This window comes from Thermoflexus hugenholtzii JAD2, assembly GCF_900187885.1.
In the GTDB taxonomy this organism is placed as follows: Bacteria; Chloroflexota; Anaerolineae; order Thermoflexales; family Thermoflexaceae; genus Thermoflexus; species Thermoflexus hugenholtzii.
The window spans coordinates 54,403-111,617 of sequence record NZ_FYEK01000003.1 but is presented as its reverse complement, the minus strand read 5'-3'; the positions used below and the strand labels follow the sequence as shown (position 1 = coordinate 111,617).

General features: G+C 64.8%; 48 protein-coding genes, 1 pseudogene, 1 CRISPR repeat array and 1 riboswitch (2 of these 51 only partly in view). Of the genes and pseudogenes, 14 read left to right on the top strand and 35 right to left on the bottom strand.

From position 1 onward, the window contains the following. Positions 1 to 622, top strand: the 3' portion of a protein-coding gene (locus CFB18_RS01055) for a class II aldolase/adducin family protein (protein WP_159461507.1). The gene continues 23 nt to the left of window position 1, outside the view; 622 of the gene's 645 nt are visible here — the last part of the coding sequence; the start codon falls outside the window, past its left edge; its stop codon occupies positions 620 to 622. 61 nt (positions 623 to 683) lie between these two features. On the opposite strand, the gene ppdK is transcribed toward CFB18_RS01055, so the two are convergent. Continuing rightward, positions 684 to 3,632, bottom strand: coding sequence for a pyruvate, phosphate dikinase (ppdK, locus tag CFB18_RS01050; protein ID WP_088569959.1), 2,949 nt, complete (start codon positions 3,630 to 3,632; stop codon positions 684 to 686). A 454-nt stretch (positions 3,633 to 4,086) separates the two neighbouring features. Here ppdK and CFB18_RS01040 point away from each other — a divergent pair, with 454 nt between their 5' ends. Genes CFB18_RS01040 through CFB18_RS01025 form a run of 4 tightly spaced genes read left to right on the top strand, consistent with a single transcriptional unit; the run spans position 4,087 to position 7,876 of the window. Continuing rightward, on the top strand, positions 4,087 to 5,250 hold the full coding sequence (locus tag CFB18_RS01040) for a glycosyltransferase family 87 protein (RefSeq protein WP_159461506.1): 1,164 nt from the start codon (positions 4,087 to 4,089) through the stop codon (positions 5,248 to 5,250). Next, positions 5,247 to 6,005 carry a hypothetical protein gene (locus tag CFB18_RS01035; RefSeq protein ID WP_088569956.1) on the top strand — a complete coding sequence of 253 codons (759 nt, stop codon included), beginning with the start codon at positions 5,247 to 5,249 and terminating at the stop codon, positions 6,003 to 6,005. Before CFB18_RS01040 ends, CFB18_RS01035 begins: the two co-directional genes overlap by 4 nt. Further along, entirely contained in the window at positions 6,002 to 6,568 is a 567-nt protein-coding gene (locus tag CFB18_RS01030) for a hypothetical protein (RefSeq protein ID WP_143597462.1), read from the top strand. The genes CFB18_RS01035 and CFB18_RS01030 overlap by 4 nt, the downstream gene beginning before the upstream one ends. Positions 6,569 to 6,616: 48 nt before the next feature. After that, a complete protein-coding gene (locus CFB18_RS01025; protein ID WP_088569954.1) occupies positions 6,617 to 7,876 on the top strand; it encodes a cysteine desulfurase-like protein in 1,260 nt (419 codons plus the stop codon). A gap of 174 nt (positions 7,877 to 8,050) precedes the next feature. On the opposite strand, the gene CFB18_RS01020 is transcribed toward CFB18_RS01025, so the two are convergent. Next, positions 8,051 to 9,259, bottom strand: coding sequence for a class I SAM-dependent rRNA methyltransferase (locus CFB18_RS01020; RefSeq protein ID WP_088569953.1), 1,209 nt, complete (start codon positions 9,257 to 9,259; stop codon positions 8,051 to 8,053). Between the two features lie 150 nt (positions 9,260 to 9,409). On the opposite strand from CFB18_RS01020, the gene CFB18_RS01015 reads away from it, so the two are divergent. Next, positions 9,410 to 10,855: an ABC1 kinase family protein gene (locus CFB18_RS01015; RefSeq protein WP_143597461.1), complete on the top strand. Its 1,446-nt coding sequence runs from the start codon at positions 9,410 to 9,412 to the stop codon at positions 10,853 to 10,855. Continuing rightward, complete coding sequence (locus CFB18_RS01010) at positions 10,852 to 11,067, top strand: hypothetical protein (RefSeq protein ID WP_159461505.1); 216 nt, start codon at positions 10,852 to 10,854, stop codon at positions 11,065 to 11,067. Before CFB18_RS01015 ends, CFB18_RS01010 begins: the two co-directional genes overlap by 4 nt. Positions 11,068 to 11,120: 53 nt before the next feature. Here the strand turns inward: CFB18_RS01010 and CFB18_RS01005 are convergent, their stop codons facing one another. Further along, complete coding sequence (locus CFB18_RS01005) at positions 11,121 to 11,336, bottom strand: hypothetical protein (RefSeq protein ID WP_088569950.1); 216 nt, start codon at positions 11,334 to 11,336, stop codon at positions 11,121 to 11,123. 89 nt (positions 11,337 to 11,425) lie between these two features. Further along, entirely contained in the window at positions 11,426 to 12,448 is a 1,023-nt protein-coding gene (locus CFB18_RS01000) for a tyrosine-type recombinase/integrase (RefSeq protein WP_088569949.1), read from the bottom strand. A 210-nt stretch (positions 12,449 to 12,658) separates the two neighbouring features. On the opposite strand from CFB18_RS01000, the pseudogene CFB18_RS16425 reads away from it, so the two are divergent. Then, positions 12,659 to 12,826, top strand: a pseudogene (locus CFB18_RS16425) (helix-turn-helix domain-containing protein); the annotation flags it as partial. Between the two features lie 126 nt (positions 12,827 to 12,952). Next, complete coding sequence (locus CFB18_RS15740; RefSeq protein ID WP_234976987.1) at positions 12,953 to 13,333, top strand: hypothetical protein; 381 nt, start codon at positions 12,953 to 12,955, stop codon at positions 13,331 to 13,333. A gap of 430 nt (positions 13,334 to 13,763) precedes the next feature. Here CFB18_RS15740 and CFB18_RS00990 read toward each other — a convergent pair whose 3' ends face one another. The 7 genes from CFB18_RS00990 to CFB18_RS00960 form a co-directional block, all read right to left on the bottom strand. Further along, entirely contained in the window at positions 13,764 to 14,396 is a 633-nt protein-coding gene (locus tag CFB18_RS00990; protein WP_143597460.1) for a hypothetical protein, read from the bottom strand. A 154-nt stretch (positions 14,397 to 14,550) separates the two neighbouring features. Beyond that, positions 14,551 to 19,084: direct repeats of the CRISPR family, unit length 30 nt; unit sequence GTTTCAATCCCACGCTGGTTCGATTGAGGC. Positions 19,085 to 19,428: 344 nt separating this feature from the next. Further along, positions 19,429 to 20,163 carry a RadC family protein gene (gene radC / locus CFB18_RS00985; protein WP_088569946.1) on the bottom strand — a complete coding sequence of 245 codons (735 nt, stop codon included), beginning with the start codon at positions 20,161 to 20,163 and terminating at the stop codon, positions 19,429 to 19,431. 84 nt (positions 20,164 to 20,247) lie between these two features. Then, the gene (locus CFB18_RS00980) at positions 20,248 to 21,333 is read right to left on the bottom strand and encodes a pyridoxal-phosphate dependent enzyme (RefSeq protein ID WP_088569945.1); all 1,086 of its coding nucleotides are present in this window, start codon (positions 21,331 to 21,333) and stop codon (positions 20,248 to 20,250) included. Between the two features lie 9 nt (positions 21,334 to 21,342). After that, positions 21,343 to 22,032, bottom strand: a complete 690-nt coding sequence (locus CFB18_RS00975) for a PIG-L deacetylase family protein (RefSeq protein ID WP_088569944.1) — start codon at positions 22,030 to 22,032, stop codon at positions 21,343 to 21,345. Positions 22,033 to 22,062: 30 nt separating this feature from the next. Continuing rightward, positions 22,063 to 22,434, bottom strand: coding sequence for a TY-Chap domain-containing protein (locus CFB18_RS00970; RefSeq protein WP_088569943.1), 372 nt, complete (start codon positions 22,432 to 22,434; stop codon positions 22,063 to 22,065). A gap of 93 nt (positions 22,435 to 22,527) precedes the next feature. Further along, positions 22,528 to 23,013, bottom strand: coding sequence for a peroxiredoxin family protein (locus CFB18_RS00965; RefSeq protein WP_088569942.1), 486 nt, complete (start codon positions 23,011 to 23,013; stop codon positions 22,528 to 22,530). Positions 23,014 to 23,058: 45 nt separating this feature from the next. Next, positions 23,059 to 24,459, bottom strand: a complete 1,401-nt coding sequence (locus tag CFB18_RS00960) for an FAD-binding oxidoreductase (protein ID WP_088569941.1) — start codon at positions 24,457 to 24,459, stop codon at positions 23,059 to 23,061. Between the two features lie 346 nt (positions 24,460 to 24,805). Between CFB18_RS00960 and CFB18_RS00950 the strand changes: the two genes are divergently transcribed. From CFB18_RS00950 to thiD, 3 genes are all read left to right on the top strand, one after another. Next, positions 24,806 to 27,148 carry an alpha-ketoacid dehydrogenase subunit alpha/beta gene (locus CFB18_RS00950; RefSeq protein ID WP_200808009.1) on the top strand — a complete coding sequence of 781 codons (2,343 nt, stop codon included), beginning with the start codon at positions 24,806 to 24,808 and terminating at the stop codon, positions 27,146 to 27,148. A 76-nt stretch (positions 27,149 to 27,224) separates the two neighbouring features. Further along, positions 27,225 to 27,355, top strand: a riboswitch (TPP riboswitch). 88 nt (positions 27,356 to 27,443) lie between these two features. Continuing rightward, positions 27,444 to 28,091, top strand: coding sequence for a thiamine phosphate synthase (gene thiE, locus CFB18_RS00945; protein ID WP_200808008.1), 648 nt, complete (start codon positions 27,444 to 27,446; stop codon positions 28,089 to 28,091). Between the two features lie 76 nt (positions 28,092 to 28,167). Further along, complete coding sequence (thiD, locus tag CFB18_RS00940) at positions 28,168 to 29,004, top strand: bifunctional hydroxymethylpyrimidine kinase/phosphomethylpyrimidine kinase (RefSeq protein ID WP_088569939.1); 837 nt, start codon at positions 28,168 to 28,170, stop codon at positions 29,002 to 29,004. A gap of 86 nt (positions 29,005 to 29,090) precedes the next feature. Here the strand turns inward: thiD and CFB18_RS00935 are convergent, their stop codons facing one another. From CFB18_RS00935 to CFB18_RS00870, 14 genes are all read right to left on the bottom strand, one after another. Then, positions 29,091 to 30,338 carry an MgtC/SapB family protein gene (locus tag CFB18_RS00935; protein ID WP_088569938.1) on the bottom strand — a complete coding sequence of 416 codons (1,248 nt, stop codon included), beginning with the start codon at positions 30,336 to 30,338 and terminating at the stop codon, positions 29,091 to 29,093. A gap of 152 nt (positions 30,339 to 30,490) precedes the next feature. Then, the gene (locus CFB18_RS00930) at positions 30,491 to 31,270 is read right to left on the bottom strand and encodes an SDR family NAD(P)-dependent oxidoreductase (RefSeq protein WP_088569937.1); all 780 of its coding nucleotides are present in this window, start codon (positions 31,268 to 31,270) and stop codon (positions 30,491 to 30,493) included. 48 nt (positions 31,271 to 31,318) lie between these two features. Beyond that, positions 31,319 to 32,836 (bottom strand): FGGY-family carbohydrate kinase, encoded by a 1,518-nt coding sequence (locus CFB18_RS00925; protein WP_088569936.1) that lies wholly within the window; start codon positions 32,834 to 32,836, stop codon positions 31,319 to 31,321. Positions 32,837 to 32,880: 44 nt separating this feature from the next. Beyond that, positions 32,881 to 33,723 carry a carbohydrate ABC transporter permease gene (locus CFB18_RS00920; RefSeq protein WP_088570184.1) on the bottom strand — a complete coding sequence of 281 codons (843 nt, stop codon included), beginning with the start codon at positions 33,721 to 33,723 and terminating at the stop codon, positions 32,881 to 32,883. Positions 33,724 to 33,746: 23 nt separating this feature from the next. Continuing rightward, on the bottom strand, positions 33,747 to 34,616 hold the full coding sequence (locus tag CFB18_RS00915; protein WP_088569935.1) for a carbohydrate ABC transporter permease: 870 nt from the start codon (positions 34,614 to 34,616) through the stop codon (positions 33,747 to 33,749). Between the two features lie 10 nt (positions 34,617 to 34,626). Then, the gene (locus tag CFB18_RS00910; protein ID WP_088569934.1) at positions 34,627 to 35,925 is read right to left on the bottom strand and encodes an ABC transporter substrate-binding protein; all 1,299 of its coding nucleotides are present in this window, start codon (positions 35,923 to 35,925) and stop codon (positions 34,627 to 34,629) included. A 22-nt stretch (positions 35,926 to 35,947) separates the two neighbouring features. Further along, positions 35,948 to 36,730: an ABC transporter permease gene (locus tag CFB18_RS00905; protein ID WP_088569933.1), complete on the bottom strand. Its 783-nt coding sequence runs from the start codon at positions 36,728 to 36,730 to the stop codon at positions 35,948 to 35,950. After that, complete coding sequence (locus CFB18_RS00900) at positions 36,727 to 37,629, bottom strand: ABC transporter permease (protein ID WP_088569932.1); 903 nt, start codon at positions 37,627 to 37,629, stop codon at positions 36,727 to 36,729. The genes CFB18_RS00905 and CFB18_RS00900 overlap by 4 nt, the downstream gene beginning before the upstream one ends. Before the next feature lie 59 nt (positions 37,630 to 37,688). Continuing rightward, complete coding sequence (locus CFB18_RS00895; RefSeq protein ID WP_088569931.1) at positions 37,689 to 38,858, bottom strand: ABC transporter substrate-binding protein; 1,170 nt, start codon at positions 38,856 to 38,858, stop codon at positions 37,689 to 37,691. A 28-nt stretch (positions 38,859 to 38,886) separates the two neighbouring features. Then, positions 38,887 to 39,735, bottom strand: a complete 849-nt coding sequence (locus tag CFB18_RS00890; RefSeq protein ID WP_088569930.1) for a sugar phosphate isomerase/epimerase family protein — start codon at positions 39,733 to 39,735, stop codon at positions 38,887 to 38,889. Next, complete coding sequence (locus CFB18_RS00885) at positions 39,735 to 40,805, bottom strand: ABC transporter ATP-binding protein (RefSeq protein WP_088569929.1); 1,071 nt, start codon at positions 40,803 to 40,805, stop codon at positions 39,735 to 39,737. The genes CFB18_RS00890 and CFB18_RS00885 overlap by 1 nt, the downstream gene beginning before the upstream one ends. 5 nt (positions 40,806 to 40,810) lie before the next feature. After that, positions 40,811 to 41,620 carry a BtpA/SgcQ family protein gene (locus CFB18_RS00880; protein ID WP_088569928.1) on the bottom strand — a complete coding sequence of 270 codons (810 nt, stop codon included), beginning with the start codon at positions 41,618 to 41,620 and terminating at the stop codon, positions 40,811 to 40,813. A 46-nt stretch (positions 41,621 to 41,666) separates the two neighbouring features. After that, entirely contained in the window at positions 41,667 to 42,479 is an 813-nt protein-coding gene (locus CFB18_RS00875) for a DeoR/GlpR family DNA-binding transcription regulator (protein WP_088569927.1), read from the bottom strand. Positions 42,480 to 42,637: 158 nt separating this feature from the next. Further along, entirely contained in the window at positions 42,638 to 43,756 is a 1,119-nt protein-coding gene (locus tag CFB18_RS00870; protein WP_143597458.1) for a CysS/YqeB C-terminal domain-containing protein, read from the bottom strand. Between the two features lie 146 nt (positions 43,757 to 43,902). On the opposite strand from CFB18_RS00870, the gene CFB18_RS00865 reads away from it, so the two are divergent. After that, entirely contained in the window at positions 43,903 to 44,358 is a 456-nt protein-coding gene (locus CFB18_RS00865) for a nucleotidyltransferase family protein (protein ID WP_159461503.1), read from the top strand. Continuing rightward, positions 44,267 to 44,743 carry a ribonuclease toxin HepT-like protein gene (locus CFB18_RS00860; protein WP_143597457.1) on the top strand — a complete coding sequence of 159 codons (477 nt, stop codon included), beginning with the start codon at positions 44,267 to 44,269 and terminating at the stop codon, positions 44,741 to 44,743. Before CFB18_RS00865 ends, CFB18_RS00860 begins: the two co-directional genes overlap by 92 nt. A 118-nt stretch (positions 44,744 to 44,861) precedes the next feature. On the opposite strand, the gene CFB18_RS00855 is transcribed toward CFB18_RS00860, so the two are convergent. The 10 genes from CFB18_RS00855 to CFB18_RS00810 form a co-directional block, all read right to left on the bottom strand. Next, entirely contained in the window at positions 44,862 to 45,212 is a 351-nt protein-coding gene (locus CFB18_RS00855; protein ID WP_088569923.1) for a glycoside hydrolase family 125 protein, read from the bottom strand. Positions 45,213 to 45,796: 584 nt separating this feature from the next. Beyond that, a complete protein-coding gene (locus CFB18_RS00850; protein ID WP_088569922.1) occupies positions 45,797 to 47,764 on the bottom strand; it encodes an amylo-alpha-1,6-glucosidase in 1,968 nt (655 codons plus the stop codon). 22 nt (positions 47,765 to 47,786) lie between these two features. Further along, positions 47,787 to 48,590: a 5-deoxy-glucuronate isomerase gene (gene iolB / locus CFB18_RS00845; protein ID WP_234976991.1), complete on the bottom strand. Its 804-nt coding sequence runs from the start codon at positions 48,588 to 48,590 to the stop codon at positions 47,787 to 47,789. Between the two features lie 20 nt (positions 48,591 to 48,610). Continuing rightward, on the bottom strand, positions 48,611 to 49,876 hold the full coding sequence (locus CFB18_RS00840; RefSeq protein WP_159461502.1) for an MFS transporter: 1,266 nt from the start codon (positions 49,874 to 49,876) through the stop codon (positions 48,611 to 48,613). 4 nt (positions 49,877 to 49,880) lie between these two features. Beyond that, the gene (locus CFB18_RS00835) at positions 49,881 to 51,659 is read right to left on the bottom strand and encodes an alpha-amylase family protein (protein WP_088569919.1); all 1,779 of its coding nucleotides are present in this window, start codon (positions 51,657 to 51,659) and stop codon (positions 49,881 to 49,883) included. A 237-nt stretch (positions 51,660 to 51,896) separates the two neighbouring features. After that, positions 51,897 to 52,793, bottom strand: a complete 897-nt coding sequence (locus CFB18_RS00830; RefSeq protein ID WP_088569918.1) for a carbohydrate ABC transporter permease — start codon at positions 52,791 to 52,793, stop codon at positions 51,897 to 51,899. Positions 52,794 to 52,811: 18 nt separating this feature from the next. Next, on the bottom strand, positions 52,812 to 53,759 hold the full coding sequence (locus tag CFB18_RS00825) for a carbohydrate ABC transporter permease (RefSeq protein ID WP_088569917.1): 948 nt from the start codon (positions 53,757 to 53,759) through the stop codon (positions 52,812 to 52,814). 77 nt (positions 53,760 to 53,836) lie between these two features. Beyond that, positions 53,837 to 55,162 carry an extracellular solute-binding protein gene (locus tag CFB18_RS00820; protein WP_159461501.1) on the bottom strand — a complete coding sequence of 442 codons (1,326 nt, stop codon included), beginning with the start codon at positions 55,160 to 55,162 and terminating at the stop codon, positions 53,837 to 53,839. A 29-nt stretch (positions 55,163 to 55,191) separates the two neighbouring features. After that, positions 55,192 to 56,220, bottom strand: coding sequence for a LacI family DNA-binding transcriptional regulator (locus tag CFB18_RS00815; RefSeq protein ID WP_088569915.1), 1,029 nt, complete (start codon positions 56,218 to 56,220; stop codon positions 55,192 to 55,194). 770 nt (positions 56,221 to 56,990) lie between these two features. Continuing rightward, on the bottom strand, positions 56,991 to 57,215 hold the 3' portion of the coding sequence (locus tag CFB18_RS00810; protein WP_088569914.1) for a TadE/TadG family type IV pilus assembly protein. Its footprint extends 273 nt past the window's final position; the window shows 225 of its 498 coding nt (coding positions 274–498); the start codon falls outside the window, past its right edge; it ends in the stop codon at positions 56,991 to 56,993.

Below are 57,215 nucleotides of genomic sequence, written 5' to 3'. Positions count from 1 at the left end.
GCGATTACGGGAGGCGCTGGTGGAGATCGGGGCACGGCTTTACGCCCGGGGCCTGGTCTCCGCCAACGACGGGAACCTCTCGGTCCGCGTGGATGCGGAGCGTTTTCTGATCACCCCGCGGGGGCGGAGCAAGGGGCACCTGCGCCCGGAGGACTTGGTGGTGATCGATCCAGAGGGACGGGTGGTGCGGCCGGGCCGGGGCGGGGCGATGCCCTCCTCGGAATGGCCGATGCACCTGGAAGCCTATCGGCAACGCCCCGACATCGGGGCCGTCCTTCACGCCCATCCCCCCTTCACCGTCGCCCTCACCGTGGCCGGGGTGACGTTCCCCTCCGAGATCCTGCCGGAGGTGGTCATGACCGTGGGAAAGGTCCCGACTGCCCGGCTGGCCGTCCCCAGCTCGGAGGACGACGCCCTGGCGATCCGGGAGTGGATCCGGGAGCACGATGCGGTGCTGCTGCCCCATCATGGGGTGGTGACCGTGGGGCGCACGCTGGAGGAGGCCTGGGTGCGGATGGAGCGGATCGAGTATGCGGCGAAGGTGTATCTGCTGAGCCGGGCGCTGGGGGAAGCTCGATCGTTGCCGCCGGAGTTCCTAAAGGCGCTGGCCAGCGCAGGGTGAGAAAGCAGGGGGCGGGCGACATACGACCCGCCCCCTCCCGCTTTCGGGTTCATCCGTTCGCTCAACGGGTCTCGATGCGCGCGGCCCGCTCCTTCAGGGCGGCCTGGGCCGCGGCCAGGCGGGCCACCGGCACCCGGTAGGGCGAGGCGCTCACGTAGTTGAGCCCGATCTCGTGGCAGAACTCGATGGAAGAAGGATCCCCGCCGTGCTCCCCGCAGATGCCGACCTCCAGGTCCGGCCGAGTGCGCCGGCCTTCCTCCACCGCCATCCGCATCAGCCGGCCCACCCCTTTGCGGTCCAGCACCTGGAAGGGGTTCTCGGGGACGATCTTCTCCTCGAGGTAGCGCAGGAGGAACTTGCCCTCGGCGTCATCGCGGCTGATGGCCCAGACGGTCTGGGTGAGGTCGTTGGTGCCGAAGGAGAAGAACTCGGCGACCTGGGCGATCTCGGCCGCCAGCAGGGCCGCCCGCGGGACCTCGATCATGGTCCCGAACTTGTATTCGATCTCCACCCCTTCCCGGGCCATGACCTCCCGGGCCACCTCATCGACGATCTCCCGGACGATCTGGAGCTCCTTCACGTCGGCGCTGAGGGGGATCATGATCTCCGGCTTGGGGGTGATGCCCCGCCGCTTCACGTTGCAGGCGGCCTCGAGGATAGCCCGCACCTGGAGACGGATGATGTCCGGGTAGAGGATGCCGAGGCGGATACCCCGCAGGCCCAGCATGGGGTTCATCTCCCGCAGGGCGTTGACCGCCCGCAGGAGGGCCTCCTTCTCGGCCAGCTCCTCCTCCATCTGCCGGATGGACTTCTCGCCCTTGCGCGGGCGGTAGCCCTTGATCTTGCGGCGCTCCTCGATGCGGGTCCGCAGCTCCACCACTTCGGCCAGGAGCTCCTCGTAGCGCGGCAGGAACTCGTGCATCGGCGGGTCGATGAGCCGGATGATCACCGGCAGCCCGTCCATGGCCTCGAAGAGACCCTCGAAGTCCTTCCGCTGGACGGGCAGGAGGCGATCCAGGGCCTTGCGGTAGGCCTTGACGGCCTTCGAGGTCCGGACGGCGCGTTCGGCCTCTCGCAGGGCCTTCTGGGCCTTCGGATCGTCGGGGCGGGCCTGAGCGGCCTGCTGCGCCGCCCGCAACTGATCCATCAAGCGCTGGGCCTCGGGGGCGTTGAGGATCATCTGGCGAACGTAGGGCAGGCGGTCGGCCTCGAAGAACATGTGCTCGGTGCGGGCCAGGCCGATGCCCTCCGCTCCGAACTCCCGGGCCTTGCGGGCATCCCGCGGGTAATCCGCGTTGGCCCAGACCTGCAGGCGCCGGAACTCATCGGCCCAGGCGAGCAGCTCCGCCAGCTCCCGCTCCTCCGCCAGGTTGGGGTCGATGGTGGGGATCTGGCCGGCGAAGACCTCGCCGGTGGAGCCGTCGATGGAGATGAAGTCGCCCTCGCGGATCACCCGGCCGTTGACGGAGAACTGCTTGCGCTCCAGGTCGATCTGCAGGGCCTCGCAGCCGACCACTGCCGGCTTGCCCAGGCCCCGGGCCACCACCGCCGCGTGGGAGGTCGCCCCGCCGCGCTGGGTGAGGATGCCCCGGGCCGCGATCATCCCATGGACGTCGTCCGGCGTGGTCTCCGGCCGCACCAGGATGACCGGCCGGCCGTCCCGGCCCCAGGCCTCGGCCGTGTCGGCGTCGAAGACAGCATGGCCGGTGGCCGCGCCCGGGGAGGCGTTGAGGCCCCGGGCTAGCAGATCCCCCTTCTCCCGGGCTCGCTCCTTGGCCTTCTCGTCGAAGCGGGGCAGCAGGAGCTGGTTGATCTGCTCAGGCTCGACTCGCATCACCGCCTCTTCTTTAGTGATGAGGCCTTCGTGGACCATGTCCACGGCGATCTTGACGGCGGCCTTGGCGGTGCGCTTGCCGGTGCGGGTCTGGAGCATCCAGAGCCGCCCGCGCTCGATGGTGAACTCCAGGTCCTGGACATCCCGGTAGTGACGCTCCAGGAGCGCCGCCACCTCCAGGAACTGCTGGTAGGTCTCCGGCATCCGCTCCTCGAGGCTGGGATAGCGCAAGCGCCGCTCCTCTTCGGAGATCCCGTGCTCCCGGGCCCACTCCTGCGAGGCCTTCTTCGTGATCTTGAGGGGCGTCCGAATGCCGGCCACCACGTCCTCGCCCTGGGCGTTCGGGAGGTATTCTCCATAGAGCTCCTTCTCACCGGTGGCCGGGTTGCGGGTGAAGGCCACGCCGGTGGCCGAGTCGAAGCCCATGTTGCCGAAGACCATGGTCTGGACATTGCAGGCGGTGCCCAGGTCGTGGGGGATCTTGTAGAAGTTGCGGTAATCGACCGCCCGCTTGCCGAACCAGGAGTCGAACACCGCCCGGATGGCCTGGCGCAGCTGCTCCAGGGGATCCTGAGGGAACTCCTCCTCGAGCTCCTTGCGGTAGAGGGCCTTGAACTCCTCCACAATGTCCCGGAGCATCTCCGCGGTGAGATCGGTATCCTGCTTACCCTTCGTCTTCGCCTTGTAGCGGTCCAGGATGTGTTCGAACCGCTCACCGGGGATGCCCTTGACGATGCGGCCGAACATCTGGATGAGGCGGCGGTAGGCGTCGTAGGCGAAGCGCTCGTCTCCGGTCTGGGCGATCAGGCCTTTCACCGTCTCATCCGTGAGGCCGACGTTGAGGACGGTGTCCATCATCCCGGGCATGGAGAATTTGGCGCCCGAGCGGACGGAGACCAGGAGAGGGTTTTGGGGATCGCCGAAGCGGCGGCCGACTTTCTCCTCAACGCGATGAAGGGCCTCCAGGACCTGCTCCCACAGCCCTTCGGGGAACTGGCGGCCGGCGGCGAAGTACGCGTTGCAGGCCTCCGTGGTGATGGTGAACCCGGGAGGGACCGGAAGGCCCGCCCCGGCCATCTCCGCCAACCCGGCGCCCTTCCCACCCAGCAGATCCCGACGGCGCTCCGCCGGAATCTCGCGGTAGCCTTCCTCGAACAGGTAGACCCACTTCTTCATCCTCCCACCTCCCGTGGAAAAGTGAGGGAGCCGCCGTCAACAGGTTTCAAAAGAAAATGATAGGACAGCCCTCCGATTTCGGCAACTCTCCTTATCCGATTTTCGCTGGTCTCGGGTAGTGAAATTAATCACAAATTTGGGCGCCGCCTCTTCTACAGGAAGCCTCGGACAGGGCCCGGTTCCATCGGGATGCCCTGGAGCGTTGTGAGCTCACCCATTGGGATCTGTGTGGCGAAGGCCGGAAAGAAGGGGCGTTCCTTGGGCGCTGAAACGGAGAGCCGGTGGAGGACGGATGGACGCGGTAAGCGCGCCGCGTCTGCGACAGGCTGCCGAACGCGAGTTCGCCGGGAATCCCCCCGGATGATGGAAAGCCGGTTGCAGGCCCCATCGGTCTGGATCATGATGGGGAAGGGTTCCGATCCGTCCTCCACAACGGGGGAGATGGCATCCGATGATGAAGACCTTGGAGGCCTTCAGCCGGATCTCGGTGCTTTGCGTCTACCTCCTCGCCGCAGCCGCGGTGATCCTTCTCCGCACGCCCATCGATTATCCGGTCTACGCGATGGCCGCGTATGGGTTCTCCCGGGGCGAAGATGTCTATTCCTGGGCGGAAGGGGAATACGCCCGGGCGGCGGAAGCGCTGGGCTTTTCCCGCTACGCACCTCCTTATCGTTACCCACCCCTCGCAGCGCTCCTGGTCCTCCCCGGGCTGTCACTCCCGGACCGGGGGATGGGGATCTGGGTCGCGGCCCAGGCCCTCAGCGCCTTGCTGACGGCGGAGGTCCTCGCCCGGATGGCCCGGGATCCGGCCCGGCGGATCCTGATCCGGCTGGGGGTGGGCCTTCTTCCCCCCTTTTTCGTGAGCCTTTACGCCGGACAGATCAACCCCCTGGTCACCCTGGGGATGATCCTGGCGGTCCGGTGGATCGGCCGGGGCCGGGAAGGGTGGGGCGGGCTTCTGTTGGGGCTCAGCCTCATGCTTAAGCCCCTGGCCCTCGGGCCGGCAGCCCTCTGCCTCTACGAGGGGCGGCGGAGGGCGCTGGCCGGGATGGCCCTGGGGGTGGCGCTCTCCCTGGCGGCGGGCCTTCTGGCGTTCGGCCCACCCGCCATGGGATTTCTCCGCCTCCATCTACCCACATCCGGCGGCGTCTACCCCCCGGCGCAGAACCTGCCCGGGCTGGCCGCCCGCTGGCTCATCCGTCATCCCTACGGATTCTCCCTGGCCGACGATGCCGGGATCGCGCGAGGGGTTGGATGGGGGCTGGCCGGGATGCTGTTGCTGCTCACCGGGATCGCCCTGGGTCGGCCCGGGAAGGCTCATCCCGACTTTGTGCGTCGGGCTGGCCTGGTGGCCATCGCCTTCCTCCTGGCGAACCCGGGGACGTGGTATCATCACGGCACGATCCTGAGCCTGCCCCTCGCGGCGTGGCTCACGCAACCCGGGCACTCCCGGATCGGATGGGGGGTGCTTGGGGCGAGCGTCGGGGCGATCGCCATCTGGGGGGTGGCCTGGCACGCCTTCGTCGGCTGGACGCCGCTGCTGGATCTGGCGACGCTGGGGAGCCTGGGGCTGTGGGCCTTGCTCGCCCGGGAGATCCGACAGGAGAGCCCTCGATGAGGGGAAACCGCCATCCCGGGATCCTCCTCGGGGTCTGGGTTGCGGTGTTGCTTCTTCTTTTCCGCCCGCAGCTGCACGGGATGGACACCGTGGCCTATTACGCCTGGCTGCGGGCGACAGTCATCCGGGGCAGCCTGGACGTGAGCGAGGAGTTCATCCGCTTCGGGTATGGCGGGGAGCGAGGGCTGTCGCCCACCGGATATCGGATCAACGAATGGTCCGTGGGACCCGCGTTGTTGTGGTCCCCCTTCTTCCTGATAGCCCACGGCCTTGTCCATCTGGGGAACGCCCTGGGGATCCCCTGGGAGGCCGACGGATACAGCGCGCCCTATCGGATCCTGACGGCTTTGGGGTCTGCCCTCTACGCCCTCATCGGCCTGGAGCTGCTCCGGCGTCTGGCTCTCCGGATCGCTTCCCCGGCCGCCGCCCTGTGGGGAGTGCTCACCGCATGGCTGGCCTCGCCGCTGGTGTTCTATATGTCTGCCCATCCCTTCATGTCCCACGCGGTGGATTTCTTCATCAACGCCGGGTTCCTCTGGGTATGGACCCGCTGGGAGAAGCCCACGCCCCTGACCCGGCTGGCGCTGGGATGGATCGGCGGGCTGGCGGCTGTGGTGCGCTATCCGAACGCCACCCTGCTGCTGTGGCCGGCCCTAGAGGATCTCCGTTGGGCCCTGCGGGCGCCCCGCGAAGGGGGATCCTCCGCTTGCTCTCCCTGGGGGTTGGGGCCTGGGTCGGGTTCCTCCCCCAGATGATCGGCTGGCGCGTGGTCTTCGGCGCGTGGCTCGTCGGGAATCCCTATGGGATCGCTGGGGCGGGGACGTTCGATCTCCGCGCGCCCCATTGGCTCGAGGTGCTCTTCTCCACCAACCGCGGGCTGTTTCCCTGGACGCCGATCGCCGCGTTCGCCCTCGCCGGCCTGGCCGGGCCACTGCGGCGCGCCCGCCCGGCGTGGGCCCGTCTGCTGCTGGCGCAGACCAGCGCCCAACTTTATATTGTAGGCTCGTGGAGCGTCTGGTCCGGGGCGGCGGCCTTCGGGCCTCGCCTGCTCACCGGTCTGTTCGCCGGGTTCGCCCTTGGGCTGGCGGCCCTCTACGAGGCCGGGTGGAGGCGATGGGGGATGCGGCCGGTCCTCACCCTCAGCCTGGGCGCCATCGCCTGGAACCTGATCCTGCTGGCCCGTTACGGCCTGGAGGATGTGCCGCGCATGGGCCCGGTTCCCCTCTCGACGCTCTGGCTCGGCCAGCTGACGTTCATCGGGCGGGCGCTGGGAGAGCTGGACCGCATCAGGCAGGCGCTCCTCCGCCAGTTTCCTTAAAGAATGCACGTGAAGCCTTTGGGATCATGTAGCAAGGGGAGGCGCTTCATGCGGACGCCGGAATGGGTGAAACAGATTCGTTCGGAGTTCCCGGCCCTGGGGCAGGTCATCGAAGGCCGGATCCCGGTCTTCCTGGACGGCCCAGGGGGCTCTCAGGTCCCGCGCCGGGTGATCGAGGCGATGGCCCGGGCCATGGTGGAAGCGAACGCCAACACCCACGGCGCCTTTCCCACCAGCCGGCGGGTGGATGCGGGGATTATGGAGGCCCGTCGGGCTGCGGCCGACCTGATCGGCGCCTCGCCGGAGGAGATCGTCTTCGGGCCGAACATGACTACCTTGACCTTCCAGATCAGCCGGGCCATCGGCCGCCGGCTCCGGCCGGGGGATGAGATCGTGGTCACCCGCCTGGACCACGACGCCAATGTGGCGCCGTGGCTGGCCCTGGCGGAGCAGGGGGCGGTCATCCGCTGGGTCGACTTCCATGTGGAAGATGGCACCCTGGATCTGGAGGGGCTGGCCCGCGTCCTCTCGGAGCGGACCCGGGTGGTGGCCGTGGGCTATGCCTCCAACGCCCTGGGCACGGTGAACCCCGTGCGCCGGATCGTCGAGATGGCCCATGCGGTCGGCGCCTGGGTCTACGTGGACGCGGTGCACGCCGCCCCGCATCTCTTCATCGATGTGCGGGAGCTGGGATGCGACTTCCTGGTCTGCTCCGCGTATAAATTCTTCGGCCCCCACGTGGGCTTCCTTTACGGGCGCATGGAGCGGCTGCGGGCCCTCCAGCCCTATAAGGTGCGCCCGGCGCCGGATCATCCCCCGGAGGCCTTCGAGACCGGGACGCAAAACCACGAGGGGTTGGCCGGGCTGACCGCGGCGGTGGAGTATTTGGCGGACATCGGGCGGCGCTTCGGAACCCCAACCGATCCCTCCCGGCGCGCGGCGATCCGCGCCGCCATGGAGAAGATCCGGGAGCACGAGCGGGATCTGTGCGCGCGGCTGCTGGAGGGGCTGGAGGAGCTTCCCGGGGTCATGGTTTACGGCATCCGGAGCATGGCGCGCTGGGCGGAGCGGGTGCCCACGGTCTCGTTCCGGATCTCCGGACGCCATCCCCGGGAGGCCGCGGAGGCCCTGGGGCGGGAAGGCATCTATGTCTGGGACGGCAACTTCTACGCGCAAGGGGTCACGGAGCGGCTGGGCCTGGAAGGGCAGGGCGGTCTGGTCCGGGTGGGCGCGCTCCACTACAACACCCTGGAGGAGATCGATCGGCTGCTGGAAGCCTTAAGGCGTCTGGTTCGGGAAAGGATATAGGCCCATCCCAGGATCTCATCCACAGAGAGGATGCCCGTTTCAGCCAGCCGATGGTATTCGTCCACTGTGAACTTGCGAAGAGCGACCTGCACGGTCATCCCGGCCCCCTCTTCTCGTTGCTCTCCTCCCATCTAAATCCGAACTAAATCCGAAACGCCGGGTCCGCCCGGGATCTCACCAGACCCGGCAGATCAGGCCTTTGAGGTATTCGGACTCGGGGAACGAGAGGCGGATGGGATGATCGGGTCCCTGGGAGAGCTTCTCGAGGATCTGGACCTCGCGCCCGGCGTCTTCCGCGGCGGCGAAGACGATCTTCTGGAAGAGCTCCGGGGAGACCAGGCCGGAGCATGAGAAGGTGATCAGGAGCCCACCCGGGCGGATCAGGCGTAAGGCCTGCAGGTTGATGTCTTTATAGCCGCGGGCCGCGCGGTTCAGGTGCGCCTGGGAGTAGGCGAACTTAGGGGGATCGAGGATGACGGCGTCGAACCGCCGGCCGTCAGCGACGAAGCGCCGCAGCACCTGAAAGGCGTCCCCTTCCACGTTCTCGAAGCGGTCCTCCCGGAAGCCGTTGAGGCGCAGGTTCTCCGCTGCCAGGCGCAGGGCCTCCGCTGATGTATCCACGTTCACCACGCGGCGGGCCCCGGCGGCCAGGGCGTAAACGGCGAAGGCCCCGGTGTACGAGAAGGCGTTGAGGGCCTCCTCCGCGCCGCTTAGGTAAGCGGCCGCCCGCCGGCGGTTCTCCCGCTGATCCAGGTAGAAGCCAGTCTTGTGCCCCCGCGCCAGGTCCACGTAGAAGCGATGCCCATGCTCGGTGATGATCAGTCGCTCGGGCGGGGCTTCGCCGGCCAGTAGCCCGCAACGCGGCGGCAGCCCCTCTTTCTCCCGCACGTCCACATCGCTGCGTTCGTAGATTCCCCGCGGTCGGAACATCTCCTGAAGCAGCTCGACAAGGAGGGGCTTCCAGCGTTCGATGCCCAGAGTAAGGGACTGGAGGACCAGGAACTCGTTGTAGCGGTCCACGATCAGGCCGGGCAGCCCGTCGCTCTCGGCGAAGACCAAGCGATAGGCGGTGGTGTGGGCTTGCAGGCCGAGGGCCTCGCGGGCTTGGGCGGCCCGCACCAGGCGCCGGCGCCAGAAGGCCTCCTCCACCGCCTCCTGGGGGTCCCAGGTGAGCAAGCGGGCCAGGATCTGGGAGCGGCGGTTGAGGTAGCCCCGGGCGAGCCATTCGCCCTCGAAGGCGAAGACCTCCACCAGGCCCCCGTCCTCCACCGGGCCCTCCAGACGCCCCATGGCGCCGGAGAAGATCCAGGGGTGATGGCGGCGGACCGGCCGGTCGTGCCCCGGCTTCAGATACAGGCGCGCGGATCCCCGGGGAAGCGCCATGCTTGGCTCCGGGAGGCAGGGTTCAATCCCCTATATTTTCCATCCCTTCAAGGAGTTGTGGCACAAGCAGGCCTGCAGTCCCGCTTCTACAATGGGATGGAAGGCGCGCTACGAGCGATTCGTGGGGCGCCTCGTTCAGGGAGGTTCGGGATGGTCTACGCGCGGTTCTTCCGGGTGTTGGGGTTCGCGCTCCGGCTGCTGGCGCATGGGGTGTGGTGGGAGTTTCTTCTGCGGCGGTTGCGCCCGGCCTGGGTCCGGGAGACGGCGCCGGCGCGCTACCGGCGCTGGGCGGCGGCGTTCGGAGACCTGGCGGTGCAGCTGGGCGGTGCGCTGATCAAGCTGGGTCAGTTCCTGAGCGCCCGGGTGGATCTCCTGCCGGACTTCGTGACCGAGGAGCTGGCCCGGCTCCAGGATGAGGTGCCGGCCGAGCCCTTCGAGCGGATCCGTCCGTTGTTGGAGGCCGAGCTGGGGAAGCCGCCGGAAGCGGCCTTCCGGGCCTTCGAGGCCGTCGCCATCGCGGGGGCCTCCCTGGGTCAGGTCCATCGGGCGTGGCTCCCGGATGGGACGCCGGTGATGGTGAAGGTGCAGCGGCCGGGCATCGAGCGGCTGCTGGCGGCGGACCTCGCCGCGTTGCAGGTGGTGATCCGCGTCCTTTCCCTTTACCCCCCGTTGCGCCGGCGGGTGGATCTGGATCGTCTGCTTGGGGAGTTCAGCCGCACGCTGTGGATGGAGCTGGATTACCTGGCGGAGGCGCGGAACGCGGAGCAGTTCGCCCGCAACTTCGCCGGGGATCCGGGGGTCCGGATCCCACGGCCTTTCTGGTCCCACACCCGTCGGCGCGTCCTGGTGCTGGAGGATGTGACGGCCATCAAGATCACGGATCTGGAGGCCATCGAGGCGGCCGGCATCTCCCGCTCGGAGGTGGCGCGGCGGCTTTATCAGGTCTATTTGAAGCAGGTCTTCGAGGACGGCTTCTTCCACGCCGATCCGCATCCGGGCAATCTCTTCGTGGCGCCGCTGGAGGGGGAGGGATCGGAGGGGAGCGGACGCCCGTTCCGTCTGCACTTTGTGGACTTCGGCATGGTGGGGTGGATCTCCCCGGAGGCTCGCCGGTGGCTGCGGGAGGCGGCCATCGGCCTGGGGACCCGAGATGCGGGGCGGATCGTGCGGGCGATGGACGCGCTGGGGTTTCTGCTGCCGGAGGCGGATCGAACGCTCCTCCTCCGGGCGGTGGAGCGGCTGCTGGATCGGATCTGGGGTCTTTCGATGAGAGCGCTGCGGGAATGGTCGCTTATGGAGGTGGAGACGCTCTTTCTGGAGTTCCGCGAGCTGCTCCTGCGCTTCCCCTTTCAGATCCCCCAGGATTTTCTGTTGCTCGGGCGCACCCTGGGGCTGCTGGCGGGGCTGGTCACCCGGCTGGATCCGGAGTTCAACGTCTTTGAAGAGGCGGAGCCCTTCGCGCGGCGCCTGCTGGAAGAGGAGCCGTGGAGGTGGGTGGAGCAGATCCTTGAGGCGGCGTGGGGGATCCTGCGGACCCCCTGGATCTCCAGCGGTTCCTGGAGCGCTCGCTGCGCGGGGAGCTGCAGTGGCGGGTGACGTTCCCCGAAGCCCGGGAGACCCTGTCTCTGATCGCGGAGGGGTTCCAGCGGCTGATCTGGCAGCTCACCGGGTTCGTCTGGGTGATGCTGGGGTTGTTCGCCGGGTTGAACCATCAACCCGCCCTGGCCGGGGCGCTGTTCGGGATCGGCGGGTTATGGTTGTTGTGGGGGCTGCGCCCATTACGCTGGCGTCGCGGAGGGGGAGGGTAGGGGAAGCTCCTCCCCTCCGGATCCGAGGAAGCGCTTCGGGCGTGCCCCTGGGTTCAGGAGGGGTGGGGGCCTGTCTGGGGTTTCTCCCCCTCTTCCAGCCATGCGTCGATGGCGGTGCGCAGGGCCAGCAGGGTCTCCCGGCGGGCCGCCCGGAGGTGCTGCCAGAACCCCTCCGGGAGCATCGCCTTCATCGCCTCCCGGAGCTCCCGGGAGGCTGCCCGCAGGTGGGTCCGGGCCTCTTCCGACCATCGGGATCGGGTCTCTGCCATAGAGATCCCTCCTTCGCAGTGAGGACTGTGCGCGGGTGCGTTCACTTTCATGATATCACGAATGACGTCCAGCAAGGGCACGGTTCGGATCAGTCTTCGGAAGGCTCGGTGCCCTTGAAGGCCTGGCGGTGGACGGCGCGCAGGCGTCGGGGGGAGACCCGGGCGTAGCGGCGGGTGGTGGTGGGGGAGGCGTGGCCCAGGAGGTCCTGCACCGCGGCCAGATCCCCGGTGGCCTCCAGGACGCGCGTGGCGAAGTAGTGGCGGAACTGATGGGGCGTGAGGGGTTCCTCCAGCCCGGCCTCCCGGGCCAGGGCGGCCAGGGCGCGGCGGACCCCTTCGGGGGTCAGGGGGCGGACGGCGGCGCCGGCCCCTTTGTCATGGCGTGCGAAGAGGGGGAGGTGATCGCGGCCCTTCCCGCGGACTCCCGCGTCGCGGGCCTGCAGGTAGGCCTCGAGGGCGCGGACGGCGGCCTCGTCCAGAAAGGCGAGGCGCTCTTTGCCGCCCTTGCCGTGGCGGATCCAGAGAATGCCCTGGGCGGGGTCGAAATCGCCCCGCCGCAGCGCCACCAGCTCGCCGACCCGGATCCCGCTGCTGCGCAGGACCAGCACCAGGGCCAGGTCCCGGAGGCGGCGGAGCTCGTGGCGGGGGGAGGGGGAGGGGGAGCGAGCGCGGGCGGCCTGGAGCAAGGCCTTCAGGAGCTCCTCGCGGGGCAGGCGGGGCAGGGGAGGGGTGGATCGTCCGCGCTGGGCGTGCAGCTCCCGGATCAGGCGTCGCGCCTCCTCGGCGGGCAGCGTCCACAGTCCCTCATCGAGGAGGAAGTGGACCCAGCTGACCAGTGCGGCCAGGTAAGTCTGGCGGGTGGCTGCCGGCAGCGTTCGGCCTTCCCGGCGGTAGCGGTCTTCCAGGTAGGGGATGAAATCCCGCACGTGGGCGGGGTCCAGCGCCTCGGGCGTCTGGTGTTCAGGATCCAGATCGAGGTCGGCGAGGTATTCCAGGAAGCGCTGGAGGGCGCTTCGGTAAGTCTGGATGGTTCGGGGACGCCGGCCGTAGCGGGCGGCCAGGGCTTCCAGGAAAACCGAAACGGTCCGGCGCAGGCTCGGCCCCTCGGTCATCGGCAGCTCCTTTCTTTCCTTTCGGCTGGCGTTCTCGAAAGAAGCGTCTTCGGATTCATCATTTTACCAGCGAGTGCGACCGAGGGCTGTTCCCTGTCGATCTACTTTCAGGCAGGCGCTTTATGTGGAAGCCGGCGGAGAGGCTTGACGGGAGCTCCCGATTGTGGTATAAGGGCTATAACCCTTGGTCTTAGAGCCTCTATCTCATCCATGGACGTGCGACCTGGTCTGGAGAAGAACCCTGAGCTTCTTCTGAAGCCTCAGGAGGCGGCCCGGCTTTTGGGAGTGACAGAGCGTTGTCTGAGGAGATGGGCTCGGGAGGGTCGGATTCAGGCGGTTCGGACTCCGGGTGGGCATTATCGGTATCCGCTCGATTCGGTGTTGCAAATCATGGGTTCTTCCCCGCAACAGCCTCCTGAGCGCACGGCCGCGCTGTATGCCCGCGCTTCCTGCCACCGCGAGATCGAGCGTCAGCTGGGTGTTTTGCGGAGGGCAGCCGATGCGATGGGTTATGTGGCCCTCTATGAGGACTATGATCTTCGGGGTGGGGATCGGATCGGGGAGGGTTTGCAGCGTTTGATCCTTCTGGGGCGTCGGGGGCTTTTTCGGGCGTTGATGGTGACCTCTTACAGCCGCGTGAGCTGGCTGGGGGTGGTGGATCCTCGCTTCCTTCACCTGGTGTTCATGCTGATGGGCGTGCCGCTTGTGGTGGTGAATCCCACCAGGGAGTTCGGATCCCCGGCGGAGTTGCTGTTGGACTTCATTGAGATCCACGAGCGGATGGCGGAATTTCTTCAGCCGGAAGCTCGGAAGATGAACCGGGAGATCCTCCAGGCGTTGCGGATCCTCCAGCGTCGGTATCGGATCCGGTGGGAGGAGGAGTGAGGGGCCTTGCCGGGCGCCCTCGGGATGATTTGCTTAATGTATCTTAAACCAATCAAAGCCTCGCGGGGGAGCAGGGCGACCCCCGTCGGGCCCTCTCCCCTTCAGGGGTTTGGCCTCCGGCGGGTTTCCGATTGGGTCCGGCTGTTCTGAAGATCGTTCCTCATCTGGATGCGCCGGCCTCTGATCCGTTTCGGTGACCACTTCGGAAGATGCGCGGGGTGCAATGCCCGGAGGCCACCAGCGGGCGATGCGGGCCTTGTGGGGTTCCTCTCCAGCGCCGACGCGGAAGCATCCTGACCGGGTCGATAGGAGGACCAGGCCATCATCTGGGCGGCGCTCCATCCCACAGGCATGGGGAAGGAGCGCTCTTCCCCTCTTCCCTACCCCTCTCCATCTTCTCCGCCGGTCTGCATCCCACGTGGGTTTGCTGTCAGCGTTTCGGCGCCGGAGGCGGCGGGGGGACCTCGACCCGGGCGATGGGATCCGAGAGCGTGATCGGGATAGGGATCAGCAGCCCGCCGACTGGGCGGCTGGCCTCGATCACCAGCCACCGGGGACTCCACTCCGGGCGCACGTGGACGAAACAGCGGCATCGATATCCCTCCCCTACCTCCCCTTTCCTTTCGGGATCGGGGTCCCAGGCCTCCCTTTCCACGAAGGCGTCTGATCCGCGAAAGTGATCGATACCCAGATAGAGCCTGATCCCCAGTGTCGCGGGTCCGCTCCCCGTTAGGAACAGCGGATTGACCGAACCCTCGTCGGCGTGCTTCCTTCGGTATTCCCATTCGAAGGAAAGCCATGGGCATTCGCTGCGGACAGGCTTGCCGGTGTAGGAATCGAAATACTCATAGGTCCATCGGAGATTGCCCACCCGGACGATCCAATCCCCGATCTCCACCGGGGTGTCCGCTGGGATGAATGGGAGCTTCTCCAGGATTTCCGATACCTGGGTCGGCTGAGGTGTTTCGGGGGGAAGGTTTGGGCACGGCTCCATCCAGAAAGCCGGCTCGGGGGTAGGCCGGGCGCAAGCCGCGGCCAGGGCGGCCACCAGAACCAGGCTCATCCAGCAGCTTTTTCCCTTCATTTCATTGAATGCCTCCGGTAGTCATCTTCTTTGGAGTTGATCGTGCTTTATGATGGCGATTTCCGTCCTCTGCGCCTCCTTGACCGCCGACCTCATTCTATCTTTGAGGCTCCCAGATTGCTCCCCTCTGATGGTTTCAATCCCACGCTGGTTCGATTGAGGCCCATGCGGACCTCGAGCATGCCGGTGTTGCTGGTCTCGGTTTCAATCCCACGCTGGTTCGATTGAGGTCGATGGGTTTGTGTGGGGATCGGATTGAACAACATAGTTTCAATCCCACCCTGGTTCGATTGAGGCGTGGCGGAGCGATATGGGGAGGATCACCCATTGACCGTTTCAATCCCACGCTGGTTCGATTGAGGCCATCCGCCTGGCGGTGGACAAGGTCATCTCCTACCTGTTGTTTCAATCCCACGCTGGTTCGATTGAGGCTCGCCTGGGGTCCTGGGGCTATATCGAGATCTACGGTTTCAATCCCACGCTGGTTCGATTGAGGCTGGCCGGATTTCGTTGGCCGGCGAATGGCTCGAACGAGGTTTCAATCCCACGCTGGTTCGATTGAGGCCGATTGGGATCGGGTGCTGGAGGAGGAGGGATTGAATGTTTCAATCCCACGCTGGTTCGATTGAGGCCTGCCTGTGGGCCAACAACATCGATCCCCGCAAGGGTTTCAATCCCACGCTGGTTCGATTGAGGCCACGTTAGCATCCCTCTCGCTGGGGATATCGATATTCGTTTCAATCCCACGCTGGTTCGATTGAGGCAAGCCGCATTTGGGGACTTCCTTATTCCATCGCTGCGAGTTTCAATCCCACGCTGGTTCGATTGAGGCGAATACCGCCTGCGCCTGTCGCGGCTGGCGCAGGCCGGTTTCAATCCCACGCTGGTTCGATTGAGGCCAGACCAGCTCCCGCAGGAGGTCGAGGTCTTCGTCGAAGGCGTTTCAATCCCACGCTGGTTCGATTGAGGCCGAAAATTCCCCATCTCGCCCCATTGGCGAAGACCAGTGTTTCAATCCCACGCTGGTTCGATTGAGGCCTCGACCCGCCCGCTTTTTGCTCAAAGGGCGATTTGGTTTCAATCCCACGCTGGTTCGATTGAGGCAATGAACTCCTCGAAGCCCACAAGGCGTGCGAGGAATGTTTCAATCCCACGCTGGTTCGATTGAGGCCTTTTTATTTGTGAAATCCAGCCTGGGAGGTAAACATGTTTCAATCCCACGCTGGTTCGATTGAGGCCCTGGTGGGGCAGGGCAATGCGCCGCTGGTGGCGCCGGTTTCAATCCCACGCTGGTTCGATTGAGGCCGAACCCAACACAAGCGAGGCAGTCATCGTCGTTTTGGTTTCAATCCCACGCTGGTTCGATTGAGGCGCCCAGCTCGACCAACTGGGACCATTCATACCGCTTCAGTTTCAATCCCACGCTGGTTCGATTGAGGCCCCCTGGCGTGGGCGGCACGGTGACAATTCGATGCGCGTTTCAATCCCACGCTGGTTCGATTGAGGCATTTCGAGGGGGCATAATCCCACGGCAAATCAAAGAAGTTTCAATCCCACGCTGGTTCGATTGAGGCGCGGACAAACGGAGGAGCCATCGCTCAAGGGTCTTCCAGTTTCAATCCCACGCTGGTTCGATTGAGGCGGACGCGGGCCGGAACACACGGTGACGCGAAGTCAGGTTTCAATCCCACGCTGGTTCGATTGAGGCAAGCTCCCGGGCGAAGAAGGCGAGCAGAAGTAATGGAGTTTCAATCCCACGCTGGTTCGATTGAGGCTGCGGGCGACCCGGGCGGTGGAGACCGCCCTGGCCCGTTTCAATCCCACGCTGGTTCGATTGAGGCCGCCGGTATGGAAACAGAAAAGGCCCGCCGAATTTTTGTTTCAATCCCACGCTGGTTCGATTGAGGCCCGCCGACGGCCGCTCCAGCAGCCACCCGGCGAAGGGTTTCAATCCCACGCTGGTTCGATTGAGGCCGCCGCGGGCTGGAGGGCGCGAGCGGCCCAAACGTGTTTCAATCCCACGCTGGTTCGATTGAGGCACCCTGTCTCCTCTGGATCCGAGCCCGGAGGAGGCGTGTTTCAATCCCACGCTGGTTCGATTGAGGCGAGATCCTCGCCCGAGGCCCGCTGGTGTTCGCCTGGGGGTTTCAATCCCACGCTGGTTCGATTGAGGCATCGCCGCCGGCGGCGGCGGTGGCGGCGGCGTGTTCGGTTTCAATCCCACGCTGGTTCGATTGAGGCGAGCCCGGGACGAGCGGCACGCGCGTCTATCTGGGGAGTTTCAATCCCACGCTGGTTCGATTGAGGCTTGGAACAACCCGATCTGGCCGCCCCAAGCTGATCGCGTTTCAATCCCACGCTGGTTCGATTGAGGCCGAGGATGGCGACTCGGGGACTAAAGAGGGCGGCGTGGTTTCAATCCCACGCTGGTTCGATTGAGGCCCGAGAGGACGCGCTTCCGGTGGTCTCCGCGTATCGAGTTTCAATCCCACGCTGGTTCGATTGAGGCTCTCGACCTCCTGCGGGAGCTGGTCCGCAGGCTCTCCCGTTTCAATCCCACGCTGGTTCGATTGAGGCTTGGCTCGGAGATCGGCTCCAGAGCGGCCGGGACGGCGTTTCAATCCCACGCTGGTTCGATTGAGGCTCCCCAGGGCTCCGCTTGTTTCCCCGCCTGGTGGGGCTGTTTCAATCCCACGCTGGTTCGATTGAGGCATTGGTGGTGGCTGGACCAGTCCTCGATCCCCTTTCTGTTTCAATCCCACGCTGGTTCGATTGAGGCCAAGTATATGACTTGCCGACCTCCTTTCCGCTGTTCGAGTTTCAATCCCACGCTGGTTCGATTGAGGCACTGCGACCCGCTCTGGGGAGAGCGGGTCATTCGGGGTGGGTTTCAATCCCACGCTGGTTCGATTGAGGCCCGGCCGCGCCTCAGTCCACTGAGGACCCCGAGGCGGGTTTCAATCCCACGCTGGTTCGATTGAGGCTGCAGGCGCACCATCTCGATGTGCTTGCACGTCCCGAGTTTCAATCCCACGCTGGTTCGATTGAGGCGCCGCGGCCGCCCAGCAGGCGGCCGCCTATGGCGCGGTTTCAATCCCACGCTGGTTCGATTGAGGCGCGCCCTGGCCCCCATCATCGCCAGGTCCCTTGGGGGGGTTTCAATCCCACGCTGGTTCGATTGAGGCGACCTTGGGTGCGGCATTTGCCTGATCATCAATCAATGTTTCAATCCCACGCTGGTTCGATTGAGGCCCGCGCCTTGGGTCCTTCTCGCATCTGCGCCGATGTCGGTTTCAATCCCACGCTGGTTCGATTGAGGCGTTGGACGGCCTCGAGGGCCTCCGAGAAAAGGTGCGGTTTCAATCCCACGCTGGTTCGATTGAGGCGGGGAGTAAGCCCGGCCGGGGAGGCCGGGCTAAATCTGTTTCAATCCCACGCTGGTTCGATTGAGGCCCGCTTTTGCGGCCTTAGGAGATGCTCTCGAGGCCGTAGTTTCAATCCCACGCTGGTTCGATTGAGGCCGATGGCTTTCGAATTGCCCTCCTCTCTTGGAGCAGAGTTTCAATCCCACGCTGGTTCGATTGAGGCAGATCACGAAGTTGATGGCGTCTTGGATGTGTATGAGGTTTCAATCCCACGCTGGTTCGATTGAGGCGTGGAGTTCAAGCCAGATGGGCCGTGGTCCTACAGTGGTTTCAATCCCACGCTGGTTCGATTGAGGCCTGGGGTCCGCATTTACCAGTTTCGATCGCTTCATGTTGTTTCAATCCCACGCTGGTTCGATTGAGGCTTTCGTCGATGGCGCGAACGGCCAGGCCATCCTGAAGGGTTTCAATCCCACGCTGGTTCGATTGAGGCCCGCCTTCCGGGAGCGCCGGCGGCGGCGCTCCCCTTCGGTTTCAATCCCACGCTGGTTCGATTGAGGCGAAGACCGCCATTGTGGCTGACACTCCAGCGATTCTTGTTTCAATCCCACGCTGGTTCGATTGAGGCAAAAAGGGAGGCGAAAAGATGGATGAAATCACTTTTAGTTTCAATCCCACGCTGGTTCGATTGAGGCGTGTTTACGTTGCAGTATAAGAGTAATAAACCGTATGGTTTCAATCCCACGCTGGTTCGATTGAGGCTTTGGATCTCAACCCGGGATTTCAAATGCGCTTAGCCGTTTCAATCCCACGCTGGTTCGATTGAGGCGCCACACCGGTGCTTCGAAGGCCGCAATGCGTCCATCGTTTCAATCCCACGCTGGTTCGATTGAGGCCGCACGGCGAATCCTCCTCCGTCACTCTGGAAAATCTAGTTTCAATCCCACGCTGGTTCGATTGAGGCGGATCGGGACGGCCATATGGCCACGCGGGGTAGCGATGTTTCAATCCCACGCTGGTTCGATTGAGGCCTCCCGGCTTCCAACAACTCTGGGCCTGGCTGCTCTACGGTTTCAATCCCACGCTGGTTCGATTGAGGCGATGACCTCGTCTGAGATGTACTCCGCCTCATCCACAAGTTTCAATCCCACGCTGGTTCGATTGAGGCGGCTATGGCTATCATGGCGACGAAAGCCCTGGCGGCAGTTTCAATCCCACGCTGGTTCGATTGAGGCTGGTTCGTCATGACCCTCGAGGAGGCCGCCCGCCGCCGTTTCAATCCCACGCTGGTTCGATTGAGGCCCTGCGATTTCAGGTGGTGAGAGAGAGAAGAGAGAGAGAGCTACCCTTTCCTGCATCCGGTTCGCCATGAATATAACACAGGACGCGTTGGTTGTCAAGGGGTTCGGGTTCCTCCATGCGCCAGAGGACGAAGGGGGGTCCGCGGAAGCCTTTTCCAGAAAAGGCCTTCTTGTTCCTCTGAAAGGATCGCTTCGGCCACAAATAAATGTATCCTATTCCGGATATAGGGAGAAAAGGTCAATTCCAAGAGTTCATTTTATAAGCCTTCCGCGGACCCCCGGTGGCCGGATTTCCCATGGAGGTCCGCGGAAGGTTTCTGCGCTCAGTGAACGCAAGGTCAGCTCTCAGGTCCTCGGAGCGAGCTGGGAGAAGGATGGGGTGGCGAAGGACAGGCCCCGCTCTCGCAGGCTGGTATACCGGCCCCGCCCAATGATTAAATGGTCCAGCACCCGGATCCCCAGCAGCTGTCCGGCCGCGATCAAATCTCGCGTCAGCGCGACATCCTCCGGGGACGGCTCCGGATCTCCGGAGGGGTGATTGTGGGCCACGATCATGGAGACCGCGTTGCGCCGGATGGCCTCCCGAAACACCTCCGCCGGCCGCACGAGGGTGGTGTTCACGTTCCCTACATAGATTGTCGGGATCGCCACCACCCGCCCCCGGGTGTCCAGCAAGATGGTCCGTAGGGTTTCCTGCTCCAGGTCCGCCATGTCCGCCAGCAACATATAAGCCTCACGCGCGGAGCGAACGAGAGGGCGCTCCTCCGGAGCGGCGGCGGCGACGCGCCGGCCCAGCTCCAGCGCAGCCTGGATCTGGGCGGCCTTCACCAGGCCAACCCCCGGGATCCGGGCCAGCTCATGGGCTGGGATCCGCCCCAGCCCGCTCAATCCCTCGCAGTGCTGCAGGATGCGATGGGCCAGCTGCAGGGCGTTCTCCCCGCGCCGTCCGGTGCGCAGCAGGATCGCCAGCAGTTCCGCCGCGGATAGCGCAGCCGGACCGTGTTGCAGCAGCCGCTCCCGGGGTCGTTCCTCCTCCGGCAGATCCTTGATGGTGAGCCATAGGGCGCCGTTTTCTTCCATCCAGTGCTCCCCCCTCTATAAAAATGATAGCCATGGAGGTGGAGGTCACCAGTGGTGAGATAGGAGCGCAGTGGTGTTCTGGACCTATCTCACTGGCGTTTTCAGGCCGCTTCCGGTCAACATCAGGACCACCACCCGGTCGGTGTCTTGAACCGCACGGGGCCAAGCAGCCATGGCCAGGGCCCCGGTGGGTTCCACGAACAAGCCTTGATGGGCCAGCGCGGTCTGGGCCGCTCGGATCTCCTCCTCGGCCACCGTGAAAATATTTCCTCCGGTGATCCGGGCGGCTTGCAAGATCTCCCGACCTCGAGGCGGCGAGGCGATGCGCACGCCTTCCGCGATGGTTTCCCCTTCCACCACGGGGACCGGATCCTCGGCTCCGGCGGCGAAGGCGCGGGCCAGCGGAGCGCAGGCCTCGGCCTGGACGCCGTAGAGCCGGGGGAGGCGCTCGATGTAGCCGGCAGCCTGGAGGGCCTCGAACCCGAGGAAGAGCCCCAGGAAGAGCATCCCGTGCCCGAGGGGAGCGATCACTGCGTCAGGGCCGCGCCCGAGCTGTTCCCAGATCTCCCACGCCGCCGTGGCCAATCCCATGAGGATGAAGGGGTTGTAAACGTGGCTGGCGTAGATGCCGCCTTCCTTCAGCGTTTCCATTAACGCGGCGGTGGCCTGGGCCCGGGGGCCGGGGACTTCTACCAATCGGGCGCCCATGCGTTGCATCTGGGCCTTCTTGGCCGGTGCAGCGTGGGCCGGGACGAAGAGGGTGGCCCGGATCCCAGCCCGGGCGGCGTAGGCAGCCAGGGAGGCCCCGGCGTTGCCGGAGGAATCATCCATCACTTCGTCCACGCCCTGCGCGAGCAGGGCGCTCAGGCCGGCCGCGGTCCCCCGATCCTTGTAGGACCCGGTGGGCATCAGGTAATCCAGCTTGGCCCACAGCCGGGGATCCGCCCGGTGCAGTGGGATCAAAGGGGTCCACCCTTCCCCCAGGCTGATGGGGCGTAGCGCGGAGGGCCACAGGTCCGCGTAGCGCCAGATCCCGGGCCGATGAGGCTGGATGGCCCGGTGGTCGAAGAGGAGCGGGCGGATGGGCTCCCATGGACCTCCGCATGGGCAGCGCCAGACGGATGGATCATAAGAAGCGGTGCGGTGACAGCGAGCGCATCGGATGTCCATGGGATCCCCCTACCCTTCCAGCACGATGCGGCGGAATCCTTCGGCCAGGATCTCTTTGCCGTCTACCTCGCGGCGCAGTCGTTCCCGCAGGCGCCGCTCCAGCGCGGCGGGATCCGGGATCTGGCTGGCGTGGCAGCGCAGGGCGGCGAGCTTCTGATCGAAGACCTCCGTGATGTCCACCCAGTGGTTGGCGCGTTCGGTGGTGGAGAGATACACCTCTCGCACCCGGTGGGGCTCCAGGCCTTCCCGGAGCAGCTCCGGGAAATACATCGGGTTCCCGGCTGCGGGGAAGATGGCGTCCAGGGTGGCCAGTCCGATGGCCCGGTGATCGTTGTGGTTGATGTAGCGGTCCCCTCGGATGAGGGTCTCCGGGTCCATGGTCACCACGATCTCCGGCCGGTAGCGGCGGATCACCCGCACAATGTCGCGGCGCAGGGAGAGGTTCGGCTCCAGCATGCCGTCCATGTAGTCCAGGAAGAGGACCTCGCGCACGCCGAGGAGGGCGGCGGCCTGTCGTTGCTCGGCCTCCCGGATGGCGGCCAGGCGTTCTGGGGTCATCGTGGGATCCTGACTGCCTTTGTCGCCCCGGGTGGCCAGGCAATAAATCACCTCGTGTCCTTCCTGGGTCCAGCGGGCGATGGTCCCGCCGGCGGCGAATTCGGGATCATCGGGATGTGCCATCACCACCAGGATGCGCATAGGGGTCCCTCCTCCGAAATGAATCTCGGTTTACGGTTTGGCGTGAAGCACGCCCTCGGTGCGCACCGTGTAATCCGGCGGGCACTGATAGATCTCCCGGAAGATGCGCTCGATCTCCTGGGCGATGGCCTCCGGGTCGCCCGGGCTGAAGGGTTTGAAGGGGTTTTGCTCGCGCAGGCGGGGCGGAAGGATCCAGCCCATCCCGCGCAATCGCTCCTGGGCGGCCCGGGGGAGCGGGCGGGCCCGCCGTCGGGGCCCCCAGTCCCCGCTGCAGACTTCCCCGCGGAGGCCCTCGGGCGTTCGCTCGAGCTGCACATAGGCCAGCGGGCGGCCGGGGATCTCGAACACCACCGCGCTGCCCGGCGGGGCCTCCATGAGTGCCCGCAGCTGTTCCCGGAACATTTGGATTCGCGTTTCCGGCGTTGAGGCTTTCATCGCGGGCAGGCATCTCCGATGGGATGGGGAGCCTCACCGAGGCTCCAGGTGGGCGGAGACTCAGGCGGGCTGGAGAGGTGGATCCTCCGCCTGGGTGATGGGTTGGGGCTCTTGGCTCAGCGAGCGCGCCAGGGTGCGGGAGAGGTCCTCCAGCTCTTCCCGATGGAAGCCGATCAGGATCCGCTGGATCTGGCCGCCGGGCGAGATCAGGAAGAGGGTCGGCACGTGGGTGAGCCGGTAGGACCGGGAGGTCTGGAAATCCCGGTCTGCGATGAGGGGGAAGGAGATCTGGAATTTCCGCGCCATCTCCTGAAGGGTTTCAGGGGGATCCTGTCCGATCCCCAGCAGCCGCCAGTGATCGGTGCGGTACGCCTGGTGGAGGCGTTCCAGGGCGGGCAGGATCCGTCGGGAGGCGGCACACGATTCTTTGAAGAAGGCGAGAAGCAGGATGTGGCGAACCCCCTGGGGGTCCTCCAGGTAGGGCTCGCCGTTTCGGGTGGTTCCGAAGATCAGCGGCGCGGGATCTCCGATTTGCAGCGCGGTCATGGTTTCTCCCCTCCTGTTAGGAAATTATGCACCCGGAGGGCGGGATCAGGTCCAGTTTCGGGGCATGGGCAATTTCTTGCCCGGGTTCATGATGCCGTGAGGATCGAACAGCGCTTTAAGGGCCCAGAATTTCTCGAGGATGGCGGGGGGAAAGGCGTGGGGGACGAAATCCAGTTTGAGCGTGCCGATCCCGTGCTCGCCGGAGAGTACGCCACCCAGGGCGAGGGCGGCCTCGAAGATCGCGGCGGCCGCCCGGGCGACGCGGGCCATCTCCTCCGGGTTGCGTCGATCGCACAGGAGGGTGGGATGGAGGTTGCCGTCGCCGATGTGGCCGTAGAGGGCGATGGGGATCCCGGTCTCCTGGGAGATCTCCCGGATGCGGCGGGCCATGGCGGGGATCCGGCTGCGGGGAACGGTGATGTCCTCGCTGAGCTTGTGGGGGGCCAGCCGGGCCAGGGCGGGGGATACGTGGCGGCGGATCTCCCAGAGCTCCTCGGTGTGGAGGGCGTCTCCTGTGTCGAGGGCGGTGCGGAGCAGTTGTCCCCCATGGCTTTGCATCAGCGAGGTCATCCGCTGGAGGTTGGCCTCCACGGCGGCGGGCTCTCCGTCCGCAGCAAGCAGCAGGAGGGCTTCTGCGTGGATGGGGAGCCCGGAGGGGTGGAAGGACTCCACGGCCCGCATGGTGATCTGGTCCATGAATTCCACCATCAAGGGGAGGATCCCGCTGGAGAGGAGGGCGACGGTGGCCTCGCATGCGGCTTCGAGGCGTTCGAAGGCGATGGCCAGGGCGCCGCGGGCGGGTGGCCTGGGGAGGAGGCGCAGGGTGATCTCCGTGATCACACCCAGCGTGCCTTCGGAGCCGATGAAGAGCTGCTTGAGATCGTAGCCGGAGACATCTTTCATCACCCGTCCGCCTAGGCGGAGCACTTCCCCGCCCGGAAGAACAACTTCTAGACCTAGAACGTAATCCCGCGTGACGCCGTATTTCAGGCAGCGGGGCCCCCCGGCGTTGGTGGCTACGTTGCCGCCGATGGTGCACATCTCCAGCGAGGCAGGATCCGGGGGATAAAACAGGCCGTGGGCTTCAGCGGCCTGCTGGAGGGCTCGCGTGATCACCCCGGGCTGGACGACGGCGACGCCGTCGGCGGGGTCAAGGGCCAAGATACGGTTCATCCGGACGAGGTTGAGGCAGATGCCTCCTTGCGGCACCGCTCCGCCGGCCAGCCCCGTTCCCCCACCCCGGGGAACCACGGGGATTCGTAGCTCGTTGGCTATGCGAAGGACGTGGGCGACGTCGGCCGTCGATTCCGCGTGAACCACCACGTCCGGCATCCCCTCCGCCCACGTCGCATCATACCCATACACCAGCCGCCCTACCACATCCGTCTCTACCTGATCCGGCCGCAACCCCTCCCGCAACCGCCTCACCACCCTTTCCCAATCCATCCGCTTCCCCCTCACTCCACCCTCCCGGGCATATGTCTATGCGAAATCGCGGCGTCGGCCGTGTTCTTCATACTTTATCGCCACATCCCCTACAATACAACCCTGACCATCCTCTCCCGGAGGAAACCCATGGGCCACTTCCGCTCGACCGAAGAACTCTACGCCCTCCTCGACGCCCTCTTCCACCGCCTGCGCGCCATCCCCGAAATCCGTCAGGCCCTCACCACCAGCCCCATGATCGTCCGCTTCCGCTTCCACAACCCCACCGGCGAGGTCACCATCGACCTGCGCCAGGATCCCCCCCCAATGGACCTTCGGCCCCAGCGATCTCCCCGCCGACGTGGAGATGATCCAGTCCGCCGACACGGCCCATCGCTTCTGGATGGGCCGCCTGAACGTCCCCCAGGCCATCGCCACCCGCCAGATCATCGCCCGGGGGAATATCCCGAAAGCCCTCCGCCTCCTCCCCGCCCTGCGACCCGCCTTCCAGATCTACCCCCAGGTGCTGCAAGAACTGGGGATGTCCCATCTTCTGGAAGAGCCCTCCCCTGCCCCACGGAGGCGCCTCCCACGACTCCGCCTCTCCGTCCTATGGCGTCGCCCTCCCCACATCCTCCTCCCTCCGCCTCTGCTGTGGCCGATCCCCCTGGTTGATGCCGAAACCGTGGAGCCCACGCCGCCGCCTCCCCGCCCCCATCCCTTACCGGAGGACCCCATCGCCCTTCGCCGCGAGATGCTCCAACGCATGATGCTCATCCGCGCCTTCGAGGAGACCCTGGCCACGGAGTTCGCCCGCGGGACCATCCCCGCGGAAACCATCCATCTCTCCACCGGCCAGGAAGCCGTCGCCGTGGGCGTGGCCTTCGCCCTCCGGCCGACGGACTGGATGACCACCACCCATCGCGGCCACGGTCATATGCTCGCCAAGGGCGCCGACCTCGACGGGATGATGGCGGAGATCTTCGGCAAGGCAGAAGGGCTGTGCAAGGGGAAGGGCGGCTCCATGCACGTCACCGACGCCGGGATCGGCGCCCTGGGCGCCAACGGCATCGTCGGTGCCTCCCTGGTCATCGGGGCCGGCGCCGCCCTGGCGGCGAAGCTGCGCGGCGAGGACCGGGTGGTCGTCGCCTTCTGCGGGGATGGAGCCACGAACCAGGGGATGTTCCACGAAGCCTTAAACTTCGCCGCCATCTTCCAGCTCCCCCTCATCGTGGTCATCGAGAACAACCAGTATGCGGAGTTCACCCCCCTGGCCCGGCACACCCGGGTGACCCGCCTCGCGGATCGCGCCGCCGCCTATGGGATCCCCGGGGTGCACGTGGACGGCAACGACGTTTGGGCCGTGTATGAAGCGACCCGGGAGGCCGCGGCCCGGGCCCGCCGGGGGGAAGGGCCCACCCTGATCGAGGCCCTCACCTACCGCTGGCGCGGCCACAGCGAAGGGGAAGGGGCTGTCTATCGCCCGGCCGCGGAGGTCGAGGCCTGGAAAGCCCGGGATCCCATCCGCCGCTGGCGGGAACGCCTCGAGGCGGAAGGGGTGTTGACCCCATCGGAAGCCCAGGCCATCGAAGCCGAGGCCTGGCGACGGGTTCAGGAGGCGGCGGAGCGGGCCCAACGCGGGACGGAACCCTCTCTCGAGGCCCTCACGGAGGATCTTTACGCCCCGGAGCCCGCGTGGCTTTACGGGCAGGGCCCGAGGATCCTCCGGCCCAGCGGGAGGACCCGGGAATGCTCCACCGCCGAGGCGTTGCGCGAAGCGCTGGCGGAGGAAATGGCCCGGGATCCCCGCGTGTTCCTGCTCGGGGAAGACGTCACCACCGGCGGCTACTTCGGCGTCACCGCCGGGCTGGGCGAGGAGTTCCCCGGTCGGGTGCTGGACACGCCCATCAGCGAGAGCGCCATCGTCGGCGCCGCCGTCGGGGCGGCTATGGCCGGCATGCGCCCGGTGGCCGAGATCGAGTTCGCCGATTTCCTTACCTGCGCCATGGACGGGCTGGTCAACCAGGCCGCCAAGATCCGATATATGTCCGGCGGCCAATACGCCCTCCCCCTGGTGGTTCGCACCCCGGCCGGGGGAGGCATCGGCATGGCCGCCCAGCACTCCCAAAGCCTGGAGCCGCTGCTCACCGGCATCCCGGGATTGATCGTCGTCGCCCCCGGGACCCCGGCGGACGCCAAGGGCTTGCTCAAGGCGGCGATCCGCAGCAACAACCCCGTGGTGTTCTTCGAGAACAAGCTCCTCTACGCCGAAGTGGGACCGGTGCCGGAGGGGGAGTGGATCGTGCCCCTGGGGGTGGCCGAGGTCAAGCGGCCGGGACGCGACGTCACCGTGGTGAGCATCGGGGCCGTCCTCTCCCGCGTCCTGGAGGCCGCGGCGGAGCTGGCCCGCGAGGGGATTGAAGCGGAGGTCGTGGATGTGCGCACGCTCGTCCCCCTGGATCTGCGGACGATTCTGGCCTCCGTGGCGCGGACGCGGCGGCTGGTGGTGGTGGAGGACGCGCCCCTCACCCACGGCTTCGGGGCCGAGGTGGTCGCCCGGGTCAGCGAAGCGGCCTGGGGCCTCCTGCGGGCGGCGCCGCGCCGGGTAGCCGGGCAGGACGTCCCCATCCCTTACAACCGGAAGCTGGAGCGCCTCGCCCTTCCCGACGCCCCGCGCATCGCTGAGGCGGTTCGGGAGATGCTGCGCTGAGGAAAGCCCGGAGCGCCGATGGGAATCCGATCTTGACAGATCCATCCGGGCAGGTTACAGTCTGGATCAGAAACCGCAGGGCGACGTGGGGAGTCCGCGGGCAAGCGGGCTGAGAGGGCGCCCTGCCGGAGGTCATCCGGCCCCGGCGCCGACCCATCGAACCTGATCCGGGTCATACCGGCGGAGGGATCGTCGTCCCCGTTCCCCCCATCTCACCTGGGCTCGTTCCCTCCCCCGGTGACTTCCCCGGATCCGACCCGCCCATGCGAAAGGATCAACCCCACGAGGAGGTGCGGTGTCTCTGGACCTGCGGGTTTATCTGGTCCTGGATCCCGCGCACACCGGTGGGCGCTCCCCGTTAGAGGTCGCCGAGGCCGCCCTGCGGGGAGGCGTCACGGTGGTGCAGCTGCGGTGGAAGGTCGGGCCGCTGCGGGAGATGCTGCGCTGGGGAGCTGCCCTGCGGGAGCTCTGTCGGCGATATCGTGTTCCCTTGTTGATCAACGATCGGGCGGACGTGGCCCTGGCCCTGGAGGCGGATGGCGTGCATGTGGGACAGGAGGATCTCCCGCCGGAGGTGGCGCGGCGTCTGCTGGGCCCCCGGGCCCTCATCGGCGTCTCCGCCCGCACCCCGGAGCAGGCGCAGGCGGCAGAGGCCGCGGGCGCGGATTACCTGGGGACGGGCTCGGTCTTCCCCACCGGCTCGAAGGAGGGCGCCCGGCTCATCGGCCTGGAGGGGCTGCGGACGGTGGCCCGGGCCACCCGGCTCCCCGTGGTGGCCATCGGCGGGGTGAACGCGGAGAACGCCGCGGCGTGCATTCAGGCGGGGGCGGCGGGCGTGGCCGTGATCTCGGCCATCACCCAGGCCCCGGATCCGGAGGCGGCGGCTCGAGCGCTGCGCCGGGCGGTCGACGAAGCCCTCGCCGCCCGGCGCCTGGAGGGATGAACGCGAACCCCAGTCGTTGGACCTCGAGAAGGCATCGTGTCCATCATGCGTGGAACACCTTATCAGGAGGTGGACGATGAAGCCCTTGCCGCGCGCGCTGACCATCGCCGGCTCGGACTCCGGCGGCGGAGCGGGGATCCAGGCGGATCTGAAGACCTTCGGGGCGCTGGGAGTTTATGGCATGAGCGTCCTCACCGCCCTCACCGCCCAGAACACCCGGGGGGTTCAGGCGGTCTTCGAGCTCCCGCCGGACTTCGTGGCCGCCCAGATCGATTCGGTGCTGGGGGACATCGGGGCCGACGCGGTGAAGACGGGGATGCTGGCCAACGCCGCCATCATCGAGGTGGTGGCGGAGAAGATGCGGGAATACCGCGTGGAGCGCTTGGTGGTGGATCCGGTGATGCGGGCCAAGAGCGGGGATCCCCTCCTGCGCCCGGAAGCCCAGGAGGCATTGATCCGCCGGCTGTTCCCGCTGGCCATGGTGGTCACCCCGAACCTTCATGAAGCGCGGGCCCTGGTGGGGCGGGAGCTGCGGAGCCGGGAGGACATGCGGGAGGCGGCGCGGATCATCCACGGAATGGGGCCGCGCTGGGTGGTGGTGAAAGGTGGTCATCTCGAGGGGGATGATCGCAGCGTGGACGTTGTGTTCGACGGGCGGGATTTCTACGAGCTGGACGCCCCGCGGGTGGACACGGTGAACACCCATGGGACGGGGTGCACCTTCGCCTCCGCCATCGCCGCGGGGCTGGCGAAGGGCCTTGCGCCCCTGGAGGCCATCCGTCAGGCCAAGGAATATCTCACCGCCGTGCTTCAGGCCTCGCGGGCCTTCAAGCTGGGCGGGGGCGCCTACGGTCCCATGGATCACTTCGCGCTGGGGAAGGCGGAGGCCCCGGCGCGAGCGGCATCCGGTTGAGGGCCAGGGCTTTCTGGCTTTCTGAACGCAGAAGAGCGGAGGGCGCGGGCTCGACCCCTGATCCGCCTCTTGGGTTGGCCGCACGCTCAGCGGAGCATGCGCTCGGCGGCCAAGCCGAGGAGGCCGACGAGGGCAGTGAGGGCGGAGAGGCGGGCCAGGGTCCGCAGCCCCTGCCCGCGCAGGCCGCCCAGCCAGGCCATGGGGACGTGGAACAGCAAGCTGGCCATCGAGGCCAGCACCACCCCCATCCCGGCCATCTCGATCCCGATCCTTCCCTGCCCGGCCAGGGTGGCCACTGCCGCCGTCGTCGAGGCGCTGCTCACCAGCCCGCCCAGGAAGGCCACCACCAGGAAGCCGCCCGTCCCCAACCATCGCTCCGCCAGCACCACCGCGCCCCGCAGCACCAGATACAGGGCTCCGAACAGCAGGGCTTGTCGCAGCGAAAAGGGGAAGGCGAGCCGGATCTCCGGCGCTGCCGTCCCACGGCCCTGTCGCATCGCCCGGAACACCAGCCACCCGGTCACCGACACCATCCCTCCTACCGCCAGCCACCCGTGCCCCAGCGCCGCCGGCGCGAAGATGGCCAGGATCAACCCGTTTCGGGCCATCATCGCCACGTTCGCCAGCAGCATCCCTTCCAGGGCCACTGCCTCCGCGCCCCCTCCCTGTCCCCCGCACCGCCGCGCCAGCTCCCCCACCGCCGCCGTGCTGTTCACCAGACCTCCGAGCAGCCCGGTGAAATGGATCCCTCGCGCCCCATACAGCCGCAACAGGGCATAGTTCACCAGCCCGATTCCGGAAAGGACCACCACCACCAGCCACGCGCCCCGCAGGTTCACCACCCCCAGGGGATCCCAATTCCCCGGCAGCCCCTCGGGCAGCAAGGGATAGATCACCACGGTCAGCAACCCGAACAGCACGATGGAGCGCAGCTCCTCCAGCGACAACCCCACCGTGAACCGCACCAGCTCCGCCTTCCAGGCCAGCAGCATCGTCACCAGCACCGCCGTCGCCGCCGCCACCAGCCCCTGCCCCTGAGCCACCACCATCCCCAGCAGCAGCGTCACCAGCAGCGCCACCGACGTCGTCATCTCCAGCGTCCGGTCCACCAGCAGGCTCCGGATGTTCAGCAGGCTGACCATGGCGATGGCTCCCCCCAGCAGCAGGAACGCCGCCACCGGATGGATCAGCCATCCGAGGCATCCGGCCAGGGCCACCAGCGCGAAGGTCCGCAGCCCCACGTCTTTGTGGGCCCATTCCCGTTCCAGCCCGATCAACAACCCGATCCCCAGGGCGATCCCCACCGGCTCCAGCCACATTCGATACCCTTCCATCTCCTCCCCTCCGCCTCTTCGCGATCGGCACGAAGGGAAACGGACAGAGCCTCCGGGGGTATGGAACACAGGCTGGGCGGCCCCCCCGGCAACCGCCCAGCCCACAAGACCGTTCAGAGATCAGAGAGCAGACGTTAACCGGGATGCCCCGATCAGGTCAGGTGAGCGCCACCGGTCACGTCCAGCACGGCCCCTGTGATGAAGTCGGCCTCCGGCAGGCACAGGAGCAGCACCGCGTTGGCCACGTCCTGGGGCTCCTCGATGCGGCCCAGCGGGGTCTTGCTGACATACTCCGCTCGCACGGCCTCCGGGTCCATGCCCCGCAGCTTTCCCTCCCAGACGATCTCCCGCTCCTGCATGGAGGTGCGCACGAAGCCCGGGCAGATCAGGTTGACTTTGATATTATACTTGCCGACCTCGACGGCCAGGCTGAGGCCGAATCCGATCACCGCCCATTTGGAGGCCGCGTAGTGGGCCAGCAGGGGGACGGCCCGATGGCCGGCCATGGAGGCGGTGATGATGATCCGTCCGCCGCCCTGGCGGATCATATGGGGGATGGCGGCTTGACAGGTGAAGAACACGCCCTTGGTGTTCACGTTGAAGTTGTAGTCCCATTCCTCCTCGGTGAGGTCTTTGGCCCAGTTCATCGTGGAGACCCCGGCGTTCGGGCAGACGATGTCCAGACGGCCCCACTTGGCCACCACGGCATCCATCACGGCTACGTTGTCGGCTTTGCGGGTCACATCCAGCCGCCACGCTTCGGCCACCCCGCCGGCCCCTCGGATCTCCTCCGCCACCTGGCGGGCCCACTCCTCGTTGATGTCCGTCACCGCCACGTAGGCCCCCTCCCGGGCCAGGGTCCGGGCGATGGCCGCCCCGATCCCTGTCCCAGCTCCCGTCACCACCGCGACCTGTCCATCCAGGCGTCCCATGGTAAACCTCCTCAGATTCGGAATGTCACAGCTTGCTTTTCGAGAGTCTCAGAGAGAAGCCCCGGCAGATTGTCCGAGCGAAACCGCCCGGGGGAAGAGCGGCTTCAGGGTCTCATAGAGCTGGCGGTAGAGGCGATAAGCTTCCTGATAGCGGGTATGGGCTTTCGGATCGGGCTCATTTTGGAGGGCCTGGCCGGCGAAGGCCTCAATCTCCGCCCAGTCGCGGAAGAGGCCCACCGCCATCCCGGCTACGAAGGCGACCCCCAGGGCGGATCCGGGGTGCTCCGGGAAGGAGGTGATGGACATGCCCAGGACGTCGGCGGCGATCTGGCGCCAGAGGCCGCTGCGCACCCCGCCGTCGGTGGCCACCACCCGTCGGATGGTGTAACCGCGGGCGGTCAGGACCTCCACGTGATGCTGGAAGCCGTAGATGACCGCCTCCAGGATCGCCCGGAATAGATGGCCCCGGCCGTGGCTCAGGGTGAGGCCGAAGAAGATCCCCCGGGCCTGCGCGTCGAAGATGGGCGTCTTCTCCCCCAGGAAGTAGGGCAACACGATCAGCCCCTCCGAGGCCGGCGGCACGAGGGCGGCGGCTTGATCGAGCCGCCGATAGCTCTCTCCGGACGCCTCCCAGCCCAGCACTTCCGTGACGAACCACTTGACCAGGGAGCCGGAGGCGGCCATGCAACCGTTGAGGAGATAGCGCCCGGGGATGTCGTGGTAATCGATGTAAAGTTGAGGATGGGTCTCCAGGCGATCCAGACAATACAGGATGTCTCCGGCCCCGCCGAACTTGATCAGGAGGTCCCCGTTCTCCCGCAGGCCCGCGGCCAGGGCGGAGGCCACGTGGTCCGCGCTCCCCGCGATCACAGGGATGCCCGGAGCCAACCCGGTCTCCTCCGCTGCAGCAGGGGTTACTTCTCCCACCACCTCCGTGGGGAAGCGCACCGGCGGGAAGAGCTCCGGATGGAGGCCGCTGGCGCGGAGAAGGCCCTCATCCCACTCCTGCCGGTGGATGTTGAACAGACCGGACTCCACCGCCCAATTGATCTCCAGGGAGCGCTTTCCCGTCAGCCGGTAGACAATGTAATCGTACGATCCCATCACCCAGCGCGTCCGGCGCCACACCTCCGGTTCGTGGCGCTGGACCCACATCAAGCGCGGCCCGACATGCTGCTGGTTGGTGTAGCCGCCGGTGATAGCGAAGAGGCGCTCCTGATCGAGCTCCCGGCGCAGCTGCTCGATCTCCTCCACCGCCCGGGCGTCGTTCTGCTGGATCGAGGGGCGCAGCACCTGCCCCGCCTCGTCCAGGAGCACCAGGGCGGGGACCATTCCGCTGCACCCCACCGCAGCGATCTCCCGAGGGTCCCGCCCGTGGAGCAGCTGGCGGCAGACGGTCTGCACCCCCTGCCACCACTCGACGGGATCCTCCTCGGCCCATCCCGGATACGGCGAGCGCAGGTCATGGGAAGCCATCGCCTCCGCGACCCGCTCCCCTCCTGGACCGATCAGAAGCCCCTTTACCCCGGTCGTTCCGATATCGATCCCTAGCACCCAGCGTCCCATAAAGGCCTCCTTATTGAAGACAGGGCAGAACAAGGCTACATGGCTTAACCTTTGATGGCGCCACCTCCCAGCCCGCGGATCAGGAAACGTTGCACGAAAAACGAAGCCACCAGCACCGGCAGGGCGGCGGAGAGGATGGCCACAGACATCTTCCCGAGCTCCACCCCCCGGAAGGTCCAGTAGCCGGCGATGGCCACCGGGAGGGTTTTCGAATGGCCCCCGGCCAGCATCAGCGCGTAGAACATCTCGTTCCAGGACATGATGAAAGCGAAGAGCCCAGCGGCCCCCAGGCCCGGGCGGGCGGCCGGCAGCACCACCCGCAGGAACGCCTGCCAGCGGGTGCATCCGTCCACCATCGCCTGCTCCTCCAGGTCCCGGGGCACGTCCTCGAAGAAGCCGATGAGAAACCACGTGACCAGAGGGGCGATGAAGGTGAGGTGGGCCGCCGCCACCGCCCACACGGTGTCCAGCAAGCCGGTGTAATAGGCCATCAGGAAGAAGGGGATGATGAAAAGGGCCGGCGGCAGCATCTGGGCGGCCAGGATGAGAAAGCGCAACCACGTCCCTCCGGTGCGGAAGCGGGAGAACGCGTAGGCGGCGGGAGCTCCCACCAGCAGGGAGATCCCCACCGTGAGGACGCCCACCACGATGCTGTTCAGGAAATAGCGGGGGAAGGGAGAGCCGAGCCAGACCTCTGCCCAATTGGCGGCTGTAGGCGCGAAGCCCCACAATGAGGGTCGGTTCAGCTCCACAGGCGGCTTCAGGGAGGCCGCCAGCACCCAGAGGAAGGGAAAAAGGACCAAGAAGGCGCTGAGCCCCAGGAGGCTCAGGCGGAGCCCGATCCCCAGGTGCCGGCGGGTCAGAGCCCGTCGGGCAGGGAGCGCCATCGCCCAGGGACGGGTGACAGTGGTCATGCCCAGGCCTCCTGGCGGCGAAGGATGTAGAAGAGGACCACCACCAGGATCAGGATCACGGCGGCCAGAGTAAAGGCCATGGCCGCCGCCTCGCCCAGACGGAAATAGAGAAAGCCCACCCGGTAGATATGAAACAGGATGGTCTCCGTGCGTTCCCCTGGACCGCCACGGGTGATAGCGTAAACGTATTCGAAGACCCGGAAAGCATCCAACATCCGGATCAGCACCGCGGCCAGGATCACCGGCCGCAACAGGGGGAGGGTGAGATGGCGCAAGATCTGAAAGCCGGAGGCGCCGTCCACCCGGGCCGCCTCGAAGGGCTCCGTAGGGAGCGCCTCCAGCCCCGCCAGCAGGAACAGCGTCATCAGCGGCGTCCACTGCCACACATCGATGAGGATCAGGGAGAACAAAGCCAGGTCCGGGCCGAACCAGTCGATCTCCACGCCGATGGTGCGCATGGCCAGCGGGATGATGCCCAGCTGGGAGTTGAGGAGGAAACGGAACATCAACCCTACTGCGATCGGGGTGATGAACATGGGCATCAATACGATGGCCCGGAAGGCGTTCTGCCCGGGGACCGGCCGGTGCAACAGGAGGGCCAGGGCTAGGCCCAGCAGGAGCTCCAGGGTCACCGCCCCGCCGACGAAGATCAAGGTGTTCGTCATCGCGGTCCAATAGGAGGGGTTGTCCGCCAGCCCCTGATACTGGGCCAGCCCCACCCAGCGCACCTGGTCCAGGGCGGTCAGACGGTAATCGTGGAAGGAGATGTAAGCGGCGAAGACGATCGGGTAGCCCTGGACCAGGACCAGGAGCCCCAGGAGGGGCAGCAGCAACCGGCGCCCCAGGGCGCGATCCCGTTGACCCATGGACCTCCCTTCACTTCCCCAGGATCTTGCGAACCTGCGCGGCGGCGTCCTTGAGGGCCTGTTCCGCGGTCTTCTCCCCGGCCACGGCGGCGTTCAGCTCAGTGCCCACCACCTGGATGATCTCCTCCGCCTTGGGGCCCCGGGCCAGCGGCTCGGCGTCCTCAAGGATCTTCAGGACGGTCTCGTAGTAGGCCTGGCCGAACCCCTTCTGCCAGACCTCAGGATCTTTCATCGCGCTCACCCGCACCGGCGCGCCGCCCAGGATCACCCGTTGCTTCTCCATGCGCTTGGAGGTGAGCCAGGAGATGAAACGCCAGGAGGCGTCTTTGTTCGGCGCGTTGCGGGGGATGGCCCAGTGCCAGGCCCCGAGCACCGCCTTCCCGCCGGGGACCTCGTAGAGGGCGAACTTGCCGGCCAGGTCACCGGCGGGCCCTTGCGGGTTGTTCAGCGTGGGCAGCATCCAGTTGTAGCTCATCATCGTGGCGGCCTCCCCCGCCGCCATCGCCCGAAGGGCCTCGTCGAAGCCCCAGTTCAGGGAGTTGGGCGGCGCCGCTGTCTTATACATCTCGATGTAGAGCTCCAGAGCGCGCACCGCCTCGGGCCGGTCGATGATCACGTTGCCCTGCTCATCCAGCAAGTTGCCGCCTGCGGCATACAGCCAGTTCTTCCACTCCTCGAACACCTTGTAACCGCGCTGGGGCTGCATGGCCGCCCCGTAGATCTTCCCGCCGCTCTGCTCCTTGAAGAACTGGGCGATGCGCACGTAGTCCTCCAGGGTGGTCGGCGGGGCCAAGGGCTTCCCGTATTTCTTCTGATAGGCCTCCTGATAGGCAGGATCGTCGAAGAGATCCTGGCGTACGATCAGGCCCAAAGCGTAGTTGTAGAAGGGGATGCCGTAGACTTTGCCGCCCACCACCCCGATCTCCCGCACCGGGCCCACGAAGTCCTCGAAGTCGTAATCCGGGATGCCCCGGATCCGGTCGTCCAGGGGCTCCAGGAAGTTCCCGGCCACGAACTCATCCATCCAGGGGTTGTCCACGATGATCACGTCGTAGGTCGCCTTAGGGGCCATGAACGAGGCCAGGATCTTATCCCGCATGGCGTCGTAGGGCATCGCGTCGATGACCACCTTGATGCCGGGGTTCTCCTTCTCGAAGTCGGGGAGGAGCTTGCGGACCACATCGGTGTCCGGGACCTCCTCCATGATGATGGTGAGCGTGACGGGGGCCTGGGCAGCCGGGCGGCAGCCCACCAGCCAGGCGCTGAGCAAGGCGACCGCGATGAGCAGGCGTCCGATTCGGCAGCACATCGCTCACCTCCTTATGGGAAGTTCATGAAGCGCGCAGGCGGCGCATGCGTGCGCCTAGGTAGGTCATCAGCACGAAGGAGAGGAAGGAAACGTAGATCAGAAAAGCCGTGATCGCCGAGGCGATGCGCATATCGTTCCGGATCTGCTGGAAGAGGCGCAGGGGGAGGGTCTGGGCCGTGAAACCGGCCACCATTGAGGTGACCTCGAACTCCCCCATGCTGATGGCGAACACCAGGAGGGCTCCGGAGAGGATGCCAGGCATGACGTTCGGGATCAGCACATAACGCATCCGCTGCCAGAAGGTGGCCCCCAGGCTGGCCGCCGCCTCGCTGAGGGTGCGCTCGTCGATGGTCTGAAAAGCGGCCAGGACGATGCGGAACATGAACGGGAAGCCTAAGATCGCGTGCGCGATGATGACCATCCAGATGGTTCCCGTGAGGGCCAGGGGCGGTCGGGTGAAGGCCTGGAGGAGGGCCGTGCCCACCACCAGGGGCGGGAACAGGAGGGGGAGGATCATCGCCCCTTCCCGCAGCCGCTGCCCCCAGCCTGGCCCCGCCCGGTTCAGGGCATATGCCGCCGGCACTGTGATCAGCAGGTTCAGCAGGACAGCCCCGGAGGCCACGGTCAGCGAGACCAGCAAGGCCTCATAGTTGGCCGGACGGGTGAGGATCGCCTCATACCAGCGTAGGGTGAACCCCTGAGGCAGGATGTCCTGCCAGAAGACACTGAAAGAGAAGATAATGGGCATCAGAAGAGGCACCACAATGTACAACACCAGGAAGACAAACAGGATCCAGCGGATCATAGCCCCCTCCGGGCGAGGCGCCGGGCACCCCAGCTCAGCAGGGCCAGCGCTGTACCAGTGATGGCGATCAGCACCATCGCCAGCGCCCCCGCCTGAGGCAGGTTATAAGTCGACTCGGAGGCGTGGGAGTAAATCTGCAAGGAGAGCAGATTCTTCGCCATCCCCACCAGGGCCAGCACCGTCCCGAAGGCCCCCATCATCCCGGCGAACTGGATGCTCATCCCGGCCAGAAAGCCAGGGAGCAGCACCGGGATCACCACGTAGCGCCAGACCTGCCAGGGCCGGGCTCCCAGGTTGCGAGCCGCCTCAATCAAGTTGGGATCCAGGTTCTCAAAAACCGCGGCCATGCTCAGGGTCATCAAGGGGATCTGGAAGAAGGCGTAAACCATCACGATGCCCGGCCAATCATAAAGGTTGAAATAAACTGTGGGCGGGAGGCCAAAGGCGCGCCGGACCAGAAGGTTCAGGACACCGTTGCGGCCGAGCAGAACGATGAAGGCGAAAGCCACCACCAACCCCGAGAGCGTCATCGGCAACGCATAGAGGGAGAGCAACAGATTGCGCCATCGTGCCGGCAACCGAACCGCCAGGGCGGCCACAAAAGTCCCACCAATCCCTCCCACCAGGCTGGCCGCCGCGGCAAACAGCAGGCTGTTCCGAATCGCCATCTGAAACTGCGGCTTGGTGAAAGCATTGATGTAATTTTCAAGCGTGAAGTTCCCGTTTAAATCGAAAAAACTTCGATAGGCCATATTTATAATAGGATAAATTTCAAAAATCCCTACAAATAGCACAAAGGGAAAGATCAACAACATCTCTGTAGAGAGGAAGCGGCTCACCTGGCGTGCCTCTCCGCGGATCCCGCGCAGCGCGGCGGTCATGGCGCTCATGCCGGACATCGCGAATCTCCTCCCTGATAAGGGGAGGGGCCCCAGGCCCCTCCCCTGTGAGCCGGGCTTTATGGGGCTCCGGTGGCCTCCGCCCAGGCCTTCTTCAGATCCTCCGAGATGGCAGCATCCTTGGCGTAATCGATCATGACCACCTTGGCGTAGGCCTCCTTAGGCGGGAACTTCGCTGCCACCTCCGGCGGGAGCTCCACATCCGGCCGGATCGGCGTAACAAAGCCCTGCGCGTAGAGTTTCTGGCCATCGCCGCAGAGGAGGAACTCCATAAACAGACGGGCCGTGTAAGGATGCGGCGCGTTCTTGGCGATGATCACCCCGCCCCCGCTGGCGATGGTCCCGTCCGCCGGGATCACCACCTCGCTGGGCACGCCCAGCTCCTCCTTCCACTTGAGCAAGTTGTAGTCGAAGTTGATCAGGATCCCCACCTCGCCCCGCTGGAACTTGTCCACCGTCACTTTGGGGTCCACCGTAGCCACCAGGCCCATCTTATGCAGACGGCCCAGGAACTCCGCGCCGGCCTTGTAATTGTAAGGATCGCCGCTCACCGCATAGGCCGCCGCCTCTACGGTGTTGACCCCGGTGCCGGTCGCCCGCGGATCCAGATAGGCGATCATGTTCTTGTATTCAGGGTTCTCCAGCTCCTTCCAGCTCCGCGGGACCTTCTTGACCAGGTTCGTGTTCACGATCCAGCCCAGAGTCCCCTTGTAACCGACATACCAGACGGACCCCGTGTTGGGATCCTGGCCCTTCTGACCCTCGGGGAGCTTGTCCCAGCAGGAGACCTTGTAATCCGCGGTGAGGCCTCGCTTGGCCAGCTCGGCCGCGAAGGCCGGCTTAAGGTCAGCGACGTCGTTCTTGCTGGCGTTCTCCTCGGTCATGCGCGCCAGCACTACAGAGCTGCCCATATCGATATCCTGCTGGGTAATACCAAAGCGCTTCTTGAACTCCGCGTAGATGCCGCCGTAATTGGCCCAGATCTCCGGCATCCCGTAGGAGTTGATCACCCCGCCCTCCGCCTTCGCCTTCTCCGCCAGGAAGGCGATGCGCTCCTCATAGCTCATCTGCTCCAGGGTCTTAGTCGGCGTGGGCGGCACCGGCGTGGGAGAGGCCGGAGCCGGCGTCGGAGTGGCCGGGGCAGGGGCCGGGGTCGGCGTGGCCGCCGGGGCACAGGCGGCCAGCAACAGCGCCACCAGAACCATCACAGAAAGCCCTTTATCTCGCATGGGAACCTCCTCTCCGGAATATGAAGCATCAAACGACGTGCGCTTTCAGCAGCTTCCGGACCTGAGCGGGCCAGCTCCGGAAGCGCTCCAGCTCATCCTCCGAGCCTGGCGTGATCTCGATCAGCAAGGTGGCATGCGGACAGCGTTCCTTTACTGCTTGCAACACCTCCGCCACACCCGGGATGGAGAGCTCCGGAAACTCATGGGTGTCGAAGGCGCCGTCGTTCCAGTGCAAATGGAGGTGTCGAACCCATCCATCCAGGGCGCGCAGAAAGGCCACAGGAGGCCGGCCAGCCAAGGCTGCGTGCCCTATGTCCAGCGTGAAACCCACCGGTCCTTCCAGACGGCCCAGGAAGATGGCAACCTCCTCCGGGCTACATAGCAGCTCCCACGGCTTATATAGGTTCTCCACCACCACCTCCACGCCCTGAGGACGGGCAGCCTGGGCGATCTCGGCAATGGAGCGGGTCGCCGCCGCCTGATGTTGCTCCCGCAAACGATTCAGCGCCTCCATCATACGAGCGTGCGCCGGATGACCCGGAGGGGGCACATCATACCAGTTCACATCCCCCGCATGCAGGTTCAGCCGCCGCGCCCCGATCCGTGCGGCGAAGGCCAGATCCTCCAGGGCCACCTCCACCGCCGCCCGCCGCACCCGCGGGTTCGGGCTGGACAGATTGACGCCGAAGAACCGCGCGTGGACCGAGTAGGACCAGCCGTCCCGCTCCCGCCATGCGCGCAGCCGTTCCTCCCAATCCGGATCCGGGACCTCCGGGGCACGGATCTCCATCCAGGAGAACCCCGCCTCCCTCAGGATCGCCGACCACTCCTCGAAGGGGATCCCGGGATCTGGGCCTTTCAAACCAAAGGTCAGCATCAGGAGCGCTCCTGCGGCACCACCTGCGCGGTCTCCGGATGGAAATGAACCCACACCGAAGAACCCACTGGAAAGCGCAACGCCTCATCCGATGGCATATCGACCAGCAACGTCTCGCCGTCGCTGCGCACCGAGAGGCGCCCGATTGGCCCCAGGAAAGTCACCCACTCCACCCGTCCGGGCAGGACGTTGTGGTCCGGAGGGGCTCCTTCCGGCGTGGGGCTCACCTTCAGACGCTCCGGCCGGAGGGCGAGATACGCCACCTGCCCCGCCCGGACGACGGCGTCCGGACGGATCCGGAGAGTCCGTTCCTTCCATCGGAAAACGCCGTCCGACTCCATCCGCCCTTGGAGAAGGTTCATCGTCCCCACGAACGTGGCCACGAAGGGCGTGCGCGGGGCGTTGTAGATCTCGAAGGGTGTGCCGATCTGCTCGATGCGCCCCATGTTCATCACCACCACCCGATCCGAGAGGGCCAGCGCTTCCTCCTGATCATGCGTCACGTAGAGGGTGGTGATCCCCAGGGCCTTCTGGATCCGACGGATCTCCCCGCGCAGCTCCTCCCGGATCTTGGCGTCCAGGGCGGAGAGGGGCTCGTCCAGCAGGAGGACCTTAGGGCGCATGGCCAGGGCGCGGGCCAGGGCCACCCGCTGGCGCTGGCCTCCCGAGAGCTGGTGCGGATAGCGATCCTCCATGCCCTCCAGATGGACCAGGGCGACCATCTCTTTCACCACCCGCTCCTGCTCCTCCCGGGGCCGGCCGCGGATCATCAGGGAGAAGGCGATGTTCTCGGCCACGGTCATATGGGGGAAGAGGGCGTAGGTCTGGAACACCATCCCGATCCCCCGGCGCTCGGGAGGCACATCGTTCAGCACCCGGTCGTCCACGAGGATGCGGCCGGCGTCGGGGCGCTCAAAGCCGGCGATGCAGCGCAAGACCGTCGTCTTGCCACATCCGGAAGGGCCGAGCAGGGAGACCAACTCGCCTTCCGCTACTTCCAGGTTGAAGTCCTGCACCGCCACCACCCGGCCGAACCGTTTGGTCAGGCCCTCCACCACCACCCGCGCCATGTCCCCTACTCCCCTCGGAGCCGGCGCACGATGGCCATAAACGACCGCACCCGCTCCGGATCCACCGGGTTCCAGGTGATGCCATCCACTTTCAAGCTGGAGCCCACGATCACGCCGTCGGCATGCGGCAGCAGGTCGACGATGTTGTCGTGCCGGGCGCCCGTGTTGATGAACACCGGCAGGGAACCTACTACCTCCTTTACCGCCCGCAGGTCCTCCGCTCGGACCGGCATGCTGGTCATCGGGCCGGAGACGCAGATCCCGTCGGGCAGGCTGGAGAAGGCTACGGAGCGGGCCGCCTCCGCCAGGGGCCGGCTCCCCATCGGGGCGGCGAACTCCGCGTTGATGTTAAAGAGAACCCGTACTCCCTCCGCTCCGATGGCGCGCCGGTATCGCAGGGCCTCCCCGGCGGAGGGACTCCAGAGCCCCATATCGCTGGCGTAAACGCCCGTGAAGACCTCTCGGACGAACTGGGCGCCGGTGGCATGGGCCACGGCTAAGGCGGCGATGGGATCCCAAAGGATGTCAATCCCGAAGGGGACCCGAATCTCGGCCCGCAGCTGCCCTACCACCGCGGCCATCGCCGCTACCGTCGCCGGGTCCGCTCGCAAGGTATAAGGCCGATCGTTCTCGTTGCAGAACATCACCGCGTCGACCCCCCCGGCCTGGAGGGCGTGAAGATCCTGCCGCGCCCGCTCCAGGATGCCCTCCATCCCCCGCGCCGCGTCGTAGAGGGGAGAGCCGGGGAGGGCCGGCAGATGCACCATCCCGACCACCGGCTTAGAAACCCCGAAGACCTCCCGCAGCCAGGACATCGAGGGACTCCTGCCCAAGGATTTCCACAAAGCCGTCTGCAAAGCCTTAATGGCGATGGGCCATGCGACCCCGTCGGCCGGCCGCGCGATCCTCCGTGACCGGCACCACCCGCACCTCCACGCCCAGCTCCCGCAACCGGTCGACGACCTGGGGGTCCGCCCCCGCATCCGTGATCACTTGGTGCACCCGCTGGACCGGACAGATGGCGGTGAAGGAGATATGCCCCAGCTTGGTGTGATCCGCGAGGACGATGATCTCGCGGGCTCGCTCCAAGAAGACCTTCTTAACCTCCACATCGTCCAGGCTGAAGTCCGTGCAACCGGCCTCCGGATGCAGGCCGGCCACACCCATGAAGAAGCGGTCGTAATAGAACTGGGCCGCCATCCGCAGCGCCAGGGGCCCCACGATGGAGAGCTCCTTCTTGCGCAGCTGGCCGCCCAGGAGAAAGACGACAACCTCCGTGTTGGCCAGGAGCTGGGCAATGGGGACAGAAGCGGTGAACACCGTAAGGTTCCGTCGGGGGCGCAGGAGCCGGGCCAGCTCGAAGGTGGTGGAGCCCACATCTAAGGCGATCACATCCCCTTCCCGGATGAACTCCAGGGCCGCCCGGGCGATGGCCCGCTTCTCCGGCAGCTGAACCCGAGCCCGGGTCAGATAGGGGATCTCATGGCCGATGCCCGGCGTCCCCAGGGAGGCCCCACCACGGGTCCGGACAATCAGCCCCTCCTCCGCCATGGCCTGGAGATCCCGACGGATGGTCGGCAGCGAAGCCCCCGTCAGCTGGGCCAGCTCCTCAGCCGTCGCAAAGGACCGCTCGCTCAGGATCTGGAGGATCTGCTCCCGACGGGCCGCCCACATGTCCACCTCCGCAGCCCAGTATAATCGATTTCGATTGAAAAGTCAAGTTGAGATCGAAATCGATCACATATCGATCTGAAGAACTCAGACCAGGATCCCCGGGGCATCAAGCGGGGCGGATCGGAGGAAGGGAACCGAGGGAGCTTTCCCCGCGGCTCTCATCCGGAGGCATGCGATGGGGTTTCCTCGAGGGGTTGCCATGGCGCGGTGGGATCATCGAGGGGGCGCCAGCGCGGGCCCTCCCGGGTGTCCTGCACCTCATAGCCCATGGCGCGCAGGCGTTCCCGCAGGGCATCCGCCGTCGCCCAATCCCGACGCCGCCGGGCAGCCTCCCGCTCCCGGATCAGCGCGGCCACCTCCGGCGGCAGCACCGGCCGGGGGAAGCCCGGGGCCCCTGGCGGGGGGACCACTTCGATCGGAGGCGGGAGGCGGACCTCCCCCAACCACTCGATGGGAAACGCGTCACCGGCTCCCACCTCCCGGACCTCCCTTCCGCGTAGGATCGTCACCTGACCCAGTCCCAGCACCTCTACACTCCCCTTCTGGAAATCGAACACGGCCATGGTGTGCTCATCGATCCCCAGGATCACCACCTCGGGCGGGAGGAAGCGGCGCATGGCCTCGAAACGCTCTCGCCCCATAAAGCAGCGGCGGGTGTCCACCTCCTCTCCGCCCTCCCGGTTGTTCCAATGGGAGACGATGGCCAGCTGCAACCCGAAATCCCCGAACAGGTCCAGCCCCCGCACCCAGTGCGGATCGTGGCCGGCCTTGTAGATCTCATAGACCGGCAGGGCCCATGCGCTGACCGCGATGGCCGCCGCACTGGCCAGGCCGAGGGCCGCCCCCTGTCGATGGCGGGCCACGAGATACCGCCAGGCGACGCTTCCCTGCAGCTGCCGGATCGCATACGTGGGGCTCCCCGGACCCATAAAGATGTAATCCGCCTCCAGCAGCGGGGCGACCAGATGCGGATCATCCGGACTGAAGGGGGTCCCCCGCTTGCGAGCCGGGAGGACCAGGACACGGGGACGGAACTCTCCGAGACGCTCCCGGATGAAATCCGCTACCCGTCCGGCCACCCGCGCGGAGTTCAGCTCGAAGCCCGCCGGCGTCTCCAGCACCGCCACCTTCACCGGCGGCTCGAAATCCGCCATGGCGACCGCGTGGCCCCGACGACCACTGGGAGCAATTTCCCCCGACCCGAACAGCACGATCTTCCCCGGCCGCGCGCGGCCTTCCGATCCAGAAGCGGAAACAGACGGAGGACCGGGCCTCATCCCCCCTCCTGACACAACATCCGGGGTTTTGAAGTCAACATACCGCATCCGGAGCGATCACGCTACTTTTGTTCGCCTGTGGAGGGCCTCACGCTCGTGTTACAATAAACGAAGGTAAGGTGGAAAACCCGGGAGGAACAACCGGCGTGGGGGAGAACCCGATCTGGGAGCGCTACCGGGAGAGCTGGCGGGAACGGGAGGCGCGACGGCAGGCCGAGGCCGAGGCGCGCCGGGCCGCCGCCCAGGAGGCCGCCGAGCGGGCCATCCGGGCGGTTGCGCCGCGCTATCCCGGCATCCGGAGGGTTTACCTCTTCGGCTCGGTTCTGCGGCCTGGGGCGTTCCGCCCGGATTCGGACATCGACGTGGGGGTGGAGGGGGACGACGGACACGGGCTGTTCGATTTCTGGCGGGAGCTGGAGGCCGCGGCCCCCGGCTGGGCCTTCGATGTACGCCCGCTAGACCCCGAGGATCCCTTCTCCCATCGCGTGCGGGAGCGAGGACGGCTGATCTATGAGCGAACGCCTTCGGGTGCTTCGATCGGATCTGCAGGCGGAGTGGGCCCATATCCGCCGGATTTACAGCGCCCTTCGGGAGACCCCTGACGATCTCCGGGATCCCAAAGAGGCCATCGTGGCCGGCTATTACCTGCACAACCTCTACAACGCATGCGAGAACATCTTCCGCCGGATCGCGGAGGCCTTCGAGAACGAGATCCCGGACCCCTCCCGCTGGCACGCGCTGCTGCTGGAGCGGATGGGACGGGAGATCGAGGGAATCCGCCCCCGCGTGCTCCGGGAGGAAACCTTACGCCTCCTGGATGAGCTGCGACGGTTCCGGCACGTGTTCCGCACCCTCTATCGCTTCGACCTGGATCCGGAGCGCGTGGCCCGGGCGCGGCAGGACGCCTTCCGCCTGGAGCCGCTGCTGGAGGCGGATCTTCAAGGCTTCCTGGAATTCCTGAGCCGAATGGACGAGGGAGCCTCCTGAGTGATCAGCGGAGACGACCCTCGAAGAACCGGCGATGCCCTCGCAGACGCCCCCATCGGGCCCAGGCCAGGAAGCCCGCCAGGCTGGCCATCGCCGCCCCCGTGCGCACGATACCCGTCTACGGATCGATGGACTCGCATGCCAGGCCCCCGTCCAGGGGCGCGCGCCGCACCACCTCCAGGATCCCCGGGTCGGGATCGGTGAGCAGGCGATTGGCCAGGTCGAAGACCCCCGGGAAGGGGAAATGGGGCGAGCCCGGCCCGCCGACAGGGCCGGGGAAGAAATAGGGGTTCGCCGGCGAGGCCAGCCAGCGCACCGTGTTCCGGTAAACCGGGTCCTCCGGATCGCAGAACCCATAGCAGGCCAGCAGGCGCAGGCTCCCGGGGGGGCTCCTCCCGCAGCTCCCACCGACCGCGGCGATCCCGCGCCCAGGCCCACATCGGCCCTTCCGGTCCCTCCACGATCCCATGCCGGCGGATCGCCTCGGCCAGCCGCTCCGCCTCCCAGCACACCCCCTCCGCATCGGCTCCCCGGCCCCGGAGGAGATCCGCCGCCGCCCGGAAGGCTGCCCAGACCAGGACGTTGTCGTAGATGACCAGGGGATAATCCGTGGGATCATCCGTCGGGAGCAGGAAGGTTTCATACAGCCCGGTCTCCGGATCCCGATGGGCCGCGATCGCCGGCTCACGGAGGAGGCTCACATCCTCTGTCTTATGCAGGAGACCGTTGAGATACTCGTGAAGCACGCCCAGGCGTCACAGGCTCCCATCCCGCCGATCGACGAGCGAGAGAGAGATCCAGAGGTTCCCGGTGGGCAGGAACGGCGGGGGCTCCTTCAGGACAGGGGGGCGGGTGATCAGCGGGGGCGCGCTCATCCCTTCATGCCCTCGATGATCTGGCGTTGTAGCAGGAAGAACACCACCCGCATCAGGAGGGCGGCGATCAGCGCCCCCGCCATTTGTCAGCGAATTGGGTTATGCATCGCAAAATCTCAAATTGTCCAAATCCACATATGAGAAGACCTAAAAATACAGAAAAAGATTCTAAATATCCTTAAAAATGAGAAAAAGAAATCCGTGGGGTTAGATGTTTTGCCCAGATCAGCGCCGTAGCGGGCATGGAGCTCCATCCCTGGAGCAATCCGCCGCGAGGATACGGGGGCGAATAATACTCCACGGGAGTCAACCACCCTTTATCTAGACTATAGGTCCACCAGCGGGTCAACACATACTCCCAGTCCGGATCCTCCCGCTGAAGCAACAGCCACCCGTAGATTCCATCCCAATACGGCCAATCCGCTCCATTGTGATAACAATAAGGGTGTGCGGACTTCCCAAAAATATCTTTTTGATTTCGATAAAGAGGATAAACACACATCGTTCCCCAATCTCCATATGGTTGATCGGGATTATATCTTGTTTGGAGACGGCGGGCGGCATCTAAAACGCGCCGAGCATCTTCTTCCTCGGCCAGTCCATATAACAAGACGATCAATGTATCGATCGAGAAATGATCTTCTAAATAGCCGGGTCGTCGGTAATTCACATAATATCCAGAACTTGAGTTCCACAGGACGGACTTCAAGGCCCGGTGAGCGGCCGCAGCCTTGGTCTTCAAAGCGCTGGCTATGACGACCTCCCCTCGAGCCTGGGCGATCTCGGAGGCCGCACGCAAAGCGGCAATGTAAAGCGCCTGGTCGTACGTCACCCAGATCCCCCGGCGCACATTATCTGCCCAATCGTTCGGAGCATTGGGCTTCTCAATCAAGCCATCTTCATCACTATCTTGAGCAATTAGATACCTTACAGCTGACCAAATAATGGTCCATAAAGAACGTTCTACGCCATCATGCAACGAAGAAATGGGTTCCTTTAAGACCTCCCAATCCTCTGTGGCACGAAGATAATCCCGCACCAAAAGGACAAAGAACGCCGGTGCGTCTAGGTGTTTGGGAAGCCAATCCGGGAGCCCTCCGAACATCGCCTCTTTGAATTTCAAAAGATAGGGAGCGAAAACGCCGCTGGGGCATTCCCCGCTTTCATGCACCCCTCGGGCGATCGAGAGCAGATGCTGGCGCACGAGATCCGGCCGAAAAGCCAGAAGGATCTGTGCCGTCCAATATCCATCTCGGAAATACAATCGCGGCGGGTAGGCATAATCCGGTCCGGCGACGAGGCCGGCAAATCCTTCCGGAAAGATCTTAAACATCGCCATCGCAGTGTTTAAACCCGCCACGAAGAGGGACTTCAGAAGCGGATCTCCCCCTGGATATCCCTGGGAAAGCCAGGCGGCATACCGGATCGCTTCGTCGTAGGCTTTCTCCACCCTCGTGATCGGGTCCTCCCCCAACCCCGCCGCCAACGCCCATCGCAGACGCCGTGTTTCGCCCGGCGAGAGCCGAAACTGCCATTCGATATTTGCTTCCTTTCCACGGACGCTCATCGCATGCGGTGGGACATCCGTGACCCATTGGAGTGGTCGAATCCCTTTCGCTTGGACCGCTCCCCCGGGATGAAGGGTTACATGCCGGGGAGCCGGGGGGAGCAACAGCTTGGCCCATCCCTCCGACCACCAGTGGGGTTGCCTAAGGATCGCCGGAATCCATCGGACCAGGGCCGATTGCGCACGCTGATGCCAGAGAACAGGGAGCGAAAATCGTATCACAATCCTTATCTTCACAAGTTTTTGATGAGATCGAGAGCTTAAAACCAGATTTTGAAACACAAATGGGGAAGAGTCTCCGATAAAGCTATCCAATCGAACTTCAAGACCCTCTTCCTCTCCCCAGAGCTTCCACAACCGGCCGATCCCATGGCCTTCACGAAATTGAAAAGGCCGTCCGTCTACTATTAAACGAAATGACCAAGCACCTCCATAAAAACCTTCGGCGAAAAACGCATGGACGAGATTTCCTTCGCCATCAAAACGAACAAAAAGATGCGGATTTCCCATATCATACAAGCAATAATTTTGTGGGTTTTTGACCAGCAGAGAGCCGTCGTGTTGGGGAATCACGTTCATCGGCAAACCAACCTCCTCATGTTTAGCGGGGGCTGGAAAGCTGATAATGTTCAAGCAACCACCGATGGGCGGGATCAACGGAGACCTCAAGGGCTCGACGTTCCCCCGCCATCGCCCATAAGTAATAGAGGGTATAGCCGGGCGGAGCCACTACAGGATGATATCCGCATGGAATGATCACGATATCATCTGAACGTATAACAAACAAGTGATCAATATTATGATGTGAAGAGTAAATCCATTGCAACGCAAAGCCCGATGGGGGATGGATCTTGTAAAGATAAACTTCCTCGAGGGCTGCTTCCTCTCCCGGACGTTCCTCGTCATGTTTATGTGGAGGATAACTCGACCAATTCCCCCCAAATGTTAAGGTTTCTCCAACCAAAAGATGTCGTGCTGGAAAATCGGGGCCCAGGATCTCTACGATTTGACGACGGAAGCCTTCCCCTCCTACGACGCGAGGGTGAAGGGTCCCCGGCGTAATCAGCCGAGGGGGGAGATCGGGGTCGCCCAGAGCGTGGATCGCTGCCCACTCCGTCTCCTCTTCCGCCTTTAGGCGTACGGACATCCCAGAGGGAAGATAAAGGGCGGTGGCGAGCTCCCGGAAGACATCGGGACGATCCACCTTCACCGAGCCCTCCGGCCACTCTAAATCGCCTTTTCCCCGGAGCAAGACCAGGACCGTCTCCCAATCCGGGAACGTCAACCGGATCTCAGATCCGGGGCTCAGGCGCACTGTCCCGATCCGGAGATGGCGTAACGGTGTCAGCCCAGGCTCGGCGATCCGAGCGTAGCCGAGCGGATAAGGGCCACGAACGTGGAGCATTCCCATCGCCTTGTCTCCGCTTAAATTAGTGATCGAAGACGTTCTTGCATCCGGCGCGCATCCTCTCCAACGTATCGGCTCCCCCAGAAAGCGGCTGTGCTGCCCACCAGAGCGATGAGAGGTGCCAGGATCACCCCGATCCGAAGGTCTCCGATCTGATCCGAAACCCAACCGACCAGAGCCGGCGCAGGCGCGCTTCCCAAAATATGCACAAGAAAGAGATAAAAGCCGAAGACGGCAGCCCGCATGGTGGGCAACGTCACTTGATGCATCAAGGGCCCCATACACGGAAAGTAGAACGTATAAAAATAGAGAGCCAGGGCTGAAAACCACACGAAAGCACGAAAGTCCGGTATGAGGATCGCCCCCATGGCCGGAAGGGAGCCCAGCGCAAAGCCCAACCCAACCGTCCGCAGCCGTCCGCCTGGATTTCGTTTCCACCATCGGTCGGCCAGGAAACCACCGGAGAGCACACCGAGGGAACCGGTGAGGACGGTCAACGCCCCGATCAGCAAACCCGCGTGCCCAGGAGAGAGCCCGTGAACCCGAACCGCAAAACTCGGCAGCCAATATGCTAAAGCTCCCGTTGCGAAGGAAATCAAAATGCCCGTGACGAAGGTCCAGCGGAGAGTGGCAATCCGAAGGAAGGTCCGGATCGTTTCCAGGGGTGGAAGAACGGGCATGGAGGCAGGGGTCGTCTCCGCGTGCAGAGCCTCCAGATCGCTCTGACCCTTTACCGACTCTCGCATCCGTCCGATGAGGACGGCGAGCGGGAAGCCCGGGAGAGCCGCGATCCAGAGGGCGAGCCGCCATCCCAGGGCTTGACCCAGGAGGCCGCCGACCCCGTAGCCCGCTGCGGCCCCCAGCAGCACCCCCAGATCATGAAATCCAACCGCCCGGGAGCGGTAGGCCGGTGGGAATACATCGCTGATCCAGGCCAGGGCGGAAGGACCATATCCAGCCTGTCCGAACCCAAGCCCAGCCCGCCCCAGCAGCAACATCCCATAGGAAAGCGCCGACCCGCTCCAGGCCATCGCCGCACTCCGTATCCCTACGGCCAAGGCGACGACGCGAGACCGCAGCCAGCGATCCGCCAGATAGGCGATTGGGAACGGCGCCAAGGCGTAGACCACCCCGAAGGCCGTGTGCAGCAAGCCCAACTGAAAATCGCTGAGCTCCCACTCCCTTTGGAGAAGAGGAGCCAGAGCCGCGATAATCTGTCGATCCATGAAGTTTAAAAAGTTGGCTAAAAACAACAAAAATAAAGTCAAATAAACAGATTTCATCATTTTAATTGGGCTCTAATACTAATATTGAATAAACATCTAAGACAAAAGCCAGGTAGCTTCCTTCAAAGGGGGCGACGGGCTCGTAGGGGGAGAGCCGCACGCCCCGCCGAGGCGCCTCGAAGTATATCGTAACCTCCTGAGGGGTTTCCGCGTAGTTCACGAGATGGATCTGTTCCTCCGCTCCACGGCGCCACACCTCAATGAGAACCGGATGGGCGGCCGCCACCCGGGGAAAGACGGGGCCTATCGTGCCGATGAGCGTCTCCCTTGCGGAAGCCGAGGGCAATCGAAAATATGGAGACTGCAGAAAGAAATGGACCAGCCCCAGCCGATCGATCCACCGCCGCGTCCATCGAGAGCGGAAATAAGAGCGATAGAGGCGCAACGCGAAGCCCTCCCACAACGCAGCCACCGAGAGGGGAAGCGCCGCGCCAGCCCTGATCCCGCTTCGCCATCCCCGCAGCTCCTGCAGAACCACGCGGCGCCCCGGGAAGCCCATGGCCGGCGAAAGCGGCTCCAAGCTGACCAGCACCGCGGCCTTCGCGGCCTCCTCGGGGGAACGGACCACTCGCCAGGGGATGCCCGCTGCCAGCAGCGTCTGAGCCGCTCCGAAGTAGAGGGGCGCCATCCGAGGCCATTCGATCCAGAGGGCATCCCCTGGGTATAGCAACACCACCGGTGCGGCGTTCTCCCTTCCGAGGAACAGATCCGCATGTTCGGCCAGCCAACGATGATAATCGCCGATGGCCTTTCGCTCCCGGGAGTAAGCCGGAGCCGTCAGGACGGTGAATACCCCTTTGGAGACGAACTCGGTTCCCTTGATCACCGGGATGGCCCCACAGGCAACCGCTTCGGCGATAAATTGCTGGAAACGGCGCGGCGGATACACCTCGTCGAAGCCGATCCCCCGATCATAGGCGATGGTGCTGATCGGAGTGTTCCCAGCGAGCGCCCGGGCCGTTCGCACGGTCACCGCATTGTTCACCAAGCGGACTCCTTCCCAGCGGGGAAGGCCGAAACTCTCAATCATCAGGACGTCCTGGATCCGGGCCAGGCTGGCCAAATCGATGCCATAGATCAAGAAGCTCGGACGCATGACAGCATCGAAATCGTTCGCGCTGATCACCACATCTGGCTTCAGAGAACGGGCTTCCTCCGCCAGGGCCGCAAGGACATGACTCACCGTCTGCGCGCGCCATCGGAGATAGAGACGCACCCCTTCGTCCCGCTGCGGATGTATCCGGCGAGGGATCTCCAGGCCCCAGGCTTGGCGGAAAGCCGCGCGACAACGTGGACAGTAACAACCCGCGGGCCCCAACCACCGGCCATCGAGATAGAGCGGCTGGGCCCCATACCAGGGGTTATCAAAAAAGATCCCATCCGCCCCATAGCGGATCGCCTCGCGAATCCGCTCCCGCAGGTGGGCCTGCCACTCCGGATGAAGCCAGCAAGTCATATAGCGGCCTGTGTAATAGTAAATCAAGCGCCCGGCCGGATCCCGGGCATACCACTCTCGGGAACGATGGCTTCCTGCAAAGACCGCATTGGAAGTTTGAATATAAGCGAAAACCCGAACTCCATGTTTGTGGTAGATCTCCGCTGCTTTTTGGAAAACGATCCAATCCGCTTCCTCGATCTCAGGAGGGAAACCCCAATTATAAGTTAAATAAGCCCAATTGCATCCCATCTCGGAGGCCACCCGATCGGCTCCCTCTTCCGTATAAGCCTCCAGATGAGCCGCCTCGTCCACCGGCGCACCCATGAACTTCAGCCGGTTCATACGGATCGTTCCCGGCCCAGCCCAAAGATAAACAGGACGGTGATTTCCTATAAAAATATGGCTTTTGTGGATCATTGTGCTATTTCATCAATTAAAAGAAATAATTCTGGTGGCTCATGTCCCTCCATGATCGGAGGGGGGCAGGGCCAACCATCCCCACCTCTCGTTGCGCCATCGGCTCAAAAAGTAGGGCAACTGCGCGCTGTTGCCATTGGAAGGGAAGAGCCATGTTGGCTTTCAACCTTTCACAGCACCTGCGGTGAGACCAGCCAATAGATAGCGCTGGAAAAAGATTGCCAGGAGGACCGGTGGGAGGCTGGCCAGAACCCCTGCCGCGCTGATCAACCCATATTCCGTATAATGGCGTCCCACAAACATCGCAATCGCAACAGTGACTGTCCGCTTTGTTTCGGTGGATGTGAAGATCAATGGGATCATAAAAGCGTTCCAGCTTTGCATGAAGGTGTAGACAGCTGCCGCAAACAATCCCGGTATGGCGACCGGGAGGACCACGTGACGGATCACCTGGAGACGGCTCGCGCCGTCCACCAGGGCCGCCTCCTCCAGCTCAACGGGGATGCTCAGAAAATAGCTCCGCAGGATCCAGATGACGAAGGGGAGATGGAAGGCCGTCAACAAAAGGATCACCATCTCCAGGCGGTCCAGCAGGCCGAGGCGGGTGACGACCAGGAACATCGGGATCAGCAGCACAACGACCGGCACCATCTGCACGAGCAGGAAGAGATAGAGCAACCGCTGGCCCAAGGGCATCCGAAGCCGGGCGAACGCATAGCCGGCCGAGGTCCCTAGGGCGAGGCACATCAGCGTCACCCCGCTGGCCACGATCATGCTGTTGCGCAGAGAGAATCGAAAGGCGCGCAGGGTGAAGGCGGTCAGCGTCGTTCCCTGCTCGCCACTCCCCAAAAGGAGCTGATAGTAGTTGGAGAGATCCAGCGGCCACGGGAGCCAGCGGGGCGGCCTCGCCAGCAGGTCCTTTGGGGGCGCGACGCTGCTGAGCACCAGCCATGCGATCGGGGACAGGATGAAGATCACCACCAGGCTCACAAGGGCCGCCTGGGTCATCGCCGCCGTCACCCGGCGGAGAAGTGCTTGCTGGGATCGAACGGAAACCATGAGGACGCTCCTCGGAGCTCAGGAGGTTGCCTCGCCGACGCGAGTGAGCCGACTGTAAATTCCCGTCAGGCCCAGGGCCATCAGGGCGATCAGCCAAGCCAGCGCCGAGGCGTAACCATATTCCAGGCGCTGAAAGGCCGCATCATAGAGATAATACCCGATCACCTGGGTGGCGTTGGCCGGACCCCCTCCGGTCAGCACGTAAACCAGATCGAAAAGCATCAGGGCGTCGATGGTCTTCAGGATCAAGTTGATGAGGGTGATGGGCATCAGCAAGGGAAAGGTGATGTGAACGAACCGCGCCCACGGCCCTGCCCCATCCACCTGGGCCGCCTCATAGAGCTCCTCCGGGATGCTCTGCAGGCCCGCCAGATAGAGAAGCGTCATCATCGGGACCGTGGCCCAGATGTTCGCCAACGCCACCAGCAACAACGCGCGCCGGGGCTCCAGAAGCCACGGAACGTAATCCGGAATGATCCCCACCTGATAAAGCAGCCCGTTGAGGGCCCCGTAGTGGGGATCATAGATCCGAGCCCAGAGCAAACCCTGGACGGTGCCCGGGATGATCCATGGGACGATCAGAAGCCCTCGCACCAAGCCCCGCAGCGGAAAGGGCCGGTTCAGGATGAGGGCGAAGGCCATCGAGATGGGGATGCCCAGGCCGATCCCCAACGCCGCCAGGTAAAGCGAACGGCCCGCCGCGGCCCGAACATCTGGAGAGGTCAACGCCCGGATGTAGTTGGCCGCGCCCACGAACTGCGGCCCGATCCAAGGCGCCCGGACGTTCAGGTCATACAGGCTGATCGCCATGGAATGAAGGAGGGGATAAAACAAAAGGCCCACCACCACGATCCCGCCGGGCATCACCATCAGAAGACCCAGGAGCCGGGGATCGTGGCGGCGGATCCATCGCCTCCGCTTCATGGCGGTTATGGCTTGCTCCGCGCGAACCATCGCTTCGCCCATGGAGGCCTCCGGAAGCAGAGGGCCGGCGCTGCGGGCCCTGCCGCGCGGTCGCGCCGGCCCTCCGACCCCTCACCGGATCACCGGCCGTATTTGGCCTTCAGCTCGCGGGTGTAGGCCGCGACTTCGTCCAGGGCCTGCTGGGGCGTCTTCTGCTTGGTCAGCACCTCATGGACGGCCTTCTGAATCGCGGCGGACCATTCGTGATAATAAGGCAGGGCGGGACGGACGGCCAGGAAAGCCGTTTGCTGCAGCATCACGTCGCCGCCTGCCTCCTTCAGCTTCATGGAGACCTCCGGGTCGTTCAGAACGCTCCTCCACCCGGGCGGGGCGCCCTCCTGGAGGAACATGAACCGCTCCCCCTCAGGCCCAGCGATGCACTTCACGAACTCCCAGGCGGCCTCGGGGTTCTTAGAATAGGCCGAGATGGCCCAGCCCATCGGGCCCGCAACAGAATAAGGGCCGCCCGGACCGGCCGGGGCCAGGGCGATGTCAAACTCCCCGGCCCGCGGCGATTTCTTCGGGTCGTTCATCACCAGCAGGGGGGTCCCCCACAGGAAGACGAACGCCCCCTGACCGGCCATCATGATGTCCCGCCGCTTGCCTCCGCCCCTGAGGGTCAGAGCGGCCGGGTCGATGATCTCATAGGTGTGCATCATGTCGTACATCAGCTGCAGCGCCTGGACCCCGGCGCCCTGATTGAAAACCGGATTCCCCTGAGCATCGAACAGCTCGCCGCCGAGGCTCTTCACCAGCATGACATAGTCCACGGTGATCTGTTCGTAGTTGGCGGCCCAGCTGAACACCATCGGATACCTGACGATCCCTTTGCGCTTCAGGGTCAGGCTCATCTCGATGAGCTCATCCCAGGTGCGGGGCGGGCGATCGTATCCGGCATCCTGCAGCATCTTCTTGTTGTAAACGAAGGACATCCACTCCGCCTTCCAGGGAAGGCCCATCCACTTTCCTTCGTAGACCACCCCCTTCTCCGCGAAGGGCAGGATGTCCGCCCTCATTTCCGGGGTAATGAATTGATCGATGGGGTAAACGTAGCCCGCCGCGGCGTATTGGGGCAGATCGATGATGTCGATGTAGAAGATGTCATAGGTGGGCAGTTTGGCGGACAGGGCGGCGAACAGCTTGGGGCGCACCTGATCGTGGGGGACGACTTCCACGTTCAGCCGAACGCCGGTCCGCTCCTCGCAACGCTTCTGAAGGGCGATCATCGCTTCGGTTTGCCCCTCCGGGTTGTCGATCAATGTCAAGGTGACGCCTGCAAAGCGCGGAGTCGGAGTGGGGACGGGGGTGGGGACAACCTCGACAATGCGGGTGACCTCCACCACCCGCTCCACCGGCGTTGGCGTGGCCGGCGGGGCGCACGCGGCCAGCACAAGCCCTAGGACCACCCATACCATCCATATACGAGTTCGGGTCTTCATGGCAACTCCTTCTGAATGAATTTGGGGGGACTGGAGCGACGGATCATCAGGGGCATCGGCAACACCACCTCAGGGGGCTGAGGCCTCTCTCCACTGATCAGCCGCAACAACATCTCCACCGCATGCACGCCGAGCTCGAATTTAGGAGGCCGGACAGCGGTCAGGGGGACCTCCTGATAGGGAGCGGCCTCGCTCTCGTCCAGGCTCACCAAGGCGATGTCCTCGGGGACGCGCAAGCCCATCTCCCTTAGGATGGCCAACGTCACAAGATCCCGATCGGTTAGCAGGGCATCAGGAGGAGGGTCCGCGTTCAGGATCCGAGACACCTCTTGTGGGGAGGGATCATCTCGGGGCTGGTCCGGGATGCTCACCAGGGAGGGATCCTCCACGAGGCCGGCCTCCTCCAGGGCACGCCGATAGCCCCGCAGGCGCTCCAGGCCGTAGCTGAACTGAAGGGCCTGACCTAGAAAACCGATCCGACGGTAACCTCGCTCGATCAGATGACGGGTCGCCTCATACGCGCTTTGTTCATAATTCTGATAGACAAAATATCCGGTGAAACCGGGGATCCGACGCGCGATGAGAACAGATGGGAACTCTTTAGACCATAACTCCAAAATAAAGTCGTCCGGGATCGAGCTTCCTAACAACAAGACACCGTCTACAACGGAAGATTTTAATATAATACGAATAAAATAACGGTCCATATATCGGGGATTCGTGAACAACATAATGTTATATCCATGCATTTCTGCAGCGTAGCTGATTCCGCGGATATACTCAAGGAAGTAGGGGGCGGAGAAATTGGAGTCGGCCAAGCCGGCCAGGAGCAGCCCGATGCAGTGCGTGCGTCGGGAGGCCAAGCGTCGAGCGGACACATTAGGATGGTAATCCAGCTCCTCCATGGCCCGCAGCACCCGCTCACGAGTCTCCGGGGCGACCGGGCGCGGGCCCCCATTGATCACATAGGAGACCGTGGCCACCGAAACCCCCGCCCGACGAGCCACATCCCGAATCGTGGCCACGCCACACCTCCTCGTCAGGAGCGGATCTTGATCTAACCGTTTAGACTAACCGCTTAGATTATAGAGGAGACGGTGTATTTTGTCAAGAGGGGTCACCGAGGTTCGGACACCAGTTGCGACAGAGCGAGGGTGACCTCTCGACCAGGTAGATTCGGGTCCTGAAGCCCCTGTTGGGATGGAGGCACCGGATGAGCCGGTCCCATGAGCAGAGAGAATAAGGGCATTGCAGCTGCGGGTGGATCCATTGGGCGGTTGGCGGAAGGGCCGCGGAGGGACTTTCGAGATGGGACACCGCCGGAGGGAGAGAAACGGCCTCGGCGTGGGAGAACCCCTATCGGTCCAGACGGAAGCGGAAATGGGAATGCTATTCCGACTTGTTTGTTCTAAACCTTTGGGGTGGCCTAAGGTTCGGATAGTGGGGGAGAGCGAGAGCCGAGAAGGCGGCCGAAGTCCCCCCGACAAGGGCCGGCCATTCCCAGAAAGCTTACATGGGGATCTGCATTCAGAGCGATCCACGAAGCTTCCTCCATAGATCTCATAAGGCCCATCCCCACACAGGTTCGCACGGCCTGATCTCCAAGCGCCAATGATGCAGATCCGCATCTGCCTCCTTTTCCCAACCCCCTGCCAAGGATGTTGGGGCCACGGCCCATATCCAGTGCTACTCTCCAACCTTCCATGCCGAAGCTTCGGGGGACGACCCCCGGATTCCGGCAAATCACGGAAGCTATCCAATCCGCATGCCCTCGTAGGGGGCGTCCAGAGGGGTCTTAGAGGCTCCTGGGCTTGGCCTCGAGGGCGATCTGGACCGCCTGGGCGCGGATGATGAGCTCCGGGCCCAGCATGCCCTGCATCAGGGGGGTGATCAGCGGCATCGTGTAGATCACCGTCACGGTGATGGGATCCCCCTCATAAATCACCGGGGTGGCCGAAGATCCCTGGTTCGGCTCCACGACCACCGCAATCCGGCTGGGATCCACCAGGGAGAAGGGGAT

Bases quoted from the DNA above. Each gene is read 5' to 3' on its own strand.
- ppdK (WP_088569959.1), bottom strand. From the start codon at position 3,632: ATGAAGAAGTGGGTCTACCTGTTCGAGGAAGGCTACCGCGAGATTCCG.
- CFB18_RS01040 (WP_159461506.1), top strand. From the start codon at position 4,087: ATGAAGACCTTGGAGGCCTTCAGCCGGATCTCGGTGCTTTGCGTCTAC.
- CFB18_RS01035 (WP_088569956.1), top strand. From the start codon at position 5,247: ATGAGGGGAAACCGCCATCCCGGGATCCTCCTCGGGGTCTGGGTTGCG.
- CFB18_RS01030 (WP_143597462.1), top strand. From the start codon at position 6,002: ATGATCGGCTGGCGCGTGGTCTTCGGCGCGTGGCTCGTCGGGAATCCC.
- CFB18_RS01025 (WP_088569954.1), top strand. From the start codon at position 6,617: ATGCGGACGCCGGAATGGGTGAAACAGATTCGTTCGGAGTTCCCGGCC.
- CFB18_RS01020 (WP_088569953.1), bottom strand. From the start codon at position 9,259: ATGGCGCTTCCCCGGGGATCCGCGCGCCTGTATCTGAAGCCGGGGCAC.
- CFB18_RS01015 (WP_143597461.1), top strand. From the start codon at position 9,410: ATGGTCTACGCGCGGTTCTTCCGGGTGTTGGGGTTCGCGCTCCGGCTG.
- CFB18_RS01005 (WP_088569950.1), bottom strand. From the start codon at position 11,336: ATGGCAGAGACCCGATCCCGATGGTCGGAAGAGGCCCGGACCCACCTG.
- CFB18_RS01000 (WP_088569949.1), bottom strand. From the start codon at position 12,448: ATGACCGAGGGGCCGAGCCTGCGCCGGACCGTTTCGGTTTTCCTGGAA.
- CFB18_RS15740 (WP_234976987.1), top strand. From the start codon at position 12,953: ATGGGTTATGTGGCCCTCTATGAGGACTATGATCTTCGGGGTGGGGAT.
- CFB18_RS00990 (WP_143597460.1), bottom strand. From the start codon at position 14,396: ATGAGCCTGGTTCTGGTGGCCGCCCTGGCCGCGGCTTGCGCCCGGCCT.
- radC (WP_088569946.1), bottom strand. From the start codon at position 20,163: ATGGAAGAAAACGGCGCCCTATGGCTCACCATCAAGGATCTGCCGGAG.
- CFB18_RS00980 (WP_088569945.1), bottom strand. From the start codon at position 21,333: ATGGACATCCGATGCGCTCGCTGTCACCGCACCGCTTCTTATGATCCA.
- CFB18_RS00975 (WP_088569944.1), bottom strand. From the start codon at position 22,032: ATGCGCATCCTGGTGGTGATGGCACATCCCGATGATCCCGAATTCGCC.
- CFB18_RS00970 (WP_088569943.1), bottom strand. From the start codon at position 22,434: ATGTTCCGGGAACAGCTGCGGGCACTCATGGAGGCCCCGCCGGGCAGC.
- CFB18_RS00965 (WP_088569942.1), bottom strand. From the start codon at position 23,013: ATGACCGCGCTGCAAATCGGAGATCCCGCGCCGCTGATCTTCGGAACC.
- CFB18_RS00960 (WP_088569941.1), bottom strand. From the start codon at position 24,459: ATGGATTGGGAAAGGGTGGTGAGGCGGTTGCGGGAGGGGTTGCGGCCG.
- CFB18_RS00950 (WP_200808009.1), top strand. From the start codon at position 24,806: ATGATCCAGTCCGCCGACACGGCCCATCGCTTCTGGATGGGCCGCCTG.
- thiD (WP_088569939.1), top strand. From the start codon at position 28,168: ATGAAGCCCTTGCCGCGCGCGCTGACCATCGCCGGCTCGGACTCCGGC.
- CFB18_RS00935 (WP_088569938.1), bottom strand. From the start codon at position 30,338: ATGGAAGGGTATCGAATGTGGCTGGAGCCGGTGGGGATCGCCCTGGGG.
- CFB18_RS00930 (WP_088569937.1), bottom strand. From the start codon at position 31,270: ATGGGACGCCTGGATGGACAGGTCGCGGTGGTGACGGGAGCTGGGACA.
- CFB18_RS00925 (WP_088569936.1), bottom strand. From the start codon at position 32,836: ATGGGACGCTGGGTGCTAGGGATCGATATCGGAACGACCGGGGTAAAG.
- CFB18_RS00920 (WP_088570184.1), bottom strand. From the start codon at position 33,723: ATGGCGCTCCCTGCCCGACGGGCTCTGACCCGCCGGCACCTGGGGATC.
- CFB18_RS00915 (WP_088569935.1), bottom strand. From the start codon at position 34,616: ATGGGTCAACGGGATCGCGCCCTGGGGCGCCGGTTGCTGCTGCCCCTC.
- CFB18_RS00910 (WP_088569934.1), bottom strand. From the start codon at position 35,925: ATGTGCTGCCGAATCGGACGCCTGCTCATCGCGGTCGCCTTGCTCAGC.
- CFB18_RS00905 (WP_088569933.1), bottom strand. From the start codon at position 36,730: ATGATCCGCTGGATCCTGTTTGTCTTCCTGGTGTTGTACATTGTGGTG.
- CFB18_RS00900 (WP_088569932.1), bottom strand. From the start codon at position 37,629: ATGTCCGGCATGAGCGCCATGACCGCCGCGCTGCGCGGGATCCGCGGA.
- CFB18_RS00895 (WP_088569931.1), bottom strand. From the start codon at position 38,858: ATGCGAGATAAAGGGCTTTCTGTGATGGTTCTGGTGGCGCTGTTGCTG.
- CFB18_RS00890 (WP_088569930.1), bottom strand. From the start codon at position 39,735: ATGCTGACCTTTGGTTTGAAAGGCCCAGATCCCGGGATCCCCTTCGAG.
- CFB18_RS00885 (WP_088569929.1), bottom strand. From the start codon at position 40,805: ATGGCGCGGGTGGTGGTGGAGGGCCTGACCAAACGGTTCGGCCGGGTG.
- CFB18_RS00880 (WP_088569928.1), bottom strand. From the start codon at position 41,620: ATGTCCTGGCTGCGGGAGGTCTTCGGGGTTTCTAAGCCGGTGGTCGGG.
- CFB18_RS00875 (WP_088569927.1), bottom strand. From the start codon at position 42,479: ATGTGGGCGGCCCGTCGGGAGCAGATCCTCCAGATCCTGAGCGAGCGG.
- CFB18_RS00870 (WP_143597458.1), bottom strand. From the start codon at position 43,756: ATGAGGCCCGGTCCTCCGTCTGTTTCCGCTTCTGGATCGGAAGGCCGC.
- CFB18_RS00860 (WP_143597457.1), top strand. From the start codon at position 44,267: ATGAGCGAACGCCTTCGGGTGCTTCGATCGGATCTGCAGGCGGAGTGG.
- CFB18_RS00855 (WP_088569923.1), bottom strand. From the start codon at position 45,212: ATGGGATCGTGGAGGGACCGGAAGGGCCGATGTGGGCCTGGGCGCGGG.
- CFB18_RS00850 (WP_088569922.1), bottom strand. From the start codon at position 47,764: ATGAACGTGATTCCCCAACACGACGGCTCTCTGCTGGTCAAAAACCCA.
- iolB (WP_234976991.1), bottom strand. From the start codon at position 48,590: ATGCTCCACGTTCGTGGCCCTTATCCGCTCGGCTACGCTCGGATCGCC.
- CFB18_RS00840 (WP_159461502.1), bottom strand. From the start codon at position 49,876: ATGAAATCTGTTTATTTGACTTTATTTTTGTTGTTTTTAGCCAACTTT.
- CFB18_RS00835 (WP_088569919.1), bottom strand. From the start codon at position 51,659: ATGAACCGGCTGAAGTTCATGGGTGCGCCGGTGGACGAGGCGGCTCAT.
- CFB18_RS00830 (WP_088569918.1), bottom strand. From the start codon at position 52,793: ATGGTTTCCGTTCGATCCCAGCAAGCACTTCTCCGCCGGGTGACGGCG.
- CFB18_RS00825 (WP_088569917.1), bottom strand. From the start codon at position 53,759: ATGGGCGAAGCGATGGTTCGCGCGGAGCAAGCCATAACCGCCATGAAG.